Raw genomic sequence first — 56946 nt, 5'->3', positions numbered from 1 at the left:
GCTTTAATTAAATACATTCGTAGCAAAAAAGGCGGTACTCCGCGTCTTGGTATTTAACCTCCACTTTCAAAAAATGTTATGAATATACTTCTTGCTGCGATATTAGGCGTTAACTTATTTTCTCCATATATTAGTTCGTGGATGGTGGGTATGCTGCCATTTCCACCAGGAGCAATCCTAAGGGATGTACTCAATGTATTTTTTGTGGCGTTAGTGCTAGTTCGATTTGTCATTGATAGGAAAAAAACTTATTTTCCGTTGATTTTTACTATTTTTTCATGGTCGGCGGTAATACTATGGGTAATAGCGTTAACTATATTCTCACCGGATAAAATTCAAGCAATTATGGGGGGGCGGAGTTATATTTTATTCCCGGCAGTTTTCATAGCATTAGTGATTTTAAAAGTATCATACCCGCAATCCTTAAATATTGAAAAAATAGTTTGCTACATAATTTTTCTAATGTTTATAGTTGCGACAATATCTATTATTGATGTACTAATGAATGGAGAGTTCATTAAATTGCTCGGATATGATGAGCATTATGCAGGAGAACAATTAAACTTAATTAATAGCTATGATGGGATGGTCCGGGCTACAGGCGGTTTTAGTGATGCTCTCAATTTTGGATATATGCTCACATTAGGTGTTTTGTTATGTATGGAGTGTTTTTCCCAAGGATATAAAAGATTATTGATGCTTATTATTAGTTTTGTGCTATTTATAGCGATCTGCATGAGTCTTACTAGAGGAGCAATACTTGTTGCTGCGCTTATTTACGCACTTTATATAATTTCAAATCGGAAGATGCTTCTTTGTGGAATAACTTTATTTGTAATAATTATACCCGTTTTAGCAATTTCTACTAATATTTTTGACAACTATACAGAAATTTTGATCGGCAGGTTTACAGATTCGTCTCAGGCATCGCGTGGATCTACACAGGGACGGATAGATATGGCAATTAATTCATTAAACTTCCTGTCAGAACATCCATCAGGTATAGGTCTGGGTACTCAAGGTTCAGGAAACATGCTTTCGGTAAAAGATAATAGGTTAAATACGGATAATTATTTTTTCTGGATCGCCCTTGAGACTGGTATTATTGGCTTAATCATAAATATTATTTATCTAGCAAGTCAATTTTATTCTTCAACTTTACTAAATAGAATATATGGCAGTCATTGTAGCAATATGCACTATAGATTATATTTTCTCTTTGGAAGTATATATTTTATAAGTGCAGCGTTAAGTTCAGCACCTTCGTCATCAACTTTTTCTATATATTATTGGACAGTTTTAGCTTTGATTCCATTTTTAAAATTAACAAATAGACGGTGCACGCGATAATGAATAATAAAAAGGTTTTGATGGATATTAGTTGGTCTAATAAAGGGGGTATTGGACGTTTTACTGATGAAATTTCTAAACTACTATGTGATATATCTAAGGAGGAACTATATAGAAAATGTGCTTCTCCGCTGGCCCCATTAGGTTTAGCAGTCAATATTTTTCTGCGAAAGAAAACTGATGTGGTTTTTCTTCCTGGCTATATCCCACCACTTTTTTGTTCGAAAAAGTTCATAATAACAATACATGATCTAAATCATCTGGATTTAAATGATAATTCCTCTCTTTTTAAGAGGTTATTTTATAATTTTATAATAAAGCGCGGTTGTAGAAAAGCATATAAAATATTCACAGTTTCGAATTTTTCAAAAGAAAGAATAGTAGCATGGTCAGGTGTAAACCCTAATAAAATAGTCACGGTATATAATGGGGTATCTAGTCTATTTAATGCCGATGTAAAACCATTGAATTTAGGCTATAAATATTTGCTATGTGTAGGAAACAGAAAAACTCATAAGAATGAGAAGTGTGTTATATCTGCCTTTGCCAAAGCAGATATTGATCCAGCAATAAAACTCGTTTTTACTGGTAATCCTTGTAATGATTTAGAAAAACTAATAATACAACATGGTTTAAGTGAACGTGTAAAGTTCTTTGGGTTCGTGTCTGAAAAAGATTTACCATCGTTATATAAGGGCTCGTTAGGATTAGTTTTCCCTTCTTTATATGAAGGTTTTGGATTACCTGTAGTGGAGAGCATGGCCTGTGGTATTCCTGTATTAACTTCTCTAACTTCATCATTGCCAGAGGTGGCTGGAGATGCAGCGATTCTTGTCGACCCTCTTTCGGAAGATGCTATTACTAAAGGAATTTCGAGGTTAATTAATGATTCTGAACTTCGTAAGCATTTAATCCAAAAGGGGCTTTTGCGGGCAAAGAGGTTCAATTGGCAAAACGTGGTTAGTGAGATTGAAATGGTACTGACAGAGGCATGTGATGGAAATAAATGAAATAAAAATATCTCTCGTTCATGAGTGGTTATTAAGTTATGCAGGCTCCGAACAGGTATCATCTGCCATCCTGCATATTTTCCCTGAAGCGAAGTTATATTCGGTGGTTGATTTTCTAACGGATGAACAAAGAAGACATTTTCTGGGGAAATATGCGACTACCACATTTATTCAAAATTTACCTAAAGCTAAAAAATTTTACCAGAAATATTTACCACTAATGCCACTGGCTATTGAACAACTTGATTTATCAGATGCTAATATCATCATTAGTAGCGCCCATTCCGTTGCAAAAGGTGTTATTTCCGGACCAGATCAGCTTCACATTAGCTATGTTCATTCTCCTATTCGATATGCGTGGGATTTACAGCATCAGTACCTTAATGAGTCTAACCTGAATAAAGGAATTAAAGGTTGGTTAGCAAAATGGCTTCTTCACAAAATACGAATTTGGGATTCTCGAACCGCAAATGGGGTTGATCATTTTATAGCTAATTCTCAATATATCGCGCGTAGAATTAAAAAAGTATACAGACGTGAGGCTTCAGTTATATATCCGCCTGTAGATGTGGATAATTTTGAAGTAAAAAATGAAAAGCAAGACTATTATTTCACAGCATCCCGTATGGTACCCTACAAACGTATTGATCTTATTGTCGAAGCCTTTAGTAAAATGCCGGAAAAGAAATTAGTAGTTATTGGTGATGGACCGGAGATGAAAAAAATAAAGAGCAAGGCTACAGACAATATAAAATTGCTCGGTTATCAATCATTTCCTGTTTTAAAAGAGTATATGCAGAGCGCCAGGGCGTTTGTTTTTGCAGCGGAAGAGGACTTTGGAATAATACCTGTCGAAGCTCAAGCTTGCGGTACCCCTGTTATTGCCTTTGGGAAGGGAGGGGCCTTAGAAACCGTTCGCCCACTAGGTATAGAGGAACCGACTGGCATTTTCTTCAAGGAACAGAATATTGCTTCTTTGCATGAAGCTGTTAGTGAGTTTGAAAAAAATGCATCATTTTTTACATCTCAGGCTTGTAGAAAAAATGCAGAAAAATTTTCTCGATCAAGATTTGAACAAGAATTTAAGAACTTTGTTAATGAAAAGTGGAATCTTTTCAAAACAGAACAGATTATTAAACGTTAATTATGGTTTATTGAATGTCTAAATTAATACCAGTAATAATGGCCGGTGGGATTGGTAGCCGTTTGTGGCCACTTTCACGTGAAGAGCATCCGAAACAGTTTTTAAGCGTAGATGGTGAATTATCTATGCTGCAAAACACCATTAAAAGATTGACTCCTCTTTTGGCTGGAGAACCTTTAGTCATTTGTAATGATAGTCACCGCTTCCTTGTCGCTGAACAACTTCGAGCTATAAATAAACTAGCAAATAACATCATATTAGAGCCAGTGGGGCGTAATACAGCCCCAGCTATAGCGCTGGCCGCTTTTTGTTCACTTCAGAATGTCGTCGATGAAGACCCGCTTTTGCTTGTCCTTGCTGCGGATCATGTCATCCGCGATGAGAAAGTGTTTCTTAAAGCTATCAATCACGCTGAATTTTTTGCAACACAAGGTAAGCTAGTAACGTTTGGTATTGTACCCACACAGGCCGAAACTGGCTACGGTTATATTTGTAGAGGTGAAGCAATCGGGGAAGATGCTTTTTCTGTAGCCGAATTTGTAGAGAAGCCTGATTTCGATACAGCGCGTCATTATGTAGAATCAGAGAAATATTATTGGAACAGCGGTATGTTCCTTTTTCGTGCAAGTAGTTACTTACAAGAATTAAAGGATCTGTCCCCCGATATTTACCAAGCATGTGAAAATGCGGTAGGGAGTATTAATCCTGATCTTGATTTTATCCGTATTGATAAAGAAGCATTCGCAATGTGCCCTAGTGATTCTATCGATTATGCGGTAATGGAACATACTAGGCATGCAGTTGTCGTACCGATGAATGCCGGCTGGTCAGATGTGGGGTCATGGTCTTCACTGTGGGATATTTCTAAGAAAGATCCACAACGTAATGTATTACATGGCGATATTTTTGCATATAATAGTAAAGATAATTATATCTATTCTGAAAAATCGTTTATTAGTACAATCGGAGTAAATAATTTAGTTATCGTGCAGACAGCAGATGCCTTATTAGTATCTGATAAAGATTCAGTCCAGGATGTTAAAAAAGTTGTTGATTATTTAAAAGCTAATAATAGAAACGAACATAAAAAACATTTAGAGGTTTTCCGACCGTGGGGAAAATTTAGCGTAATTCATAGTGGCGATAATTATTTAGTTAAAAGAATAACTGTTAAACCAGGCGCGAAGTTTGCTGCTCAGATGCATCTCCATCGTGCTGAGCATTGGATAGTGGTATCTGGTACTGCTTGTATTACTAAGGGGGAAGAAATTTTTACAATTTCGGAGAATGAATCAACATTTATACCTGCTAATACAGTTCATACGTTAAAAAACCCCGCGACTATTCCATTAGAACTAATAGAAATTCAATCTGGCACCTATCTTGCGGAGGATGATATTATTCGCCTGGAGAAACATTCTGGATATCTGGAGTAATGAATTGATGAAAAATATATATAATACTTACGATGTTATCAACAAATCTGGAATTAATTTTGGAACCAGTGGTGCCCGCGGCCTTGTTACCGATTTTACACCCGAAGTTTGCGCAGCATTTACCATTTCCTTTTTGACAGTAATGCAGCAAAGATTCTCATTTACAACGGTTGCGCTCGCAATTGATAATCGTCCAAGCAGTTACGCGATGGCTCAAGCTTGTGCTGCTGCTTTGCAAGAAAAAGGAATTAAAACCGTTTACTATGGCGTAATTCCAACACCTGCTTTAGCTCATCAATCAATTTCCGATAAAGTACCTGCAATCATGGTTACTGGCAGTCATATCCCTTTTGACCGTAATGGCCTGAAATTTTATAGGCCAGATGGTGAAATTACTAAAGATGATGAGAATGCTATTATTCATGTTGAAGCCTCATTTATGAAGCCTAAGCTTGAACAATTGACAATTTCCACAATCGCTGCTAGAAATTATATTCTACGATATACCTCATTATTTCCAATGCCATTCTTAAAAAATAAGCGCATTGGAATTTATGAGCATTCTAGTGCGGGTCGTGATCTCTATAAGACGTTATTCAAAATGTTGGGTGCTACAGTTGTTAGTTTAGCAAGGAGCGACGAATTTGTTCCTATTGATACTGAAGCTGTAAGTGAAGATGATAGAAATAAAGCAATCACATGGGCAAAAAAATATCAGTTAGATGCTATATTTTCAACTGATGGTGATGGAGATCGCCCTCTGATAGCTGACGAATATGGAAATTGGTTAAGAGGAGATATATTAGGCCTTCTGTGCTCTCTCGAATTAGCTGCTGATGCAGTCGCTATTCCTGTAAGCTGCAACAGTACAATCTCATCTGGTAACTTTTTTAAACATGTGGAACGAACAAAGATTGGTTCACCCTATGTGATTGCAGCATTTGCTAAATTATCTGCAAACTATAATTGTATAGCTGGTTTTGAAGCGAATGGTGGCTTTCTGCTAGGTAGCGATGTTTATATTAATCAGCGTTTACTTAAGGCATTACCAACACGTGATGCTTTATTACCTGCCATTATGCTTCTGTTTGGTAGTAAGGACAAAAGTATTAGTGAGCTTGTTAAAAAACTTCCTGCTCGCTATACCTATTCAAACAGATTACAGGATATAAGTGTTAAAACAAGTATGTCTCTAATAAATCTTGGTCTGACAGATCAAGAGGATTTTTTGCAGTATATTGGTTTTAATAAACATCATATATTACATTCTGATGTTACTGATGGCTTTAGAATCACTATCGATAACAATAATATTATTCATTTACGACCTTCAGGCAATGCCCCTGAGTTGCGTTGCTATGCGGAGGCTGACTCGCAAGAGGATGCATGTAATATTGTTGAAACTGTTCTCTCTAATATCAAAAGCAAACTGGGTAGAGCTTAATGGCTGTTGATATAGAGCGTTTCTTTCCAGTAATACTTTGTCTGGTTATCTGGTACCCAGGTTGAGGGTGAGGATTAAATGGATCGTTTTGATAATAAGTATAACCCAAATTTATGCAAAATATTATTGGCTATATCAGATTTATTGTTTTTTAATGTAGCCTTATGGGCATCGCTAGGTGTTGTATATTTAATCTTTGATGAAGTTCAGCGATTTGTACCACAAGAGCAATTGGATAATCGATTTATATCACATTTTATTCTATCTATAGTATGCGTTGGATGGTTTTGGGTTCGGCTGCGTCACTATACATATCGAAAGCCATTCTGGTATGAGTTGAAAGAGGTTATTCGTACTATCGTTATTTTTGCTGTGTTTGATTTGGCTTTAATTGCTTTTACAAAATGGCAGTTTTCACGCTATGTCTGGGTGTTTTGTTGGACTTTTGCCATAATCCTGGTGCCTTTTTTTCGCGCACTTACAAAGCATTTATTGAACAAGCTAGGTATCTGGAAGAAAAAAACTATCATCCTGGGGAGCGGACAGAATGCTCGTGGTGCATATTCTGCGCTGCAAAGTGAGGAGATGATGGGGTTTGATGTTATCGCTTTTTTTGATAAGGATGCGTCAGATGCTGAAATAAATATGTTGCCGGTGATAAAGGACTCTGAGACTATTTGGGATTTAAATCGTACAGGTGATGTCCATTATATCCTTGCTTATGAATACACCGAGTTGGAGAAAACACATTTTTGGCTACGTGAACTTTCAAAACATCATTGTCGTTCTGTTACTGTAGTCCCCTCGTTTAGAGGATTGCCATTATATAATACTGATATGTCTTTTATCTTTAGCCATGAAGTTATGTTATTAAGGATACAAAATAACTTGGCTAAAAGGTCGTCCCGTTTTCTCAAACGGACATTTGATATTATTTGTTCAATAATAATTCTTATAATTGCATCACCACTTATGATTTATCTGTGGTATAAAGTTACTCGAGATGGTGGTCCGGCTATTTATGGTCACCAGCGAGTAGGTCGGCATGGAAAACTTTTTCCATGCTATAAATTTCGTTCTATGATTATGAATTCTCAAGAGGTACTAAAAGAACTTTTGGCTAACGATCCTATTGCTAGGGCTGAATGGGAAAAAGATTTTAAACTGAAAAATGATCCTCGAATCACAGCTGTAGGTCGATTTATACGTAAAACTAGCCTTGATGAGTTGCCACAACTTTTTAATGTACTAAAAGGTGATATGAGCCTGGTTGGACCACGACCTATCGTTTCGGATGAACTGGAGCGTTATTGTGATGATGTTGATTATTATTTGATGGCAAAGCCGGGCATGACAGGTCTATGGCAAGTGAGTGGGCGTAATGATGTTGATTATGACACTCGTGTTTATTTTGATTCCTGGTATGTTAAAAACTGGACGCTTTGGAATGATATTGCCATTCTGTTTAAAACAGCGAAAGTTGTTTTGCGGCGAGATGGTGCGTATTAAGCTTACCGAGAAGTACTGAATAATAATTGTATAAAATAGCCTGCGTAAAATCTGAACGCATCAATCGCTACCTTAATATCATACCTTTGAGTTAACATACTATTCACCTTTAACCTGCCATGACCGTTTGTGGCAGGGTTTCTACACCTGACAGGAGTATGTAATGTCCAAGCAACAGATCGGCGTCGTCGGTATGGCAGTGATGGGGCGCAACCTCGCGCTCAACATCGAAAGCCGTGGTTATACCGTCTCCGTTTTCAACCGCTCCCGTGAAAAGACCGAAGAAGTGATTGCCGAGAATCCCGGCAAAAAGCTGGTGCCTTATTACACGGTGAAAGAGTTTGTTGAATCCCTCGAAACGCCTCGTCGTATCCTGTTAATGGTGAAAGCGGGCGCAGGTACTGATGCAGCTATCGATTCGCTGAAACCGTATCTGGAAAAAGGCGATATCATTATTGATGGCGGTAACACCTTCTTCCAGGACACAATCCGTCGCAATCGCGAGCTGTCTGCGGAAGGTTTTAACTTTATCGGTACCGGCGTTTCCGGTGGTGAAGAGGGCGCGCTGAAAGGGCCATCTATCATGCCTGGCGGTCAGAAAGATGCCTATGAACTGGTGGCGCCGATCCTGACGAAGATTGCTGCTGTGGCAGAAGATGGCGAACCGTGCGTGACCTATATCGGCGCCGATGGTGCGGGTCACTACGTCAAGATGGTCCATAATGGTATTGAATATGGCGATATGCAGCTTATCGCTGAAGCTTACTCCTTGCTGAAAGGCGGCCTGAACCTCAGCAATGAAGAGTTGGCGAACACTTTTACTGAGTGGAATAACGGCGAGCTGAGCAGCTATCTGATCGACATCACTAAAGACATCTTCACTAAAAAAGATGAAGACGGAAACTACCTTGTGGATGTCATTCTTGATGAAGCCGCCAACAAAGGGACCGGTAAATGGACCAGCCAGAGCGCGCTGGATCTGGGCGAACCGCTGTCGCTGATTACCGAATCCGTCTTTGCGCGTTACATCTCTTCGTTGAAAGCGCAACGTGTTGCCGCATCTAAAGTGCTCTCCGGCCCGAAAGCGCAGCCGGCGGGCGACAAAGCGGAATTTATCGAGAAAGTGCGTCGCGCGCTGTATCTTGGCAAGATCGTCTCCTATGCGCAGGGCTTCTCGCAGTTACGCGCCGCGTCTGATGAATATCACTGGGATCTCAACTACGGCGAGATTGCTAAGATTTTCCGTGCGGGTTGTATCATTCGCGCTCAGTTCCTGCAGAAAATCACCGATGCTTACGCAGAAAACGCTGGTATTGCCAATTTGCTGTTAGCGCCTTACTTCAAGAAAATTGCTGATGAGTACCAGCAGGCGCTGCGTGATGTCGTGGCTTACGCGGTGCAGAACGGCATTCCGGTGCCGACATTCTCTGCGGCAGTGGCCTACTATGACAGCTATCGCGCCGCAGTACTGCCAGCTAACTTAATTCAGGCGCAGCGTGACTACTTTGGTGCGCACACCTATAAACGTACTGATAAAGAAGGCATTTTCCATACCGAATGGTTGGAATAATTTCTGCAAAAATGTTTAAGCCCGGTTTAATACCGGGCTTTTTTTTATCTCTATTCTTATTGATTTATCGCTTTTGCTTAATATTAACTTAATAATCTGTGTTTATCGTAATGAAGATAATCTGAATTGTTTTCGTCTGCGTTGCACTTTATATACTCAGGCGTTAAAACTTTAATATCTTATCAGGATGCGAAATACATCATGATTCATAATTAAGTTAATTCTGAGAGCGAATAATGAAAATCACGATATCCGGGACGGGTTATGTTGGCTTGTCTAATGGTTTGCTTATTGCACAACATCATGATGTGGTGGCGTTAGACATTGTTCCTTCCCGTGTTGAACTGTTAAATGATCGGATATCTCCGATTGTTGATAAAGAAATTCAGCAATTTTTAAAGGAAGATAACATCAGATTCAGGGCAACGCTGGATAAGTTTGATGCGTACCAGAATGCAGATTACGTCATCATTGCTACGCCTACGGATTACGATCCCAAAACTAACTATTTTAATACGTCCAGTGTGGAATCGGTCATTCAGGATGTGATCAGCATCAACCCCGCAGCAGTGATGATTATTAAGTCTACGGTGCCGGTTGGCTTCACGGCGGCAATGCGTCAGAAGTTTGCGACAGAAAATATCATTTTCTCTCCGGAGTTTTTACGTGAAGGTAAAGCCCTTTACGATAACCTTTATCCCTCCCGTATCGTGATTGGGGAACAGTCTGAGCGCGCCAGAGAATTTGCCGCATTACTCCAGGAAGGCGCTATTAAACAGGAGATTCCAACGCTGTTTACGGACTCCACTGAGGCGGAAGCTATTAAACTTTTCGCCAATACTTATCTCGCTATGCGAGTCGCTTATTTTAATGAATTAGACAGCTATGCTGAAACGTTAGGATTAAATACCCGACAAATTATTGAAGGGGTGTGCCTCGACCCGCGTATTGGCAATCATTATAATAATCCCTCTTTTGGTTATGGCGGATATTGTTTGCCAAAAGATACCAAACAGTTGCTGGCTAATTATCAGTCGGTGCCTAATAATATTATCTCCGCTATCGTTGAAGCAAACCGTACGCGTAAAGATTTTATTGCCGACGCTATCCTCGCCAGAAAGCCTAAAGTGGTGGGCATTTATCGCCTGATTATGAAGAGTGGCTCCGATAACTTCCGCGCCTCATCGATTCAGGGGATTATGAAGCGCATTAAAGCGAAAGGCGTAGAGGTCATCATCTATGAGCCGGTAATGGAAGAAGATACTTTCTTTAACTCACGTCTTGAACGTGATTTGCACTGCTTTAAACAGCAGGCGGATGTCATTATTTCCAACAGGATGGCGGCAGAGCTTTTGGATGTCGCTGAAAAAGTGTATACCCGCGATCTTTTCGGTAGTGATTAATAAGGCAATCGGGGCTGATGAGTCCCGATGATTTATTGACCATATGGAAATAATGTCTGATTTTTATCATTAATCCTATGGCATATATTTACTTTATGACTACACTGTCTCCAGCTTCATCCTTTTTTTAGTTAGGGTATCTATGACAGTGGATAGTAATACGTCTTCCGGGCGTGGGAACGATCCGGAACAGATTGATTTAATTGAGTTATTGCTACAGTTATGGCGTGGGAAGATGACCATTATTGTAGCCGTTATTATCGCCATTTTGCTGGCCGTAGGCTACCTGATGATAGCCAAAGAAAAATGGACATCCACGGCGATTATTACCCAACCTGATGCTGCGCAGGTTGCCACCTATACCAACGCGCTCAACGTCTTGTATGGCGGGAATGCCCCCAAAATCTCTGAAGTGCAGGCGAATTTTATAAGCCGCTTTAGCTCTGCGTTTTCCGCATTATCGGAAGCGCTGGATAATCAGAAAGAGCGGGAAAAGCTCACCATTGAACAGTCGGTAAAGGGGCAGACGCTGCCGCTCTCGGTTTCTTATGTGAGTACTACCGCTGAAGGGGCGCAGCGTCGGCTGGCGGAATATATCCAACAGGTGGATGAAGAGGTCGCTAAGGAACTGGAAGTTGACCTGAAAGATAACATCACGCTGCAAACCAAAACGTTGCAGGAGTCCCTTGAGACGCAGGAAGTTGTGGCGCAGGAGCAAAAAGATCTGCGTATTAAGCAAATCGAAGAAGCGTTGCGCTATGCGGATGAGGCCAAAATCACGCAGCCGCAGATTCAGCAAACCCAGGATGTTACCCAGGACACGATGTTCCTGCTGGGGAGCGATGCGCTAAAATCGATGATACAGAACGAAGCGACGCGTCCACTGGTCTTTTCTCCGGCCTATTACCAGACGAAGCAGACACTGCTGGACATTAAAAATCTGAAAGTGACTGCCGATACGGTGCACGTCTATCGTTATGTGATGAAGCCGACGCTGCCGGTCCGTCGCGATAGCCCGAAAAAAGCCATTACTCTTGTGCTGGCTGTATTGCTGGGTGGGATGATCGGTGCCGGGATTGTGCTGGGACGCAATGCGCTACATAGCTATAAGCCAAAAGCCTTGTAAGCTTCTTTGCCGGATGGTGGTCGGCTTCGAAAGGTAAAATTTCTCATTAAAAAACCGGGCATTGCCCGGTTTTTTTACGCTTATTGATGACGCTTACGAAGATTGTCGATCACGGTGGTGAGGTTGAGATCCTGATCCTGCAACAGCACCAGCAGGTGGTACATCAAATCAGACGCTTCATTGGTTAATTCAAAACGATCATTGACGGTGGCCGCCAGCGCGGTTTCTACACCTTCTTCGCCAACTTTTTGCGCAATACGTTTGGTACCGCTGGCGTACAGTTTCGCCGTGTAAGAGCTGGCCGGATCGGCGGTTTTGCGCTCTGCCAGTAGCTGCTCCAGTTGATACAGGAATAACCATTGATGGCTGGCGTCGCCAAAGCAGCTGCTGGTACCTTTGTGGCAGGTCGGCCCGACAGGATTTGCCAGCACCAGCAGTGTATCGTTGTCGCAATCCGGCGCAATGCTGACGACATTCAGCACATGGCCTGAGGTTTCGCCTTTGGTCCATAAACGCTGTTTCGTGCGTGAGAAGAACGTAACATGGCCGGATTCAATGGTTTTGTCCAGCGCTTGTGGGTTCATATAGCCCAGCATCAATACTTCGCCGGATACCGCATGTTGCACGATGGCTGGCATCAGGCCATCGGTTTTTTCCCAGTCCAGCTCGCGGCGTTGTTGCTCTGTTAACATATCCTGATCTCCACGCCCTGGCCTGCCAGGTACGCTTTTAATTCGCCAATATTGATGATTTGCTTGTGAAAAACGGAGGCGGCAAGCGCGCCGTCGACATCGGCATCACGGAATGCCTCAAGAAAGTGTTCCATCGTGCCCGCGCCGCCGGAGGCGATCAGCGGCACGCGGCAAACGTCACGGACTTTTTTCAACTGCGTCAGATCATAACCGTTACGCACGCCGTCCTGGTTCATCATATTCAGGACGATTTCCCCCGCGCCGCGCTGTTGTACCTCTTGCACCCAATCCAGCGTCTCCCACTGCGTCACGCGGGTACGGTTTTCATCGCCGGTATACTGGTTAACATGATATTTCCCCGTGGCGTCGTCAAACCAGGTATCAATCCCGACGACAATGCATTGTACGCCAAAACGGTCAGCCAGACGGGTAATCAGCGTTGGGTCAGCCAGCGCCGGGGAGTTGATAGAGATCTTATCCGCCCCGAAAGAAAGAATTTTGGCGGCGTCGTCAATTGACCGGATGCCGCCCGCTACACAAAACGGAATGTCGATCACCTCGGCAACGCGCGCCACCCAGCTTTTATCGACTACGCGACCATCGCTGGAGGCGGTAATGTCATAGAACACCAGTTCGTCCGCGCCTTCATCGGCATAGCGTTTGGCCAGCGGAACGATATCGCCAATGATCTCATGGTTGCGAAACTGTACGCCTTTCACCACCTGACCATCACGAACATCCAGACACGGAATTATACGTTTTGCCAGCATTGGATGGCCTCCTTAACGGTAAATTTCCCTTCCAGCAGAGCGCGTCCGACAATCACGCCGCGCACGCCGGTGCCGCGCAGGGCGGCAATATCATCGATATCGCCAATACCGCCGGAGGATTGAAAGGCGATCTGCGGATATCTGGCGCATACCTCTTCGTACAGCGAAACGTTAGAGCCCGCCAGCGTGCCGTCGCGAGAAATATCGGTACACAGTACATGTTTCAGGCCGACGGGGAGATAGGTCTCCACCAGTTGTTCCAGCGAGACGCCGGAATTTTCCTGCCAGCCGCTAACCGCCACCTGCTTGGTGCCGTGTTCGTCTATGCGAACGTCCAGCGCCAGCACCAGCGCCTGCGCGCCAAAACGTTCAAACCAGCCTTTCACCACGTCAGGAGATTTCACCGCCGTTGAACCGATGACCACACGGGCAACGCCAGCTTTCAGTAATGCCGCAACGTCTTCTTCGGTACGCACGCCGCCGCCGACCTGAACAGGCACGTTCACGCCCGCGACCAGGGTTTTAATCAGCGGTATCTGTCGCTTAGCCGGATCTTTAGCGCCGGTCAGATCTACCAGATGCAGCACCCCGGCGCCCTGGGCGGCGTAATCCTGCAAACGGGGCAGGGGATCGTTACCGTAATCCCGCTGCCGGGCGTAGTCACCCTGGTGGAGACGCACCACGGTGCCGTCAATTAAATCTAATGCCGGAATAATCATTACATCTCCAGGAAGTTTTTCAGCAACTGTGCGCCCGCCGCGCCCGAACGTTCCGGGTGGAACTGTACGCCGAAGAAATTATCTTTCTGTATCGCCGCGGTAAACGGCTCGCCGTAATTGCACTGGGCGATAGTCCACGGGTTGACCGGCATCGCGTAGCTGTGAACAAAGTAAAAATAGGCGCCATCTTCAATGCCCTGAAACAGCCGGTTGCCCGCCTGCGGATACACGCGATTCCAGCCCATGTGCGGCAGCGGCAGACCAAAGTCGGTCATTTTCGGCACGTCTTGCTCGATAATGTTCAGCAGATCCACGCCGCGCGTTTCTTCGCTGCGACGACCCAGCAGTTGCATCCCTAAGCAGATACCCAGTACCGGCTGAGTACACGCTTTAATTAAGTCGATCAGTTCACGTTCGCGCAGTTGATCCATAGCGGCCTGCGCCGTGCCGACGCCGGGCAGAAAGAGTTTGTCAGCGCGTAATACGATTTCCGCTTCGCGGCTGACCACCGGGGTGTAACCGTGGCGCGCCACGGCGGATTTTACCGAGCTTAAATTGGCGCAGCCGGTGTCAAGGATGACGACGTTCATCACAGCACTCCTTTCGAGGACGGTAATGTATCGCCCTCCACGCGAATAGCCTGGCGTAGCGTCCGACCAAAGGCTTTAAACAAACTTTCGACACGGTGGTGATCGTTCTTACCCTTAGTCTTGAGATGCAGAGTGACACCCATCGTGTAAGAGAGTGAGCGGAAAAAGTGTTCAATCATCTCTGTGCTCAAATCGCCCACACGCTGGTAGGTAAATTCAGCTTTATATTCCAGATGCGGACGACCGGAAATATCCAGCGCGCAGCGCGCCAGACATTCATCCATCGGCAGTACAAAGCCAAAACGGCAGATACCGCGCTTGTCGCCGAGTGCCAGTTTTAATGCCTCACCGAGCGCCAGTCCGGTATCTTCTACCGTGTGGTGATCGTCGATATAGAGATCGCCCTTAACGGTAATCTCCATGCGAAAGCCGCCGTGGGTGGCGATTTGATCGAGCATATGGTCAAAGAAGCCGACGCCGGTATTAATCTTGCTGTTGCCTTCGCGATCCAGCCAGACACTGACATCAATCTGTGTTTCTTTGGTGTTGCGGACCACATGCGCATAACGATCGCGTTTCGTTAGCTGTTCGCCAATCATCGTCCAGTTCAATGTTTCACGGTGATAGCGTAAACCAGTAATGCCCATATTATCAGCGAGCTGGATATCGGTCGCACGATCGCCAATCACATAGCTGTTGGCGCTATCCATCGCTTGTTCCGCAAGATAACGCTCCACCAGCTTCACTTTGGGCTTGCGGCAGTCGCAGTCGTCTGCGGGCAGGTGAGGGCAGATCAGCACCTCATCAAAGCATACGCCCTGAGAGGTGAAAATCTGCATCATCAGGTTGTGCGGTCCGTCGAAGTCCGCCTGCGGGAAGCTTTGCGTGCCAAGTCCATCCTGGTTAGTGATCATCACCAGCTTAAAACCGGCTTTTTGCAGCTTCAGCAATACGGGAATCACCTCTGGCTCAAAGGCCAGTTTATCAAAGCGGTCTACCTGAAAATCGCTTGGCGGTTCGGAAATCAAGGTTCCGTCCCGGTCGATGAAAAGATACTTCTGACTCATACTGGCTCCGCACGTAAGGCGTCAATGACGCGCTGGTTTTCCTGGCGGGTGCCGACCGTAATCCGCAGGCAGCCGCTTAAAGAAGGTTGTTTATTCTGATCGCGTAAGATAATGCCCTGATCCCATAAGGATTTAAACACGCTGCTGGAGGCGGTAAACCGCGCCAGAATATAGTTGGTTTCAGAGTCAAAGACGTGTTCTACGCAGGCGGTCTGTTGCAGGGCATTCACCAGATACTGACGTTCCTGCACTGTCTGCGCCACGCGATCGCGCATTGCGTTTATTCCCTGCGGACTCAGCGCCTGGGCGGCGATATCCGCCACTGGCGTAGAAAGCGGATAAGGGGCGATCACTTTTAACAGCAGGTTGATCACCTCTTCATTAGCCAGCGTAAAGCCGCAGCGCAGACCCGCCAGCGCAAAAGCTTTCGACAATGTGCGCAGGATAACCAGATGAGGATATTCAACCAGCCAGCCTGTCAGCGTGGCCTGTGGGCAAAACTCAATATAAGCTTCGTCGGCGACGACTATCGCTTTACCGCGTGTCAACTCCAGCAGCGTGCGCAGATCCTGCGGGTTGATAAGTTGCCCGGTGGGGTTATTGGGGCTACAAACGAATACCACTTTTGTGCCGTCAAGGTTGTCGGAAATCCCCTGTAGATCCAGCTGCCAGTTTTCAAGCGCGGGAACCGTCCGGCGCTCTACGCCAAGGGTTTCGGCGCTGACGCTGTACATACCGTAAGTGGGCGGACAGTAGAGAATGGCGTCTTTTCCCGGTTCGCAGAAGGCGCGGATCACCAGTTCGATCCCTTCATCCGCGCCGCGGCTGACCAGCACCTGCTCCGGCTTTACGCCAGCATATTGCGCGTAGTTTTCAATCACGGCCTTTGGCTGGCATTCCGGGTAGCGGTTAAGCGTTTGTTGGGTGAGCTGAAACTCCACCGCTGTCGGGAATTCATTCGCGTTCAGCCAGACATCGCCGTTACCGCCCAGACGGCGGGCGGACTGATACGGTACCAGGTTGCGGACATTTTCACGGGCTAAGTCAGCGACGCTGAGAGTGTTTTCAGTGCTCATGCTTGCTCCTTGAGGGCGTTTACGCGCAGGGTCACGGCATTTTTATGGGCGGTCAGACGTTCTGCCGCCGCCAATGTTTCAATGGTTGATGCCAGAGCGGAAAAGCCCGCTTTCGACAGTTCCTGAACGGTCATCCGTTTCTGGAAATCCGCTAACCCAAGGCTGGAACAGGTAGCAGTATAGCCATAGGTCGGTAAGACATGGTTGGTTCCGGAAGCGTAATCACCGGCGGATTCCGGCGACCAGTCGCCGAGAAATACCGAGCCTGCGCTGGTAATCGCATCCACCAAATCGCGCGCATTGCGCGTCTGGATAATTAAGTGTTCCGGCCCATACTGATTAGAGATGGCGACGCACTGCGCTAAATCTTTGGTCACAATCAGACGACTGGCGCTCAGGGCCTGCCGGGCGGTGTCCGCGCGCGGCAGTTCCGCCAGTTGACGTTCTACCGCCTCCGCCACCTTGCGGGCAATGTCAGCATCAGGCGTCAGCAGGATCACCTGCGAATCCGGACCGTGTTCTGCCTGGGAGAGCAGGTCAGAAGCGACGAAATCCGGTGTTGCGCCGCTGTCGGCGATCACCAGTACTTCAGACGGCCCGGCAGGCATATCGATAGTCGCGCCGTCGAGGCGCTGGCTGACCTGACGCTTGGCTTCGGTTACAAAGGCGTTGCCGGGGCCAAAAATTTTATCCACTTTCGGTACGGACTCGCTGCCGAAGGCCAGAGCGGCAATCGCCTGCGCGCCGCCGACGTTAAAGATTTCCTGCACGCCACACAGTTGCGCCGCATAGAGGATTTCATCAGCGATGGGCGGCGGCGAGCACAGAACCACGTTCTGACATCCCGCAATACGCGCCGGCGTCGCCAGCATCAGCACCGTTGAGAAGAGCGGAGCCGAGCCGCCGGGAATATACAGACCGACAGACGCGACGGGACGCGTAACCTGCTGGCAACGCACGCCTGGCTGGGTTTCCACATCTACAGGCGGTAGCGTCTGCGCGGAATGGAACGTTTCAATATTTTTGACGGCAGCGGCCATCGCCTGTTTTAATTCGTCGCTCAGACGCGCGCCGGCGGCGGCGATCTCTTCAGGGGTAATGCGTAGCGCTGTCACTTCTGTTTTATCAAATTTAGCGCTGTATTCACGCAGGGCATCGTCACCGCGTGTTTTTACATTATCCAGAATATCGCTGACCGTCCGGGTAATACTGTCAGAGGCGGAAATCGCCGGACGCGTCAGCAGCGCACGCTGCTGTTCAGGGCTACAGCTGTTCCAGTCAATCAAGGTATTGAAGCTCATGGTCTTTACTCCATCACAGGGTTCCGCCTTATCCGGCCTACAGAACCCAAAATAACAACGCATTACGTAGGCCTGATAAGCGCAGCGCCATCAGGCGTCAGATCACTCCATCATCTTCTCGATCGGCAGTACCAGAATCGAGCTGGCGCCAAGCGCTTTCAGTTTCTCCATGGTTTCCCAGAACAGCGTTTCGCTGCTGACCATGTGCATCGCCACGCGCTGTTGCTCGCCCGCCAGCGGCAGAATTGTCGGCCTTTCAGCGCCTGGCAGCAGGGCGATAACCTCTTCCAGGCGTTCACTTGGCGCGTGCATCATGATGTATTTCGATTCGCGCGCCTGAATCACACCCTGAATACGGGTCAGCAATTTATCGATCAGCTGTTGCTTGCTCTGTGCCATCTCACCGTCGCGCTGAATCAGACAGGCTTTAGAGCGGTAGATAACTTCGACTTCACGCAGGCCGTTAGCTTCGAGCGTCGCGCCGGTAGAGACCAAATCGCAGATAGCGTCGGCCAGCCCCGCGCGCGGCGCGACTTCGACAGAACCATTTAACAGACACGATTTAAAAGAGACGCCTTTCTGATCGAGGTAGCGTTTGAGGAGGTGCGGATAAGAGGTAGCGATACGTTTACCGTCCAGCGCCGCCGGGCCGTCCCAGGCTTCGTCAACCGGCGTTGCCAGCGATAAACGGCAGCCGCCGAAGTCAAGACGGCGCAGGGTAAAATAGCGCGGATCTTCGCCCTGCGCGCGGCGGTTGAGTAGCTCTTCTTCCAGCACGTTCTCGCCGATAATGCCGAGATCGACCACGCCATCCATCACCAGACCCGGAATGTCATCATCACGCACGCGCAGGATATCAATCGGCATGTTTTCCGCCATCGCAATCAGGCGCTGAGTGTGTAAATTAATTTTTATGCCGCAGCGGGCCAGCAATTCTCGTGAATCATCGCTTAAACGGCCTGATTTCTGAATAGCTATGCGTAAGCGGGTGTTGTCTAACATTCTGCGTTCCTCTTTATCCTGTCTGAACCGGTCTGTATCGCGCGCCAAAAAAAAGCCCCCGGAAGATGATCTTCCGGGGGCTTTCTCATGCGTTCATGCACCACTGGAAGATCTGAATGTCTTCCAGCACACATCGCCTGAAAGACTAGTCAGGATGATGGTGATGATGGTGGTGTTTAAATTGAACGCGTGTCATAAAAATTCCGATGAATGCTTATTCATTTGATACCTTTTAACCTAAACCACTTTTACGCCTTAAAGCAAGCGCTTTTTTCATTTCGCATTTATAGTATGAATTGTCAGTCACGGCGGGCTGGCGTAGCCTTATGTATAAGGCGTTAAAGTCAGGAGAAAATGGATGAAAAAGGTCGCAATTGTCGGTTTAGGTTGGTTAGGCATGCCGCTGGCAATGTCGCTGGCAGCGAGAGGCTGGCAGGTTACCGGCAGCAAAACCACCCTTGACGGGGTGGAAGCGGCCCGTATGAGTGGAATTGAAAGCTATCCGCTGCGTCTGGAGCCGGAGCTGGTCTGTGAGGCGGACGATCTTGACGCTCTGCTGGATGTCGATGCGCTGGTGATAACACTGCCCGCGCGCCGTAGCGGTCCGGGAGAGGATTTTTATCTGCAGGCGATGCAGGAGCTGGTCGACAGCGCGCTGGCTTATCGTATCCCGCGTATTATTTTTACCAGTTCGACGTCTGTTTACGGTGATGCGCAAGGCGTGGTGAAAGAGAATACGCCGCGTAATCCGGTCACGGCCAGCGGGCGTACCCTGAAGGAACTGGAAGATTGGCTGCATAATCTGCCGGGCACGTCAGTAGATATTCTGCGGCTGGCGGGGTTGGTCGGGCCTGGACGCCATCCCGGACGTTTCTTTGCCGGAAAAACCGCGCCGGATGGTCAACACGGGGTCAATCTGGTGCATCTTGAAGACGTGGTTGGCGCAATTACCCTCTTGCTACAGGCGCCAAAAGGGGGGCACATCTATAATATATGTGCGCCGGCGCATCCAGCCCGCAACGTGTTTTATCCGCAAATGACGCGCTTGCTGGGAATGGCGCCGCCGCATTTTCGTGACGCACCGGACAACGGCAAAGGGAAGATTATCGACGGTAGCCGGATTTGTAATGAGCTGGGATTTGAATATCAATATCCCGATCCGCTGGTGATGCCGATGGAGTGAGTCGCTGTCCAGCAGGTGGTCGCCATATAGCGCAAGGGGACGAGTATGAAACCACTGCTGGACGTTCTGATTATTCTTGATGCGTTAGAAAAAGAAGGCAGCTTCGCGGCGGCGTCGGCAAAATTATTTAAAACGCCGTCCGCCCTCAGTTATACCGTTCATAAGCTGGAAAACGATCTTAATATCCAACTGCTCGACCGTAGCGGGCATCGCGCGCGATTTACGCGAACCGGTAAGATGCTACTGGAAAAAGGCCGTGAAGTGCTGCACACCGTTCGCGAGCTGGAAAAGCAGGCGATTAAACTGCATGAAGGCTGGGAGAACGAACTGGTCATCGGTGTGGATGATACCTTTCCCTTTTCTCTTCTGGCCCCGCTTATCGACGCTTTTTATCAACGCCACAGCGTAACGCGCCTTAAATTTGTTAATGGCGTTCTCGGCGGTTCATGGGAGACGCTGACGCAGGGAAGGGCGGATATCATTGTTGGCGCCATGCGCGCGCCGCCGCCTGACACCGGCTTTGGCTTTGCAAGACTGGGCGATCTTGAACTGGTGTTTGCTGTCGCTCCGCATCATCCGCTGGTTCATGAAGAGGAACCGCTTAGCCGCCAGACGATCAAACGTTTTCGCGCGATTGTGGTTGGCGATAGCGTCCATTCCTCGCGATCAATAGGGTCTGAACTGCTCGACGCTCAGGAAGCGATTACCGTGTTTGATTTTAAAACCAAGCTGGAGCTGCAAATTAGCGGCCTGGGATGCGGCTATTTACCGCGTTATCTGGCGCAGCGATTTTTGGAAAGCGGCGCGCTTATAGAGAAGAAAGTTGTGGCGCAAATCGTCTATGAACCGGTGTGGGTTGGCTGGAATGAACAGACCGCCGGGCTGGCCAGCGGCTGGTGGCGGGATGAAATTTTAGCAAATAATGCTATTGCTGGGGTGTATGCAAAATCGCCGGTTTAAAAATCAATCGCTTATGAAAAATAATTTTTTGAACGCGCTCGCATTCTCTTGTCATTTCACTTCAATTTAGGGCAGAATACGCCGCTTGCAAAAAATGACACTAACCGACGTTTTAATACGCGTCGGTTATTTTTTTGCTTCAAACACATCATTCAATACCAAGAGGCCGGGCTTCGTACCGGATAGATACTTACTTAAAAATCGACAGTTGTTGTCGCTGAGGAATCCAGAAAATGGGGCAATTTTTTGCTTACGCGACGGCATTCGCCGTAAAGGAGAATGACCATGTCGCATAACGTTACTCCAAACACCTCTCGCGTGGAATTACGTAAAACGCTTACGTTAGTTCCGGTTGTAATGATGGGTCTTGCCTATATGCAGCCGATGACGCTGTTCGATACATTTGGTATCGTTTCAGGCCTCACTGACGGTCACGTACCGACGGCGTATGCATTCGCGTTAATCGCGATTCTGTTTACGGCGTTGAGCTACGGGAAACTGGTGCGTCGCTACCCTTCCGCGGGTTCGGCGTATACCTATGCCCAGAAATCCATCAGCCCGACCGTTGGCTTTATGGTGGGTTGGTCTTCTCTGCTCGATTATCTGTTCGCGCCGATGATCAACATTCTGTTGGCGAAAATTTATTTTGAAGCGCTGGTGCCCTCCATTCCGTCATGGGTGTTTGTTGTGGCGCTGGTGGCCTTTATGACGGCCTTTAACCTGCGCAGCCTCAAATCGGTCGCTAACTTCAACACCGTGATTGTAGTGCTACAGGTGGTGCTGATTGCGGTCATTCTGGGCATGGTGGTTTATGGCGTATTTGAAGGCGAAGGCGCCGGTACGCTGGCGAGCACCCGTCCGTTCTGGTCCGGCGATGCGCACGTTATCCCGATGATTACGGGAGCGACGATCCTGTGCTTCTCCTTTACTGGCTTTGACGGCATCAGTAACCTGTCGGAAGAGACCAAAGATGCTGAGCGCGTGATCCCGCGTGCGATTTTCCTGACCGCGCTGATTGGCGGCCTGATCTTCATCTTTGCAACCTATTTCCTGCAATTGTACTTCCCGGATATCTCTCGCTTTAAAGATCCGGATGCGTCTCAGCCGGAAATCATGCTGTACGTGGCGGGTAAAACCTTCCAGGTGGGCGCGCTGATCTTCTCTACTATCACCGTACTGGCTTCCGGTATGGCTGCGCATGCAGGCGTAGCGCGCCTGATGTACGTAATGGGGCGCGACGGCGTATTCCCGAAAAGCTTCTTCGGTTACGTTCATCCGAAATGGCGTACGCCAGCGATGAACATCATCCTGGTCGGGGCGATCGCGCTGCTGGCGATTAATTTTGACCTGGTGATGGCGACGGCGCTGATTAACTTTGGTGCGCTGGTCGCGTTTACCTTTGTTAACCTGTCGGTGATTTCGCAGTTCTGGATCCGTGAGAAGCGTAATAAAACGTTGAAAGATCACTTCCAGTATCTGTTCCTGCCGATGTGCGGCGCGCTCACGGTTGGTGCGTTGTGGGTTAACCTGGAAGAGAGCTCAATGGTACTGGGCCTGATCTGGGCAGGTATCGGGCTGATTTATCTGGCGTGCGTAACTAAAAGCTTCCGTAACCCGGTTCCACAGTACGAAGACGTCGCGTAATCGCGCGTATTATCGGCAATAGTAAAACCGGAGGCAGTGCCTCCGGTTTTTTGTCTGTCATCCAGCACGTTTGCCGGATGGCGGCGTCACTATTTATCCGCTCTGAATTAACAATGCCCGTCAGGCATTGGTCAATTACACAATCTCAGTTGCGTACTGCCACAGTGATTTCAGCAACCCCAGCTTCGTTTTATCTTCCGCATACTGCTGAGAAAGCATCTGCAATTCATTGGCATACTGTTGTAAAAACTCCGGCGTCAGCACCTGACGGCGATGCTCCAGCCAGCGCTGCTGCTCTGCGTCATCCAGCGTACCGGGAAAATTGCGTGCGCGGTAATTAAACAGCAGCTTCTCAATGCGCTTATCGACAAAAGTAATGTCCAGCGCGGGTAGGTTACGCGGCTCGGTTTCGAGTACGATTTTCATGGCTGCGCGATCGGCATCGCTGAAAAAACCATCATAGAGCTGGGCATCAACGTTATCCGAGGCGGCAAAAGGTTCGGCTTCGGCGAAAATCGCCACCACTTTGTCGCGGACCTGCGGGTTTTCACGTAGCACTTTCAGGTTATCCAGGCAATGCTGGCGGTTAATTCCCAGTCGGTCGGCATCCTCCGGGCGCAAGGTATTCGCCTGCGCCAGTACCGGACATTTATTGATATGCACCAGCTTTACCGGCACTGCGACGTGATCGCCAAGATCGGCTTTGGCCGTATAAAGCCGCTCGCGAAGGGTGTCGCTGTCCAGCTCAAGAAGAGGAGAAATATCGCCTGCTAAATCGACCATGATCACCGCGTTACGGTTTTCAGGATGCCACGCCAGCGGCGCGACCCAGCTTGTATTACCGCGCCACGCGCCAAACATGCCGGAGACATGCACCAGCGGCTTCATTTGCGGAACGTCAATCAGCGCCGCCAGTTTATGTTTACTGCGGTGGCTATAAAGATAATCAAACAGTCGCGGCTGGCGTGTTTTCACCAGTTGCGCCATCGCAATAGTGGCGTAGACATCCGCCATCGCATCATGCGCGTTGCTGTGTTCGATCCCGTTCGCCTGGGTTAAATGTTCCAGACGAAAGCTGGGCAGGCCGTCGTCGTTTTCCGGCCAGTTAATTCCCTCCGGGCGCAGCGCATAACAGGCGCGCATGACATCCAATAGATCCCAACGTGAATTATCATGCTGCCAGCTCCAGGCGTAGGGATCGTAAAAGTTGCGATAAAAAATATTGCGCGTGACTTCATCATCAAAACGCACATTGTTGTAGCCCACAACGCAGGTTTTAGGAACGGTAAACAGCGCATGAATGCGTCTGGCGAAAGCGGCTTCGTTTTCTCCTTTCTCACGCGCTTCCTGCGGCGTGATGCCGGTAATCAGCACCGCGCCGGGCTGCGGTAGATAATCATCAGCGGGTTTGCAATAAAACACCTCCGGCTCGCCAATAACGTTGAAGTCGTTATCCGTACGGAGCGCGGCGAATTGCGCTGGTCTGTCGAGGGCCGGATGCGTACCGAAGGTTTCGTAATCGTGGAAGAGGAATGTGCTCTGTATGCTGTCGTTTTTAACTGTCACTTGATGTACACGCCTGATGTTATCTGTATATGAAATATTTTATTCTTTTATTTTGTCGTTGATTGATTGTATTTGTACACCAATTGATATCGTTGCTAATGTTCGTACATGCGATGGTGAGTACATAAACATTAAAATCATTGAGTACAAAATACTAAAATGACCATCAGCGACACTAAGCTACGCTCCCTCTATGGTAAACCATATTCCGGCCCATCTGAAATTACTGATTCTGATTTAGTACTGTATGGAATTTAGGCCAGGGTCAATCTGGCCGGGATCTCAAAAATGCATGGACTAAAACGGGTCTATTTACAGAGGGACACAACGCTGTGTCCCTTAATTCCATGCGGGTTGAGGCTGGACTACGCCCAGGCCAGTGGCAGGATGGATGACAGAACACTCGGGAAATATTTTCTGGCATGACGTTGCATACTATCCGCCACAACGCTGGTACAGGTAAAGGCGCCATGGAGGCCGTGAAAACGGTCGGACCACTCGGTAAACTGTTCGCTGGATGGGAATATCGCCGGAGACAGCTCCCAGGCTTTCTGCATCAGCGCCTCCGCATAGCCTCTCAGGGCCGGCGGAGAGTCATGCTCAGTGCCGAAAATGGCGCTGGAGGAATAGCGTGCGAATGCGGTACTGAGACAGAACAGGGTTTCCGCCTGCTTCTGTGGGGTGGCGTCCGTCAGGTGATAAGCACTGAGGATGTGCTGGTAGTGTGCCGGGCTGAGTTTGCCTTCAGGAAGCAAGGGGTCAAAAATGGTGGCCAGACGCGACACTGAGGCATCATCAATCAACTTCACGGTGGAGTGTTTCTGGTTCGTGGCGGCAATAAACTGCTGGTTCAGCTCCCCGTGATCTTCAGTGCTGAAGATGATATCAATCAGCTCCCCAAAGCGTCGCTGCGTGGCCTGCTGATTAAATGCGGCGAGAAACACCGGAAAGTCATGACGGAATAACTCTACCGGAGAGATTTGCGCGGTGGAAACGTTCTCTCCGGCTCGCAGCAGGTAAAAGTTGTCCCATGTAGTGTCAGGAGTAGGGTTTAGCATTGTTAACAGCGTGTCAGTGGAGAGCATCATCGCCGTGTCTGAATCCTGGGAGGAAAGCAGCAGGAAATTATCTGCTGCGCGGGTTGTCCAGTCCGGGCTGCCGTCATAATTGCCGAAGAGCCCATTATGGATGTGGGGAGACACCGCCGGGTGAGCAAGATACTGTTCATAAAGCGCTGCAGCTTTCTGGCGGGTGCCATCAGTGCAGTCCACGCCTGTCATACAGTGTAAAATCACCTGATTAAAGAGTCCGCTGTGAGTGGTCATGGCGGCGCTGTTCCTGTCAAACGAATCCAGCAACACAGGCAGTATGCGCTGCTGATAATATGTGTCAGGAGTCGGCAGGGGAACGTCATTATAGGTCTGGCACTGGTGGGCAAAAAAACGTTCCTGAACAGGCCCGAGCCACTCGCGGATAAGCGCACTTTGCGTATAGGGAGGGTGGGCCAGTACGCTTACCAGCGAACTTTCAACTGGCCGGATACATGCTTCTGTTAAGCGGCCACCCCGCAATGACTTCACCAGGTCTTCCATTGCCCGGACTTTTTCCTGACTGTATTTATCGGGCAGGCTGTCAATGGTCATCAGAATACTTTTACCATTATTGTGCTCATGATTTAAAAATCCATCCACAGCGTTCTCACTCCAAAGGAGTGGCATTTGCAGCCAGATATCACCTAGACGAATAAAATTTCCGCCCCCTGACACTGACGGAGGTGATGAATTATCCGGTTCATTTAAAATAACGCCAGAGAGGTTGGCTTTGTGACGTATAAACGTATTTTTTAATGTTGTATTAATAAAAGACGGCTGTTGTCGTGTAGTAATTGAATACTGTAAAATCAGTTCATTCATGTCTGAATTACTAAATTTTGTATTACTGCAGACTACATCACTCAGTGTCGAATAAGTGAATCGGCATTCGTCAAAATGTAAATGAGATATATCAGAATAAGTAAATTTTGAATTTGAAAAGTTGAACCCCTTAATAATATCGCCGTCTCGCTCCATGAAGCTGGTGGGCAATATTTTGCTGAATGTAATATTACGGAAATCTGCGTTTGAAAAATCGCGATCTGCGGCCGTAAGGGTTTCTCCGGCTTTCTGTCGTAAAAGTGCATCCGTGAGTTTCTTAGCCCATTCGGCAGGTGATGACGGGGAAGACGTAGCCTGAAGTGAGAGGGAGGGTGATACTGGTGGTGTTCTACCTTCAGAAACCGTGGGCCTGTTATTGGCTGATACAGAGACTCCACCGGGGAGCGGGGCCGCACCTGTCACTCTGTAATTATAATCACATGTTTGATTTGCAATATGCTTACGCATGAATGCTGCATTCATTTTTGAGACATCTTCTGCTGAAATATTTTTCTTACCTGCATTATTTGTATCTTTAATATTTTTAACAGTAATCAATGTTTTGTTTAAGGTGTTTTTATCTTTCGGCTGAAAGAAGTCTTTTATTTTTTGTGGTAACGCGAACTCAATCGATGAGCTCTTTCCTGTTTTAAGTTTTTCATTTAAAGAAGCATGCGTGTTTTTAACACTGGTTATTTTTGAGGCGAACCCGTTTTTCGTATGTTCACGAATAGAGGTAATTAATTTTTTAACCTGGTTAGGAATAGTAGAAAAATTAATTGCGCCTGATGATATCTTCATTAGAATTCCTTATCAACATCATTATGGAAAAACGGTCTGGATTTTTAACGCCTTAAAAGTAAGCTTCATATGTCGGTATGGCGATGGAGATCACAATTCACCATGTTATCTGGCAGGTTTCTTTCAGAAAGTGTCCATCCTGTCATCATGTCACCGTATTGTGGGACGCTGACGTATCTGCGGAAAAATCAGGGCATAAGGGAGCGGGTCGGGTAACGAAGCCCGTGTGCACGCAAAAGTAAACCCGCTTCGATGCTCAACCAGCGTTTTTCACCGGCATTCGGGATATCGTCGGCGGACATTCCGGCGCGTATGAGAAAGAACTGCGTAAAGCGCGTGAAATCGCTTTTCAGGAAATAATCGTTTTCTTTTAAATATTATTACGTGTTATTGGAATTGTATCATTTTTATAATTAACAGCGGGTTGTTTGGTAATTCTGCTGATTATTCAATGACAGTCCATGTGCGTGTTCAGGAAATGTAAAATATTTATAAAATAAAAGGTTTTATCGTGTGGCGTGTTCATTTTAACAACTATTTCAAATTGTGATTGAAGCCGACATTTCATAATACAAATTAAATATAATCTTCAGCTATATCTAATAACAGGAGGTTATATGAGCATTAGTCGTCGTTCTTTTTTGCAGGGGGTAGGCATCGGCTGCTCTGCCTGCGCGCTGGGCGCTTTTCCGCCCGGGGCGCTGGCGCGCAACCCGATTGCCGGCATTAACGGTAAAACCACGCTAACGCCAAGCTTGTGCGAAATGTGTTCCTTTCGTTGCCCTATTCAGGCGCAGGTAGTCAATAACAAGACCGTTTTTATCCAGGGCAATCCTTCTGCGCCGCAGCAGGGGACGCGCATATGCGCCAGGGGCGGGAGCGGCGTCAGCCTGGTCAATGACCCGCAACGGATTGTAAAACCTATGAAACGCACCGGGCCACGCGGCGACGGTGAATGGCAGGTGATTAGCTGGCAACAGGCTTACCAGGAAATCGCGGCGAAAATGAATGCCATCAAAGCGCAGCATGGCCCCGAGAGCGTGGCTTTCTCTTCCAAATCGGGCTCGCTCTCCAGCCATCTTTTCCATCTGGCTACGGCCTTTGGTTCGCCTAATACCTTTACTCACGCCTCAACATGCCCTGCCGGGAAAGCCATTGCGGCAAAAGTGATGATGGGCGGCGATCTGGCGATGGATATCGCTAACACGCGCTATCTGGTTTCGTTTGGCCACAATTTGTATGAAGGGATTGAAGTTGCCGATACCCATGAGTTAATGACCGCGCAGGAGAAGGGGGCCAAAATGGTGAGCTTCGATCCGCGTCTGTCGATATTTTCCAGCAAGGCGGATGAGTGGCACGCTATTCGTCCCGGGGGGGATTTAGCGGTTCTGCTGGCGATGTGCCACGTCATGATTGATGAACAACTCTACGATGCGTCTTTTGTTGAGCGTTATACCAGCGGATTTGAACAGTTAGCACAGGCGGTAAAAGAGACGACGCCGGAATGGGCCGCCGCACAGGCCGATGTCCCAGCCGACGTTATTGTCCGGGTGACACGCGAACTGGCCGCCTGCGCGCCTCACGCTATTGTCAGTCCTGGTCATCGCGCGACGTTCTCGCAGGAAGAGATCGATATGCGGCGTATGATTTTTACGCTTAATGTGCTGCTCGGTAATATTGAGCGCGAAGGCGGGCTATACCAGAAAAAAAACGCGTCGGTTTACAACAAACTGGCCGGAGAAAAGGTCGCGCCAACGCTGGCGAAACTCAACATTAAAAATATGCCGAAACCGACGGCGCAACGAATCGATTTGGTCGCACCGCAGTTTAAATATATCGCCGCTGGCGGCGGCGTGGTGCAAAGCATTATTGACGCGGTGTTAACCCAGAAGCCTTACCCGATAAAGGCGTGGATTATGTCGCGGCATAATCCTTTCCAGACCGTCACCTGTCGTTCGGACCTGGTAAAAACCGTTGAGCAACTGGATCTGGTGGTCAGCTGCGATGTCTATTTGAGCGAGAGCGCGGCGTATGCCGACTATCTGCTGCCGGAATGCACTTATCTCGAACGGGACGAAGAGGTATCGGATATGTCGGGACTGCACCCGGCTTACGCTCTGCGCCAACAGGTCGTAGAGCCGATTGGCGAGGCGCGTCCGAGTTGGCAAATCTGGAAAGAGCTTGGCGAGCAGTTGGGATTAGGGCAGTACTATCCGTGGCAGGATATGCAGACGCGCCAACTCTATCAGTTGAACGGCGACCATGCCTTAGCGAAGGAACTGCGACAGAAAGGGTATCTCGAATGGGGCGTTCCGCTGCTATTACGCGAACCAGAATCCGTTCGCCAGTTTACGGCGCGTTACCCCGGCGCTATCGCGACGGACAGCGACAACACCTATGGCGAACAGCTTCGCTTCAAATCGCCCTCCGGCAAAATCGAACTTTATTCCGCAACCCTGGAGGAATTGCTCCCAGGCTACGGCGTTCCACGCGTTCGTGACTTTGCGCTTAAAAAAGAGAATGAGCTTTACTTCATTCAGGGCAAGGTGGCCGTGCATACCAATGGCGCGACGCAGTACGTACCTTTACTCAGCGAGCTAATGTGGGATAACGCGGTCTGGGTCCATCCGCAAACGGCGCAAGAAAAAGGCATTAAGACCGGCGATGAGATCTGGCTGGAAAATGCTACGGGTAAAGAGAAAGGTAAGGCGCTGGTGACGCCCGGTATCCGTCCGGACACGCTTTTTGTCTATATGGGATTTGGCGCTAAAGCTGGGGCCAAAACGGCGGCGACGACACACGGTATCCACTGTGGCAATTTACTGCCGCACGTGACGAGTCCGGTATCCGGTACGGTAGTGCATACCGCAGGCGTGACGCTGAGCCGGGCATGAGGGAGGAGGGAACCATGAATCATTTAACGAATCAGTACGTCATGCTGCATGATGAAAAACGTTGTATCGGCTGCCAGGCGTGTACCGTTGCCTGCAAAGTGCTTAATGACGTACCGGAGGGATTTAGCCGCGTACAGGTACAAATTCGCGCCCCTGAACAGGCATCCAACGCACTAACCCATTTTCAATTTGTCCGCGTCTCCTGTCAGCACTGTGAAAATGCGCCATGTGTCAGCGTTTGTCCTACCGGAGCGTCATATCGTGATGAAAACGGGATCGTGCAGGTGGATAAATCGCGCTGTATTGGCTGCGATTATTGTGTTGCCGCGTGTCCTTTCCATGTGCGCTATTTGAATCCGCAAACCGGCGTCGCCGATAAGTGTAACTTCTGTGCCGATACGCGGTTGGCGGCTGGCCAGTCTCCGGCGTGCGTATCCGTTTGCCCAACGGACGCGCTGAAATTCGGCAGACTGGATGAGAGCGAGATCCAGCGCTGGGTCGGTCAGAAAGAGGTCTATCGCCAGCAGGAGGCGCGTAGCGGCGCGGTCAGTCTGTACCGTCGTAAAGAAGTCCATCAGGAGGGTAAAGCATGAATACTATCTGGGGAGCGGAACTACATTATGCGCCAGATTATTGGCCGCTGTGGTTAATTTATGCAGGCGTCGTGGTGCTGCTCATGCTTGTTGGGCTGGTTATCCATGCGTTATTGCGCCGGATGCTGGCGCCAAAAACGGCAGGCGGCGAAGAGCATCGTGACTATCTCTACTCGCTGGCGATTCGCCGTTGGCATTGGGGAAATGCGTTACTGTTTGTTTTATTACTGTTAAGCGGTTTATTTGGCCATTTTTCTCTCGGCCCTGTAGCGCTAATGGTACAAGTGCATACCTGGTGTGGTTTTGCCTTACTGGCTTTCTGGGTCGGGTTTGTGCTGATCAACCTCACCACAGGTAACGGGCGTCACTATCGGGTAAATTTTTCCGGACTGGTAACGCGCTGCATACGCCAGACGCGTTTTTACCTTTTTGGCATTATGAAAGGGGAAGCGCATCCGTTCGCGGCAACAGAGCAGAATAAGTTCAATCCACTGCAACAACTGGCATATCTGGCGATTATGTACGCGCTGGTACCGCTGTTAATCATCACCGGTTTGCTGTGTCTCTATCCGCAGGTTGCGGGTCTGGGCCCTGTGATGCTGGTGTTGCATATGGCGCTTGCTATCATCGGCTTACTGTTTATTTGCGCGCATCTCTATCTGTGTACTCTTGGCGACACGCCGGGACAAATTTTCCGTAGCATGGTTGACGGCTATCATCGTCATCGTACCGCGCCGCGCGGGGATAAGTCCGCCGTCTGAGCGTATCCATAAAATAAAGTCAGCAAGAAAATGTGCCTTGTGTCACATTTTCTTGCAATTTATCCATGTTTGTTTAACTGAACTTCCGTAAAAAGAACGGCAAATTGAGACCATCCTGAGGACATGCTGTTGAAACGCCGTTTGTTTATTGCCGCTTCTTTATTCGCGATGCACCTTTCTCCTGCGCTTGCGGCCGATGCCGTAAGTTTTGCTCCCCAACCGCCAGCCATTGATGCAGGCGCCTGGGTGTTGATGGATTACACTACGGGACAGGTTCTTACCGCCGGTAATGAACACCAGCAACGTAATCCCGCCAGCCTTACCAAGCTAATGACGGGCTACGTCGTCGATCGCGCCATCGATAGTCATCGTATCAGCCCTGACGATATCGTCACCGTTGGGCGCGACGCCTGGGCGAAGGATAATCCGGTGTTTGTCGGCTCCTCGTTGATGTTTTTAAAAGAAGGGGATCGCGTGTCGGTACGCGATTTAAGCCGTGGCTTAATTGTGGATTCCGGTAACGATGCCTGTGTGGCGCTGGCGGATTATATCGCGGGCGGGCAGCCGCAGTTTGTGGCGATGATGAACAGCTATGTGAAAAAACTCAATTTGCAGGATACCCATTTTGAAACCGTCCACGGTCTGGATGCGCCGGGACAACATAGCTCCGCGTATGATCTGGCCGTACTCTCCCGGGCGATTATTCACGGCGAACCTGAATTTTATCACATGTACAGCGAGAAAAGCCTGACCTGGAACGGCATCACACAGCAGAACCGCAACGGCTTGTTATGGGATAAGACCATGCATATCGATGGGCTTAAAACCGGACACACATCGGGGGCGGGATTTAATCTTATCGCATCGGCGGTGGACGGGCAGCGTCGACTTATCGCCGTCGTGATGGGAGCGAAAAGTTCGAAAGGACGCGAGGAACAGGCGCGAAAACTGTTGCTGTGGGGCCAGCAAAACTTTGCGACGGTGCAGATTTTGCACAGCGGCAAAAAAGTGGGCAGCGAGCGGATCTGGTACGGAGACAAAGAAAAGATTGCGCTGGGTACGGAACAGGATTTCTGGATGGCGCTGCCCAAAGCGGAAATTCCGCATATCAAAGCAAAATATGTGCTGGATAGAAAAGAGCTGGAGGCGCCAATCGCCGCCCATCAACGGGTAGGTGAAATAGAGCTCTACGATCGGGATAAACTGATCGCTCAGTGGCCGCTGGTCACTCTGGAATCGGTGGGTAAAGGCGGTATGTTCTCTCGTCTGAGCGACTATTTTCAGCATAAAGCGTAAGCCGTTGTCACACACCGTTCACCGTCATCTGAGGTGTCAAAAGGGCGGGATTGCGAGGTTGCTCACAAAATGATCACGCTGTCCTTGTGACCGTAAAAGGCTGTAACTATACTGTACATTCATACAGTATAGTAAAGTGACGGAGGCAGCATGGATTACGAAATCAGGCAGGAACAAAAACGCAAGATAGCCGGTTTCCACATGGTCGGTCCATGGGAACACACCGTGAAGCAGGGTTTTGAACAACTGATGACGTGGGTGGATCGACAGCGGATCGTGCCAGTTGAATGGATTGCCGTCTATTACGACAATCCAGATGTCGTACCTGCAGAAAAACTCCGCTGCGATACCGTGGTGTCCGTGGCAGAGAATTTCATCCTGCCGGACAATAGCGAAGGCGTAATCGTTACCGCCATTGAAGGCGGCGAATATGCCACTGCTGTCGCGCGAGTGGAAGACCGTGACTTTGCGAAGCCGTGGGAACGGTTTTTTGATGTCCTCGAGCAGGATAGCGCTTATCAGATAGCCTCTGCGCCCTGTTTTGAAACCTATCTGAATAACGGCATGGAAGATGGATACTGGGATATTGAAATGTATATTCCGGTACAGCGGAAGTGATCGACTGGTTTCCTGGCTGAAAAGAGCGGACGGATAATGTGTTCCGTCCGCCAGTGCGCTATTTTTGCTATAAAGCAGGTACAATGCATTTTTTGCCATTCCCGTAAGGAGCGCAAGCGTGCGTGCCGATAAGTCATTAAGCCCTTTTGAAATACGGTTGTACCGTCATTATCGCATCGTGCATGGCATACGTATCGCCCTGGCGTTCATTCTTACCTTTCTGCTGGTTCGTCTGTTTTCTATTCCCGAGGGCACATGGCCGCTAATCACGTTAGTGGTGATTATGGGGCCCATCTCATTCTGGGGAAATGTAGTGCCTCGTGCTTTTGAGCGCATAGGCGGTACGATCCTGGGCGCGGCGTTAGGGCTGGTGGCGTTACGCCTGGAGCTCTTTTCCTTACCGCTGATGCTGGTGTGGTGTGCGATAGCGATGTTTTTGTGCGGCTGGCTGGCCTTAGGGAAAAAACCGTATCAGGCGCTACTGATAGGCATAACGCTTGCCGTTGTTGTCGGTGCTCCCGCTGGTGATATGGATACGGCATTATGGCGTGGCGGGGATGTGATTTTGGGGTCGCTACTGGCAATGTTGTTTACCGGCATCTGGCCCCAGCGCGCCTTTTTGCACTGGCGCATCCAACTGGCGCATTGCGTCACGGCGTATAATCGGGTGTATCAGGCAGCGCTGTCGCCGAATTTGCTGGAGCGCCCCCGGTTGGATAAACATTTGCAACGGTTGCTGAACGATGTCGTCAAAATGCGCGGGCTGATAACGCCCGCCAGTAAAGAAACCCGGATACAAAAATCTATTTTCGAGGCCATTCAGACCATCAACCGCAATCTGGTTTGTATGCTTGAATTACAAATCAATGCCCACTGGGCGACGCGCGCCAGCCATTTTGTGATGCTTAACGCGCACACATTGCGTGAAACCCAGCAGATGACGCAGCAAACCTTGCTAACGATCGCCCACGCGTTGTTTGAAGGCAACCCGCAGCCGGTACTGGCAAACACCGGTAAACTGAATGATATTGCTGCCGAGTTGCGACAGCTAATGAACGAGCAGCAGGGCGACGCGGTGGCTGAAACCCCCATCCACGGCTATGTTTGGCTAAGTATGGAAACGGCCCGACAGTTGGAACTGCTTTCACATTTGATCTGCCGGGCTTTGCGCAAATAAAAAGCAGATGGGGCGAATGAATTTGTTGCTGCTTCGATTCAGCAAAGATTAAGAGTATGATACTAATATAAGGATAAAATGAGTGCTACTGGCAAAGATTTTATCCCCGAACCTTCAGGTTTCCCCAGACGGCGACGTAACGGTGTTTCCTCTGGCGGCTTGAAGTATGACGGGGATAAACGTAATGTTTATCCACTAGCAGTTGCTTAACGAATCCGAATCTCACATTATCAGGGGTGTAAAAATGGAAACAACCAAGCCTTCTTTCCAGGACGTGCTGGAGTTTGTTCGTCTGTTCCGTCGCAAAAATAAACTGCAGCGTGAAATTCAGGACATTGAGAAGAAGATCCGTGACAACCAGAAGCGTGTGCTGCTGCTGGACAACCTGAGCGACTACATCAAGCCAGGTATGAGCGTTGAGGCGATTCAGGGTATCATCGCCAGCATGAAAAGCGACTATGAAGATCGCGTTGATGATTACATCATTAAAAATGCCGAAATCTCCAAAGAGCGTCGCGACATTTCCAAAAAGCTGAAAGCGATGGGCGAAATGAAACACGCCGATGTAAAAGCTGAATAATGCGCTACGGCAGTGGGAGCGTATATCAGGCTCTCACTGCAGTTTGACCCCGCCTGTGACCATCTTGAGTAAATGTTGTTTTGGCCAGTGTCGGGTAAGTTTTTTCTCTGCCAGCTTACCTTTCAGACGCGCAATATCATGACGTTTCCGGTCCAGCATCAGACCCACCACGCTACCGCTATGCGCCACGTTCAATCCGTATAAATCACACTCTTCGACCAGCGACAGCAGGGCGGTAAAGCCTGGCTTAGGTAACAGCGTCTGGCTGGCGATAGCGCTAAGCGTAGCCGCCTCACCCAGTCGGAGCGGATTTTGCGTTATACAGGCTTCCTGCACCAGATTCCAGGCCTGCTGCAAGGTTGCTGAACTTGCTATTAATTTCTGCTGGCGAGGGAGACGGTGGTAATCTTGCGTGCGCAGTGTGACCGGGCTTTCCAGTACCAGCAAATCGATTGGCGGCGGTGGCTCGCAGGCGATTTGCGTGACCGCATTATTATGATCAAACAGCGTTAACTGATGAAAAACGGTGCTATCAGTGGGTTCGATTGAGACGCAAAGCTGTGCAAGGGTGGTTTCATCCAGCGAATGTCCAAGATGATGCGCCGTTGCCACTGCCGTAGCGGCAATATCTGCGGTGCTGCTGGCCATGCCTTTGGCAACGGGAATTGACGAACGCACATCGACGCGAATCTCGTTACTCCAGTGCGCAGGATACTGCCAGTGCGCCAGAACGCGCTCCACCATCGCCCGCGACAATGGGCGCTCGTTTACCAACGGCGGCGCAGCCGTGACTGCTACGGTGCTGTACCAGTCAACGGGGCAGGAGACCAGTTTCTCACTGCCCAGAATCCATCCCTGGATAAGTTCTCCGCATGAGGCGGGGCATTGCGCAACAGCCACGTTATCACCTTTCAGGTACGAATAGTGTGCGCGCATAGTGTCATGGTAAAAGCGTTATTACCATGACTTGCCGCAATGCGCCGTATAACCCTCTCAGGCTGGTACACAAAGCCCTTCCGTGGCCGGTAGCGCAATGCGCATAACGTCTTGTGCGATCATTAACTCTTCGTTGGTGTTGATGACGGCGACTTTCACCAGGGCGTTCTCCGTCTGGATAAATGTCGCATTACGCTGATTTTTCTCTTCATCAACGGCTAAGCCTAAAAATTGCAAATTATGGCAAACCGCCGATCTGGCGCGCGCTGAGTTCTCGCCAATTCCCCCAGTGAATACCAGCGCATCCAGTCCTCCCATCTGCATAATATAGCTGCCAATGGTGGCGCGAATGCGTTCGGCAAACAGAGTGAGAGCGAGTTTAGCCTGCCGGTTACCGGTATTGGCTGCCTGTTCGACATCGCGGTAATCAGACGACACGCCAGAAACGCCCAGCAAGCCTGACTCATTATTTAATAACTGATTCAACTGTTGCGGCGTTTTGCTTTCGCGCTGGGCTATCCACGGCAGAATAGAGGGATCAATATCTCCGCTACGGGTGCCCATCATCACGCCTGACTGCGGCGTAAAGCCCATCGACGTATTGACCGAACGCCCGTTCTTGATGGCGCAGATGCTGCTACCGTTTCCAAGATGACAACAAATCACCCGTAATGCGCTGAGTGGCACGCCCAGCTTTTCCGCCAGAACGCCGCTGACATACTTATGGCTGGTGCCATGAAAGCCATAACGGCGAATCCCCAGTTCCGCGTAATAATGCCAGGGAAGCGGGTAAATATAGGCGGGTTCATCCAGCGTCTGGTGAAATGCCGTATCAAACACGGCTACGGAAGGGGCATCAGGCAACAGTTGACGAAAAACGTGAATACCCAACGCGTTTACCGGGTTGTGAAGCGGGGCCAGTTCGGCAAGACGTTCGATTTGCGCTAACGTTTCATCCGTGACCAGCGTCGAGTCTTTAAAAAACTCACCGCCGTGCGCCACACGATGGCCCACCCCGTCAATGTCCCGCAGACTGTTAATGATTTGATAACCCAGCAGCTTTTCCAGAAGCAGCGTTACCGCATCGCGATGATCGGCAACGGGGACGGTTTCCTGCCATTTTTGGCTGTGCGTCTTAATTGTCACCTGCGCATCCGCCATTCCAATACGCTCAATCAGCCCCTGGCAGAGCATGTCGCCCTGCGGCATCTCCAGCAGCTGGAACTTTAACGATGAGCTACCGGCGTTAATGGCCATTATTTTGTAAGACATAAAGGTTCCTTCGAATTCAGAAAATCCAGCACGGCGTCGAGACCCGAATTATTCAACGCGCTGGTAATAAAAATCTGCCGGGCGCCAGCCTGCGTAAGCCATTCCGCAACCAGCGAAATATGCTGAGGCTCGGCGAGATCGGCTTTGGTGACAAGGCCAATCGTCGGGCGGTTCATCGGGGCGGTAAAACCCGGAGAAAAGGGCGACCACTGGGCGTCGGCATTTAACACCAGGGCGATAACGTCGGCCTCGCAGGCACTGGTTAGCAGGGCGCTATACAGGCAGCGGTTTTCCAGGTACTCGCCCGGCGTGTCGATAGCCATCGGGGACCATTCAATGGCCTGGGTTTTCTTATAATGGAGCGCTTCGCCGCGCAGGCTTTGGGTCAGCGAGGTTTTCCCGCACTGGCTGGGGCCGATAAACATCAGACGCTTCATGACGTTACGTCCGGGTGATCGAACAGGTGGTGAATTGCATCATCTCGCCCAGGGTGCGCGTCACCTGCTTAAGGGCATATTCCACGGCGGAAACGTCGCCGGTCAGCACCACGGCACCGGTAAAGCGGTCAAGAAAACCAATTTCCACCGCGCCGGATTTGGTGGCGATATCGCAGGCGATAATCGACGCCTCGCTCGGCGTGATGGTAAGGATGCCAATGGCGGACACCGCATCCGTCAGACCCAGCTTCTTAAAGAGATCTTTCCCTGGATTAGCAATCAGGTGCGCGAGAGTGACCTGTTTCCCCGGCACGTATTCCTGAATCATGCGATCCGTTGTCGGTTGTCTTTCCATTATCCCTCCACCATCTGTCGCCACATGGCTTCATGCGGGCGCGGGATCACCGAACGGTAAACCAGCAACCCTTTCTCGCCCGCGCTTTCGCTGGCAACCGTCACGGCGTTATTGACGTCAGAAACGTCGCCCGCCACCACCATGTAGCATTTACCGCCGATGCCGAAGGCCATATGCACCCGCACCAGGGTGACGTTTGAGCCTTTCACCGCCCGGTCTGCGGCGCTAATGCAGGCCGCCACGCTCCAGGTTTCGACGATACCTACCGCCTGGCGCTTATCGACGCTGTTCAGGCCGCTGATGGCCGGAAGTACGCTGGGATGAATATTTGCCAGCACCAGGCTATCGACGAGCATTTCGCCGGCCTGCGATGTACCGGTTTCAATGGCCTGCTGGATAGCGCCGATATCGCCGCCCAGCATCAGTAAAAACTTCCCTGGGCAGATGGTCTTGCTGACCAGTAGATCGACGTTGGCGCTTTTCAGCATGGCATCACCAAGCTCCATGCCTTTGGCGATGCTGGTGAGTTCTAAAATTCCTATAGCCTGAGACATGGTTAACCTCTTACAACCGTGATGGCCTGTTCGCTGATGGCCGATACAACGCCGTCGATGCTGGCGTGAATGGGTGCGCCGAGCGCGCCAGGCGGGACATCGGCAACGCATTGCCCGCGCGTCACGCGTTCTCCCACCGCAACGTTCGCTACCGCGCTGGCACCAATATGCTGGCGCAGCTGCAAAGTGATTTTTTCTACTGACGGCTCTTCTTCAACCAGCGGCGCTTCCTGGTACCAGGGGCTTAGTCCCAGTTTGGCGATCAGCCGCTTCACCGGCACCAGGCGATATTTCGCCATTTCGTCGGCCGGGTTCAGCGGCCCTACGTAGCGCTGGTTTTGCGCCCGCAGCTCGCGTTTTAACATGCGGTTGATGCGCATCGGCGAGATCCCCACCGGGCAGGCCACGCTTTCGCAAACGTTGCATTCCGAGCAGGTAAGGGCGCTCAGCAGCAGCTGTGGCGTGGCGGCCTGGTGAAAGTTCACCGCCCGCACCAGCAGGTGCGGAGAGAGTTCGTGGCCGATCAGGTGTCGTGGGCAGAGATCGGTACACAGTCGGCACTGTTCGCAGACGGTGCGCGCGACGGAAAGCACCGTGCGCTCGTCCTGCATTCTGCGCTGGATAAGCAGATGGCTTTTGGGGAGCACCAGCAGGCCGCCGGTAGTTTTCGTCACCGGGTTATCAAGAGAGGTAATCAGGCCACCCATCATCGGGCCGCCGTTAATAAAACCAGGATCGTCGACCGTTGCGCCGCCCGCCAGCGCCAGCACTTCATGCAGTGACATGCCGATAGGAACGGTAACGGTCAACGGTCTGGCGACCGCGCCGTTCACGGTCAACGTGCGACGAGTGACCGGAAACTGCTGCTCGACCGCCCGGGCAATATTCAGCACCGTTTGCACGTTATTGACGACCACGCCGACGCTGGCCGGTAGCGCAGCCGGGGCGACCCGACGACCGGTTGCCATCCAGATAGTCAGCACCTCATCGCCCGCCGGATAAACATCCGGCAGAATATGCAGGCGGATACCGGCGGGCAGTAGCGGGGTAAGGGCGTCGATGGCCCGGCGGTATTTTTCTTTCAGGGCAATCACCCCTTCGCGCGCGCCGGTCGCCGTCATGGCGTACTGTACGCCGCGCACAAGGCGCGCAGCTTGCTGCCACATCAGTTGCTGGTCAACTTTGAGCATCGGTTCACACTCGGCGGCGTTCACCAGAAAAATCTCTACCTGCGCCTGTAGTTTGACGTGAGCGGGAAAACCTGCGCCGCCCGCGCCGACAACGCCCGCTGCGCGAACGCGCTCACGAATTTCATCAGCGCTATAAGACATTTCAACGACGTTGACGGCGGTACTCATAGCAGTTCCTCCAGCAGTTCCCGAATGGCTTCGGCATTGGCCGGGCGCGGGTTAGTGCGCAGCGTAACGTCAGCCAGCGCAGCCTGCACCATCGCCGGAATGCGTGCGGAAAAGTCGGATCTTCCTTCTTTAAGCGCAACGGCCAGTGAGGGAAGGGCACAGCGTTGCTTAAGCAGTTCGATTTGCTGAATCAGCGCATTGATCGCCGCAACGTCATTGGCTTCTGCCGGGCAAAAACCGCAGGCTTTGGCCATCCGCGCGTAGCGTTTGGCGGCGCGCGGGTCACCCGCGTTAAAGCGGATCACCGCCGTGAGCAGCAGCGCATTGGCCAGCCCGTGCGGCAGATGGAACTGTCCGCCGAGCTGGTGGGCTATCGCGTGGTTAAGCCCCAGCCCCGCCTGGCTGAAGGCCATCCCGGCGAGCGTTGAGGCATTGTGCATTTTCCCGCGCGTCGCCACGCAGTCGCCTTTTTCCACCGCCGTGGGCAGATACTGGAACACCAGTTTGGCGGCTTTTTCCGCCAGCGCGTCGGTAAAGTCGCTGGCGCGCGGTGACACCCAGGCCTCCAGGGCGTGGGTCAGCACGTCCATGCCGGTGTTGGCGGTAATCTGCGGCGGTACGCTGACCACCAGCTCCGGGTCGAGGATCGCCATATCCGGATACAGCGCATTGTTGAACAGCGGATACTTGATGCCTTTATCCGGGTCGCTAATTACGCAGGCGCTGGTCACTTCCGAGCCGGTGCCGCTGGTGGTCGGGATCGCCACGCAGGTTTCGATGTTGATCCCGCTCTGCTGGCTAAACCAGACAATCGCTTTCGCCGCGTCCATTGCCGAGCCGCCGCCAAAACCGATCACCACCTGCGGTTGCAGAGCCTGCATTTGCGCAATGCCCTGCACCACGGTATGGATGGTGGGGTCCGGCGTTATCTCGCTAAAGACGCTGATGCGGTTATCTGCGGGCAGCGCGTTACGCAGGGTATCCAGCAGCGGAGAGCGCGCCAGAAAGCCATCGCAGATTATCCAGATGTGCTTATTGGTAAAGCGCTTGAGCACCGCCAGACTGCCCTGACCGCTGTACAACCGCGTTTGTAGTGAGAAGGTATTCATCGCGACCTCGGTTAGCGAATAGAAAAGCCGTTGGTCAGTACGCAGCGCCGGGAGCGGGCAAAAGTACGCGCTGACGTGGTCCCTTCACCGGTTGGTGTGGCGATAGTGAAGGTGGTAAAGCCTTCGCCGCCGACGCCGATCCCGGCATAAGAAGGGCCGTTTTTGACGAATATCGAGGTTTGCAGGGTGCGGGCCGCGAGGTTCAGGCGCGACACGTTCTGCGAGTGCATGATCGCGGTGTGATGCAACCCCTCTTCAACCTTCAGGGCCAGTGCCAGCGCGCTATCGAAATCGCTGACTTTTACCACCGGCAGCATCGGCATCAACTGTTCGCTGGTGACCCACGGATCGTCAGCGTTAACCAGCGCAATCAGCAGACGCGGCGCTTTTGCCGGGACAGCGATCCCGGCGGCTTCCAGCATGGCCGATGGGCTCTTGCCGACCAGTTTTTTATTCGCCTGGCCTTCAGGCAGGCAGACGGCGCGGAGTTTGTCGGTATCGGCAGGGCTTAGCAGCAGCGCGCCGAAGGTTTGCATTTGCTGTACCAGACGCTCGGCGACGCTCTCCACTACGATCAGGCTCTTCTCGGCAATGCAGGGCAGGTTGTAATCGAATGACGCGCCGTTAATGATATCTTCCGCCGCTTTCACCAGGTCCGCTGTTTCATCGACGATGCAGGGCGGGTTACCCGCGCCCGCGCCAATCACCTTCTTACCGCTCTTCATGCCCATTGCCACAATGCCCGGACCACCGGTAATCGCCAGTACTGCGATGCGCGGGTGGGCCATCATCTGCTGGGTCGCTTCGAAGGTGGGTTCAGCTACAGTCACCACCAGATTGCGGATGCCGCAACAGCGGAAGGCAATCTCTTCAATCAGGCTAATCAGCTTCAGAGAGACCTTTTTCGCGCCCGGATGCGGGCTAAAGTAAATACTATTGCCCGCCGCCAACATGCTGATGCTGTTATTGATGATGGTTTCCGTCGGGTTGGTGCTTGGGGCGACCGAACCGATAACGCCAAACGGTGAGTATTCAAACAGCACCATGCCGCCGTCGCCGGTCAGCGCGGTGGTGGTGAGATCTTCTACGCCCGGCGTGTTGTCCAGCGCAGCCTTGTTTTTGAGGAATTTATCTTCTTTGTTGCCCATCCCCGTTTCATTGGCGCTCTCTTCCGCCAGGGTCGCCAGCAGCGGCGTCAGCTCCTGACGCATCGCGCTGATGATAGCGCTGCGGGTTTTCAGCGGACACTGCTGATAACGTAAGAACGCCTGATGCGCGGCGTCGATAGCCTCGCTCACGGACTGGAAAATCCCTTTGCCCTGAGGCTGGGCCGGCGTTTGCGTCGGCGTGGTTAATTGCTCGCTAAGAATGGTGCGAATCAGGGTTTCGAGTTCAGAAGTATTCATTGATGAGTTCCCACGTTAATAGCCGCGATGGCGGTCTGTGCTATGTCCATGTCCTGCTCAACGCTGCCGCCGCTGATGCCAAGACCCCCAATTAATATGCCGTCGCGCCACAGGGCGTAACCGCCGCCAAAGGTGACCACTTTTCCCTGTAAATGACTTTCCAGACCGTAAAGCGCGGCACCCGGCTGAACAACATCGCTCAGCTCATGGGTCGCCGTTTTCATCGCCACTGCGGTCCATGCCTTTTTCGGCGCCAGTTCGCTGCTGACCAGCAGGGCGTCCGGCATCCGCCAGGTCACAGTTTCCGTGCCGTGCGCGTCAACGATGCTGACGACTACCGGAACCTGCAGTTGCTGCGCGCGTTCAACGGCGGCGCGGGTGAGCTGGTGCAGATCGTGAAATGAGAGGGCCACGGGCGTTGTCTCCTTGCTGCGGGTCGGCTGGCTGGCAGCCAGATAGCGCTTGCTAACTTCACGGATGATGTTGGCCTGGTGCGCATCGCTATCTTCCGCGCGGGCCAGAGCGTACAGGCAGTCCGATAAGCGGTTGATGTAGCGCATCAGCACCTGGCGTACGTTGACTTCAGTTGCCAGTTCAACCAGACGGCGTTCGGCGCGGCGCGCCAGCGTGCGGGCAAAATGTAAGCGGCTCGCGGCTTCGCAGCGTCCGGGTAAAATAAAGCTGTGCAGCGGTTCGACGCGGGCCATTGCCCGATCGATAGCGGCTTCCAGGGCCGAAATCTCTTCGCTGCTGATGTAGCGCTGTTTGGGCGACGGCTGCTCGCTGTCGCTGGCCAGCTCTGCGCTAAACCAAAAAAGTTGCTGCTGGATGGCCTCGAGTAAGGTGCGGTGATTTTCATCCGCAGCGGCGCAGGCGCACAGGCTCAGCGCGGCGTTCAGCTCATCCAGCGTGCCGTAGGCTTCAACCCGCGGGTGGGTTTTGCTCACCCGCTGGCCGGTAAACAGTGATGTGGTGCCAGCGTCACCTGTTCGGGTATAAATCGCCATAACCGCCCCTTAACGCGAAAGCGTATCTACAATGCCGACAACGGCGAGGTCGATGGCCTCATTTGGCCCGGAAAAAACGTGCCTGGCGCTGGAGCCGCCGCTGAGCAAAACCAGTTCGCCGACGCCCGCGCCGACGGAGTCCACGGCCACTTCATCGCCAGAGGTGGGCGAGGCGGGGAGTTCGCCATCGGCGCTGACCCGACGCACCAGCAGCAGCTTTTTCCCAATCAAAGAAGGTGATTTTTGCGTGGAGACAACCGCGCCCGTGACTCGTGCCAGATGCATGATTTACTCCTGCTTAATTAATTGAATATTCCGCGCATTGGCCGCGTCACGCGCCATGGCGGTCACGATGCATTTGCGGTGGACAACCACACGCCCCCGGCTTAGCAGCGCGACATCGCGATAGCTCAGCACCGAACCCGCATGCAGAACCAGCGGCAGTCCGTGCTCGTCGGTGAATACCAGCGGCAGACGAGCCAGTTTTTTTACCGGGATAACCGGCAGCAGCTGGCTGTGCAGGCTGAGCTGTACGCGGATGCCAAACGCCAGAGCATCGTGAATTTTCCGTGCTGCGGCATCGTCGGTTTCCGCATCCGCAAGCTGACCCAGCAGCGGCAGGTCGACGAGCAGGATGCGCAGCGACGCGTGCTGACAGAACAGCGCTGGACAGTCGGCATCACGAAGTTGCGTAACGCTCAGCGTCGCCGTGCTCTGGGCACGGCGCTGCAGCCGGGAGACAATCTCCTCGACAATGCGCTGCAGAGTTTCGCCGTTCATCGCGGGCCTACCAGCCGGGCAAAGGCCTGCGGGTTATCGGCACCAGCGGCGTTGGCTTCATCGGTATCAATGTGCATTTCGAGGCGCATGTCCGGTGAAACGCGAATCGCCACGTTGTTGAAAATCAGCCCGCGATCGTCGCCTTCAATCGCCACGGAGACCATATCGCCGTGGGAAACCCGCAGGATCAGCGCATCAAGCGGCGACATATGGATATGCCGCTGCGCGACGATAACCCCGGAAGGCAGCTCCAGTTCAGCAAAGGGGCTGACCAGGCGGATGCCCGGCGTCCCCTTCAGGTTGCCGGACATTCTCAGCGGCGCGGCAATCCCCAGCGTTCTCGCATCGGTACGCGAAATTTCCACCTGGCTTACCGAGCGCAGCGGGCCGAGCAGGCGCACATTTTTTAGCTGTCCTTTCGGCCCTACCAGGGTGACGGTTTGCTCCGCAGCGTATTGTCCCGGCTGCAGCAGCGCTTTTTTCTCGCTGATGGGATGGCCGGGAAACAGCCGCTCATAATCCTGTGCGGACAGGTGGATATGACGGTTTGAGACGCCCAGCGGAATAGGCCGCTGGCGCATCTCGTCGAGAACTTTACTGACCGTTGATTGCAGAAGCTCTTTATCCATTACGCTTCACCTCGCTTGCCGGAATGAATGCAAAGCGTACGAGGTTCGCCCTTCTGGCGCGGACATTTTGGATCCAGACACAGATTGCAGCTGACCAGTTCTGATTCCTGCGGGGCCTCTTCGGCTGGCGCTGCAGAAACGACATCAGCTATCTCTGACGCTTCAGGCTCAGGTTCAATGACGGAGGGGGGAGGCGTTTCTGCGAGCAGGATCCCTTCTCCGGGCCTGGCGATAACCTTGTGGGCCACCAGGCCATTCCGCTGTTCGGCGAAATGCGCACCGGTGGTGATGGCCGCCTGCACGGAGGCCACATCACCGGTAATTTTAATCACCATCCAGCCTGAACCATTGGTCTTTTCGAGGGCGAGCAGCGTGATAGAAGCGGATTTCGCCATGATATCGGCGCAGCTGATAGCCAGTGCCAGACCACAAACTTCAAGTAATCCCAGTGATTGCTTCACGCGGTGCTCCTTATTCGCCATCGATTAGGCTGATTTCGGTAAAATGGCCTCAACATCGCTGTGCGGACGCGGGATAACGTGGCAGGATTTCACTTCACCCACTACGCTTGCCGCCGCGCTGCCTGCATCTACGGCTGCTTTAACCGCGCCGACATCGCCGCGAACCATGACGGTAACCAGGCCAGAACCAATTTTTTCGTAGCCCACCAGCTGTACGTTGGCGGATTTAACCATTGCATCGGCGGCTTCAATGGCGCCGACCAGCCCTTTTGTTTCAACCAGTCCCAGTGCGTTATTCATACTGCCGTTCTCCTGTGATTAAGCATGGAGATCCCGAAAAGGGATCCCTTTGACCAGCCGTGCCGCGTTATTACCGGTATTGCGATGGGCCTGACTGTCCTGATGATGCATCAGCGTAAAAAGCGGCGCCGATGCGGGTAAATTCTTGTAATGCACGACCAGCGAGTGTCGATCGCAGGCAATGCCAACCAGCAGCGGCGAGCTGCGCGCCGCCTGCCAGGCGCTGTCAACGACATCTCCAGCCGGGTGATGCTGAAGCAGGAAAGGGATGCCTTCTTCTTCGAGACCCAGCAGCACTTCGTGCCAGAGGCTGGCGCAGTCGTTGATAACGGTAATGACGATGGCCGGGGCGCTGTGATTACTGTCCATATGCAAATTCCTTGTGCCAGGAGAGAATCAGGCCGGTGGCCACCGCGTTTCTTGGGCCTTCGCTACCGCGAATATTTCCTCGCCCGGCGACCAGGCGGTAGTGCGCCAGCGCATCGGTGACCAACTGCGGAACTTCGAAATCCAGCGACGAGCCGCCGACCAGCACCACGAACGGAATATCGCGAATGTTGCCGGTTGGACTGACCTGACGCAGCGCGCGCAGGGCGTTGGTGACAAAGACGCGTTCTTTAGCGCTGCGGCGAATGGCGCGCACTTTTTCCAGCGCTAAGTCGCCGGGAAGCGGCACCAGTTCGTCCGGTTTCACCACGCAGACGCGGGCGAACACGGTGGGAGGCAGCGGCGTCGGGAAGAACTGGACGCTGCCGTCCTCGTGGCGTAAGTGGAACAGGCTTTCGACCTTAGCCAGCGGGTATTTTTTGATCTCTTCCGCCAGATAGCGGTCTTCCAGCCCCAGTTCGCGGGCAATAATCATCGTGACCATGTCGCCTGCCCCGGCGAGATGGGTGGCGATGATTTCACCTTTAGGGTTGATGATGGAGGCATCGGTGGAGCCCGCGCCGAGGTCGAGGATCGCCAGCGGTCGGGTGGTACCCGGCGTGGTCAGCGCGCCCAGAATGGCGGCTTCAGCCTCAGCGCCGCCGATCTGCACGTCGATATTGAGCTTCTGCTCAATTTCACGGGCAATCATCGCCATCTGCAGACGGTCTGATTTCACCATCGAGGCGATGCCGACGGCCTGCTCCAGCGAGAACTCCCCGGCCAGACCGCCGGTGACGCTCACCGGAACCGAGGTGTCAACGGCCAGAAGATCCTGAATGAAAATCTCGCTGCTGGGCTTATTGGTTAGCTCGGCCATGGTCTGGCGTACGTGCTCCAGCATGCCGCCGATATTGGTCCCGGCCTCGCCGGTGACGTTGTCGAGTTTGCCGCAGCCGTCCACCGCTTTCATGATAGCTTCGGCACCGGCGGCAACATCCACGCGCACGGTACGACCCTGAGCCTGCAGCTCCAGGTTACCGGCGGGTATTGCGCGCGCTTTGACGTCTCCGGATGGCGTTTTAACCACCACGGCGGAACGGTTGCCAATCAGCGCGCGCGCCATCGGGACGATGTTTTTCGTCTCATCGGCGTTGAGGTTGAATACGGTGGCGATGCCGTAAGGGTTAGAGAGGGTTTCGATAACCTTTCCCGGCACGGCGACTTCAATCGCCGCCAGCATCCCCAGCGGAATGCGGTCGATGTACAGAACTTCATCGACAATCGGTAGCGATTTTTCCAGCCGGTTGCTGACCAGTACGCCATCGTCGCGCTGCAAAATGACGCCGGTAATCTGGTATCCGGCGCGCATTGAGGCGTTGATAACATTGGCGATATCGGCAAAATCAAAGGCTGACGATACCACCAGTATATAGGACGAGTCCGCCGGGCGGGTTAACAGCTCCTCCGGCGTAATCGTGATACCCACACCAAGGCCTACTCCGCCCGGCGTTTTTGGGTTATGGCCAATCATTGTCGATTCGGTGATGATGGTTTCGGTAATGGTTTCCATCGCCACATCGCCAATCACCGGCGTGGCTTCGTTAATGCGGATGAGCGAAATATCGCTGACATTGATCCCCGCGCGCTTTGCGACGAGGGCGAGCGCTTCCTGAATGCCGAACACGTTACGCAACGTGCCTTTGATCCCGGTCGTTTCCGCCAGCGCGCTGTGCGTAATCGTTAGTGCGCCAGTCTCATCTTGCCGCGCCAGTGCGACTTCCGTTGATGAGTTACCGATGTCAATGCCAGCTATATATCGCATCGTATATCCTTTTTCTCGTCGTACTTCAAACTGCCTTTTTGTTGGCTGCGTTCTTTCACCCGAATCACTTACTACAGTAAGCTCATCGGGGTTATGAGGGACATCCCTGTCCCTCACTAAAGCCAGCCTATGGCTGTTCAAATTCGTTCCAGACGAATTTGTCACTCACTTGCCGCCTCAATGCATCTCGAATTACTTAGAGAAAGTTAATCGTCGCCTTTGAGTTTTTTACGCTCGACATACAGCGTTGCCGCTTCGCGAACGAAAGCTGCGCAGATCTTCGCCTGATAGCGGTTTTCGAGATCGTCGGCGATAGCGAGCAGCTCTTCTTTCGTTGAACGATACGGACGAAGGGCGTTGTAGATTTCAAGAATGCGATCGTCCGGTACCGCGGTCAGTTCGGCGGCGCGTTCGAAGTTCATCGCCAGCCGGTCGCGGCCCGCATCTTTGGCGATAGACGCCTGTAAGCGCAGGGTTTCCGGGGTAATACGCATATCCTGAGCGGTGACTTTATTGCTCAGCACGTTTTCCAGCGTAAAGTCGTCCAGCGTTTTATTGGTGGCGGTTTTCACCCATTCCGGGTGTTTGTTCGCCAGCGGGTAGTCGCTGACCTTTGCGCTGCGGGACGTGCCGCCTGCCGCAGGAGCCGCTGCTGGCGCATCGCCCTGCAGGCTGTTCATGCGGCTCAATACGTCCCGGACCATCGATTCAATTGCGTCGGTATTCATGGAGTTATCCTTTATCAAAGCGCCACGCGCAGTTCCTGCGGGTTTTTGCCCGTCACGACGTACTTGGTCTCTTTAATGTGCAAAATGGCCGACTTTGCCTGGTACTTCGGGCGTGCCATCTGGTCATTGAGCGTAGGGACCGGCTGCGGTGATTCGCGTTTCGCATAACGGGCGGCGTTTTTACCAATCTGACGGTAGGTTTCCAGCGTCAGCAGCGGCGCCTGTGGGAACAGCTCCAGGTTGGAGAGCGGCGGTAGCCCCTGCTGGTGGATAACCGTAGTACCTTTCGACTGGATGCCGATGGAGATGCCGGATCCGCTCAGGCGGTTACCTTCAACGGCGACGAACGCCACGTCGGAAGATTTAAAGCAGCGAATCACGCGCGCCCTGATACCTTCTTCTTCAATACCGGCAATGACTTCGCGCAGAATGCTCTTATGCGGTAAGCCCACGATATTGACGGTTTGCGCCAGGCCAAATGCCGGGCCGACGGCGATAATGACTTCGTCCTGCTGAGTGCCCTGGCGCGCTTCGCCCACTTCGGTCAGAAAGCCGTCGCCCGCAGGCGCAGCGGTCTGTGGTGCTGTGGATGCCGCAGGCGCATTAAACGAGACGGGTTTATCGCTGCCCTTCATATCGCGGAGCACGTCTTCAATTATCTGGCGCAGCAATTTTTCATTAATTTCCATTTCTCACCCCTTAATCAATCTCGTTGGGATCAAGAGCGCCAGGGATGTTTTTAATCTCTTCCCAGCGTTCTCCCTGCAGGCGATAACCTGTTGCCGGACCGGCATAGTCATTGACGTCATTAACCGCAGAGAGCACTTGTCCGTCGCCGACGATAATGGCGGAGGTGTGCAAATAGTCGCCGGTTAGCTTGGCTTTCTGGATGTTGAGCATGTCCTGGGCCACGTCGGTAAACCCGCCCTGCGCCAGCGCTTTCACAACTTCCAGACCGTTGCGGTTTTTATTGATGATTTCCTGGGCGAACTTGATGTCTTCGACGATGTTACGCTCCGGCATATCTTTCGAACCGTGGGCATAGGTCGCGGCTTCAACTTCTTCATCGGTAATCGGCGGTAGTCCCATTCCGGCAAACACGGCCTGCAGCGCGCGGGCGGCTTTGTTACGGATGGCGATAACGTCCTCTTCGCGAACCGGGCGCAAACCGCCGTCCACTTTCAGGTCACGCTGGATAACGTTGTAGTCGTCAAAGTCTTCCGCATCTTCGTTGGAACCGGCGAACATGTTGTCGTAGTTCGGCACCGCGGAATAACCGGAGGAGATAAAGTCGGTACCCGGCAGGAACTGCATCAGCAGGCGCGCGGTACGACGCATATCGGAGTGGGTGAAGGTCTGGTCGTTACTGGAGGCGCACTCCAGATCCAGTGACGAGCAGATCAGGTTTTCCGCCAGCACGGCACGAATGCCTGATGGCACGGCAGACGGTACGCCGATACAGCTTACGGAGCCATTTTGCAGACCCTGAACGCCAGCCGCTTTGGTGATATAGATGCAGCGCGCTTCCAGATACAGCATGGATTTGCCTTCGGCGTAGCCCATCTGCACTTCGGATCCGGAGCCGGAGGTGAAGCGCATTTTCAGGCCGCGAGAGGCGTAGGAAGAGGCTAAGAAGCCTTTCGACCATGGCGTATCGTCACCGTCGGTGAAGACCGGCTCGGTGCCGTAAACGGAAATGGTTTCGGCGTAGCAGGTGTGGCCCAGCATGCCGAGCTTCAGCTCGGTGGCTTCTTCCAGGGAGCACTGCGTCAGTACGCCCGGACGACCAACCTGAGAGCCGACCAACAGCGCGATGGCGTTGAACGGCGCGTAGCGTGCTACCGCAACCGTGGTTTCTTGTTCGTCAAACCCGCGCCATGCGCCTTCGGCGGCATCGGCGGCAATTTGCACCGGGTTATCCTTGACGTTGGTGACGTGCGCCTGCTGAGACGGCGTGCGGCGTGCGCGCATTTTCTGCATCGCCATCATCATCTCAACCACGTTCATATGCGAAACCACTTCAACAATTTTCGCCGGGGTCATGGCGGTGGTCAGCGGAACGATTTCGCTGCGCTTGACGTTAGGATCGCACAGCATATTGGCAAGCTTGACCGAGTCCATCGCCATCACTTCTTCGGCGCGGTTCAGGTTGATGCCGTAGCGAGCAATAAAGTGGTCGATCAGGTCGAATTCGCTAACCGGTTTTCCGTCCAGCTCGGTCACCGCGCCGTTAACGATTTTAATCGACGGTTTTGGATCGTTCGGGCTTTCCATCGCGATAAAGCCTTCTTCGATCCACTCCTTAACAAAGCCGTCCTGATTCACAGGGCGTTTCGCCAGTGCTTCAAATCTTTTCGATCTCATGAATCAGCCTCGTGGGTATCAGATGTAGGACGGGCGATCGTTTTTCGGTTCAGAACCGAGGGTCGCAAGGACGGTTTTGCCGATTTCGCGGGCGGAGGTCACCGCCTGACGGACCGCGCCGGAGTCGCCGGAAATCACCAGAATGGCTTCGTTACTAAAGCTGGTGCCGTGCGCCGGAGAGCTGTACGCCACGACTTCAACGTTGGCTGACTTCAGGGCGGTATCGGCCATCAGTACGCCGACGGAAGCCGGAGCGCCGACGATGACGCCGCAGGCACGGCCAATCGGTGCGCCGAACGCTTTTTCCAGGGCGTAGCTGGCGCGAGCGGTGTACTGCAGCTCGATATGCCCGGCTTCGTTGCCGTAAACATCGCCGAAGGTGCGGTCCAGCTCTTTCAGCGCGACTTCGATACCGCGCTTGACGTCGGACACGTCGTTACCGCCTAAAATAATCAGCGAACCGTGGCCCGCGCCGCCTTTGGTATCGCGCGGCAGCTCAATGCTGACCACTTCGGTGTTGGTGGCTTTCACCGCTTCGTCCGCCGCCATAATGTGCGGGCCTGCGCCGGTGCGGGCGCCGAGAATACCGATGGAACGATAGCGCTTCTCAAGCTTCATCGCGTCCAGCAGGGCGGTATCGACGTTGGCGATAACCAGGCCCAGGGTATCGCCAATGGCGGTCCCGACAAATTCCGTTAAACTGCAGCTTTTTTCTGCCATAGCCGTCTCTCGTATAGGTTGGGGTTGACCAGGGATGGCCTGTTGTTCCGGCGTTGCCACACGGGCAATCACCTGCGCCATGATCTGTTCCACCAGCTCATTGCTGCTCATTGGCTAATTCCCTTCGGTAAGATTTTTTCTACATCGGTGTGAGGGCGTGGGATGACGTGTACGGCTTTCACTTCACCCACGTTGCGTGCGGCTGCGGCACCTGCATCGGTGGCCGCTTTGACCGCGCCAACATCGCCGCGCACGATGACGGTTACCAGCCCGGAGCCAATCTTTTCATAGCCCACTAACATCACATTGGCTGACTTAACCATTGCATCAGCGGCCTCTATGGCTGCGGTTAAGCCTTTGGTTTCTACCATTCCTAGTGCTTCTTGTTGCATAAAGACCTCGCATGGAGTGTTCCGATAGTGGGGACTATAAGAAGATGCGAGGAAAAAGAATGGCTGACTTGCTGTTGAGCATCAGAAAATAATGAGAAAGCAATATGACTAAATTGCCTTTTATTTTTATAACTCATTGATAATCAATATTTAATTTATTATTGTCTATATGATTATTTTGTTTTTATCATTTCATTTTTACATTTTTGTTAGTGACGAGAGTATTTTTATTTGATATGGCGAAAGACGCAAAATGTGATGCTTATTCGAAATTGATAAGTTGGCTTGTGCAATATTTTATTATTTCCACAGGCGTATTTTATAGCTCAAATTTCCCGTGTGATGGGCTGATAAAAATATCGGAAAAGCAAAATTTTGCTATCGCAACACGATTTTTCCGGAAGGCAGGCCCGCAGGTTGCCAACAATTTACAGGCGGCACTTTTTATAGTGAGGTTAGCTGTACACTACCGCCAGCCGAAACTTGCGCTGGCCAGGACACGAACTTTGCTCAGAAGGTGTCACATGAATGATTCTCTAAAGGCGCAATGTGGTGCGGAATTTTTAGGCACCGGACTCTTTTTGTTTTTTGGTATCGGTTGTTTGAGCGCGCTCAAAGTCGCAGGCGCCAGCCTCGGATTATGGGAGATTTGCATTATTTGGGGGCTTGGGATTTCACTGGCCGTTTACCTTACGGCCGGGATTTCCGGCGGACATCTTAACCCTGCGGTGACGATTGCGCTGTGGCTCTTTGCCTGCTTCCCCAAACAGAAAGTATTGCCTTATATTATTGCCCAGTTTGCTGGCGCTTTTGGCGGCGCTCTGCTGGCGTATGTGCTTTATAGTAGCCTTTTTACTGAATTTGAGACTGCGCATCATATGGTGCGCGGTAGCGTCGAAAGTTTGCAATTAGCCAGCATTTTCAGTACCTATCCGGCCGCAGCGCTAAATGTATGGCAGGCTGCGTTGGTGGAAGTGGTCATTACGTCGATTCTGATGGGCATGATCATGGCATTGACGGATGATGGCAATGGCATTCCTAAAGGGCCGCTTGCGCCTTTGCTTATTGGGATATTGGTTGCCGTTATCGGCGCGTCTACTGGACCCCTTACCGGTTTTGCAATGAACCCGGCGCGTGATTTCGGTCCCAAACTGTTCACATGGTTAGCGGGGTGGGGGAACATGGCGATGAGCGGTGGGCGAGAGATCCCTTATTTTATCGTGCCGATTGTCGCGCCTGTTATCGGCGCCTGTGCCGGAGCAGCCATATATCGCTATTTTATTGGTAAGAATTTACCTTGTAACCGCTGTGAACTGTAAGAAAATGCGAACCAGATTCACAGCAATGATGTATCGTAAAAACAGGTGAGATAATTTCGTGATCTGCTTTCACGAACTGATCAAAACGTCTCCCAGCAATGGGAGACTTTTGATATTGTCATTGTACTTTTTATCAGGGCCAGGATAATGCTAATAAAAAGTGAATGTAAATAATGTGTTTTGTTTATAACAATAAATTAACTGAGGGGTTTTATCATGATTTCTGCGAGCGCTCTGAACTCAGAACTCATTAATAAAATCGCACAGGATTTTGCACAAGCCACCGGTCTGGCGGTTGTGGTTGTCAATATTCATGGTGATGAAATATCTGAGCTATTCAATTTCACGCCGTTTTGTCAGTTGATGCGGCAGCATCCCCAGCATAGTACACGTTGTCGTATGAGCGATCGCTGCGGGGGACTGGAGGCATCGAAGTCCGATCAACCCTGTATTTATCGTTGTCATGCCGGTCTAACGGATTTTTCTATTCCGCTGGTAATCGCAGGGCATTTAGTTGGCTTTGTTTTATGCGGGCAGGTTCGTTTAAGTAATGACGTGGAGCTGGTAAACATTCTTAATGTCGACGATCGCTGGCAGGCTGACCCTGAGCTCTTGAATGAATTTCGGAATGTGCCAGAGATGGACTATTCACGCGTTATCGCTTCCGCCGATCTTCTTAAACTGATTGTTGAGAATTGCCTGAAAAAACAACTCAATTTCGTGGTTATCAAAGACAATCCGCAGCAATCGGAGGCAAATAAAACCACTCGTGGTCCCACTCCGCATGACAGTAAAATGAAAAAAGCGCTTCGCTATATTGATGCGCATTTGTCCGACGATCTTCGTCTTGAGGATGTCGCCTCACATGTCTATCTCAGCCCCTATTACTTCAGTAAGCTATTCAAGAAATATCAGGGAATCGGATTTAATGCGTGGGTAAACCGCCAGAGAATGGTTAGCGCCAGAGAATTGCTTTGCCATAGTGACTGGAGTATTGCCAGTATTGCGCGTAATTTAGGCTTTTCGCAAACCAGCTATTTTTGCAAAGTCTTCCGCCAGACCTATCAGGTTACGCCGCAGGCTTATCGCCAGCAGATAAATGAGAATTCTCATCCTCCATCGTTATGAATAGCAATATTTTGCTATTGCCGATTTTTGATAGTCTTTTGTATCTTAATCATTTCAGAAAGAAAATTTATCTGGTGTAACAATAAATTGTCATAGCGCAACAAAATAATAAAATTTAGGGCATAAACTGCACCAGTTTTTATTTTTGTGATGAAGTACAGTGTCAGGAAAGATAAGTTTTATTACGCTTTGTCGATACGTTTTATCGTCAATATACCGGTAAGGATGAGTAGATTAACGTCAGATGAGCAACCGCTCAGGCTATTGCTCACAGAAATGTAAAACGTAGCACATTATTAATTGTCGTTATGGGTGTGCCGTACAGCCATAACGTAAACCAACAGGTTTGCCACATTTGTGGTAGGGAAGGGGGTGAAAATCCCCCGCAGCCCCCGCTGCTGTGATGCTGACGACCCCGTAAAGACCACTGATCGCAAGATTGGGAAGGACGGGCGAGGAGGACGCTAAGCCAGAAGACCTGCCTGTCGGTGATAACCAACAACTTCGGTGGGAAGTGGGTTGCGAAGACGCGTACAGTCGAAAGACTGAACATGCGCGTACCTGTATACCCCTACCACCCTGAACAGGATCAGGGTAATGGCGGCAAGGCATCACGCATTTATTCTTGCAGGCACAGGAAGCGGTTGCGGCAAAACCACGGTGACGCTTGGTTTGTTGAGGCTGCTGCAAAAACGCGCGCTGCGCGTACAGCCGTTTAAAGTTGGGCCAGATTACCTTGATACCGGCTGGCATACCGCTATCTGTGGCGTGGCGTCCCGTAATCTTGACAGTTTCATGCTTCCTCCTCCTGTTCTCAACGCCTTATTTTGCGAACAAATGCGGCAGGCGGATATCGCTGTCATTGAAGGGGTCATGGGGTTGTATGACGGCTATGGCGTCGATCCCAATTACTGCAGCACAGCTGCGATGGCCAAACAGCTTGGTTGCCCGGTCATCCTACTGGTGGACGGCAAGGCTGTTTCAACGTCGCTTGCGGCTACCGTTATGGGATTTCAGCACTTCGACCCGACCCTCAACCTCGCGGGCGTGATTGTGAATCGCGTCACTAGCGACGCCCACTATCAGCTCCTCAAAAATGCCATTGAACATTATTGCTCACTGCCGGTACTGGGGTATGTCCCTCATTGCGACGGCGTCGCATTACCTGAACGCCACCTGGGGTTGATTACCGCCAGAGAATCCCTCGTCAATCAGCAATCATGGCATGATTTTGCCGCCTCGCTGGAACAAACAGTGGATGTGGATGCGCTACTCTCGCTGAGCGTGTTATCAGCGCTTCCGGCGGGAATGTGGCCTGAACGCCCCGATAACACAGCGGGGGCAGGGCTGACGCTTGCTCTGGCGGATGATGAGGCCTTTAACTTTTATTACCCCGATAACATCGATTTGCTGGAGCGTGCTGGCGTTAACATTGTGCGTTTTAGCCCACTGCATGACCGCGCATTGCCTGATTGCCAGATGATCTGGCTGGGCGGTGGATATCCTGAATTATACGCCGCAGAGCTGGCGGCAAATACGGCGATGTTAAAACATTTGCGGGCGGCGCATCAGCGCGGCGTGGCGATTTACGCGGAGTGTGGCGGTCTGATGTATTTGGGGAGCACTCTGGAGGATAGCGGTGGGGAAATTCATCAGATGGCGAATATTATCCCCGGTCACAGCAAAATGGGTAAGCGACTTACCCGCTTTGGCTACTGTGAGGCGCAGGCTATGCAGCCAACGCTATTGGCGGTGCCTGGCGAGATAGTGCGCGGCCATGAATTTCACTACTCAGATTTTATTCCCGAAACACCCGCCGTTATGGCCTGTCGTAAGGTTCGCGATGGCCGCGTGTTACAGGAATGGACTGGCGGCTGGCAGACAGGCAACACGTTTGCCAGCTATCTGCACGTCCATTTCGCCCAGCGTCCGGAAATGTTGCAGCACTGGCTGGCGGCGGCGAGGCGCGTATTATGACGATTCTTGCCTGGTGTATCGCCTGGGTGCTGGATTTTATCATCGGCGACCCTCAACACTGGCCCCATCCGGTACGCTGGATAGGTCGTTTAATCACGTTTGTGCAGCGTATTGTGCGTCGCTATTGTCCCGGCGATAAAGCGCTGCGGATTGGCGGCGGCGTAATGTGGGTTGTGGTTGTCGGGGCGACCTGGGGCGTGGCATGGGGCGTACTGGCGCTGGCGCAGCGGATTCACCCCTGGTTTGGCTGGAGCGTCGAAGTCTGGATGATCTTTACCACGCTGGCCGGACGCTCTCTGGCCCGCGCCGCGCAGGAGGTTGAACGACC

At 51.3% G+C, this 56946-nt stretch carries 57 protein-coding genes, 2 pseudogenes, 1 riboswitch and 1 other annotated feature (2 of these 61 cut by a window edge); of the genes and pseudogenes, 27 read left to right on the top strand and 32 right to left on the bottom strand.

The genetic code is table 11. The features are described 5' to 3' along the window. The 10 genes from ACLJQJ_RS09435 to wzzB all read left to right on the top strand — a co-directional run. A protein-coding gene (locus tag ACLJQJ_RS09435) for a glycosyltransferase family 2 protein (RefSeq protein ID WP_001100432.1) crosses the window boundary here: on the top strand, positions 1–57 show its 3' portion. It extends 987 nt beyond the left edge of the window; only the last 57 of its 1044 coding nucleotides appear in the window; its start codon lies beyond the left edge, outside the window; the stop codon is at positions 55–57. 93 nt (positions 58–150) lie between these two features. Beyond that, positions 151–1350, top strand: coding sequence for an O-antigen polymerase (locus ACLJQJ_RS09430; RefSeq protein WP_001529369.1), 1200 nt, complete (start codon positions 151–153; stop codon positions 1348–1350). Further along, on the top strand, positions 1350–2360 hold the full coding sequence (locus ACLJQJ_RS09425; protein ID WP_001060529.1) for a glycosyltransferase family 4 protein: 1011 nt from the start codon (positions 1350–1352) through the stop codon (positions 2358–2360). Before ACLJQJ_RS09430 ends, ACLJQJ_RS09425 begins: the two co-directional genes overlap by 1 nt. Further along, positions 2347–3504: a glycosyltransferase family 4 protein gene (locus tag ACLJQJ_RS09420; protein ID WP_001529342.1), complete on the top strand. Its 1158-nt coding sequence runs from the start codon at positions 2347–2349 to the stop codon at positions 3502–3504. Before ACLJQJ_RS09425 ends, ACLJQJ_RS09420 begins: the two co-directional genes overlap by 14 nt. A gap of 14 nt (positions 3505–3518) precedes the next feature. Continuing rightward, positions 3519–4940 (top strand): mannose-1-phosphate guanylyltransferase/mannose-6-phosphate isomerase, encoded by a 1422-nt coding sequence (locus tag ACLJQJ_RS09415; protein WP_000040079.1) that lies wholly within the window; start codon positions 3519–3521, stop codon positions 4938–4940. A 7-nt stretch (positions 4941–4947) separates the two neighbouring features. Next, positions 4948–6384 (top strand): phosphomannomutase, encoded by a 1437-nt coding sequence (locus tag ACLJQJ_RS09410; RefSeq protein ID WP_000790547.1) that lies wholly within the window; start codon positions 4948–4950, stop codon positions 6382–6384. 78 nt (positions 6385–6462) lie between these two features. Continuing rightward, entirely contained in the window at positions 6463–7893 is a 1431-nt protein-coding gene (locus ACLJQJ_RS09405; protein ID WP_063809123.1) for an undecaprenyl-phosphate galactose phosphotransferase, read from the top strand. Between the two features lie 163 nt (positions 7894–8056). Continuing rightward, positions 8057–9463, top strand: a complete 1407-nt coding sequence (gene gndA / locus ACLJQJ_RS09400) for an NADP-dependent phosphogluconate dehydrogenase (protein WP_000043532.1) — start codon at positions 8057–8059, stop codon at positions 9461–9463. 236 nt (positions 9464–9699) lie between these two features. After that, positions 9700–10866, top strand: a complete 1167-nt coding sequence (ugd, locus tag ACLJQJ_RS09395) for a UDP-glucose 6-dehydrogenase (RefSeq protein ID WP_000704825.1) — start codon at positions 9700–9702, stop codon at positions 10864–10866. A gap of 142 nt (positions 10867–11008) precedes the next feature. Beyond that, complete coding sequence (wzzB, locus tag ACLJQJ_RS09390; RefSeq protein WP_063809124.1) at positions 11009–11992, top strand: LPS O-antigen chain length determinant protein WzzB; 984 nt, start codon at positions 11009–11011, stop codon at positions 11990–11992. An 80-nt stretch (positions 11993–12072) separates the two neighbouring features. On the opposite strand, the gene hisIE is transcribed toward wzzB, so the two are convergent. The 9 genes from hisIE to hisL all read right to left on the bottom strand — a co-directional run bounded on the left by hisIE (position 12073) and on the right by hisL (position 19405). After that, the gene (gene hisIE, locus ACLJQJ_RS09385; RefSeq protein WP_000954846.1) at positions 12073–12684 is read right to left on the bottom strand and encodes a bifunctional phosphoribosyl-AMP cyclohydrolase/phosphoribosyl-ATP diphosphatase HisIE; all 612 of its coding nucleotides are present in this window, start codon (positions 12682–12684) and stop codon (positions 12073–12075) included. Beyond that, positions 12678–13454: an imidazole glycerol phosphate synthase subunit HisF gene (gene hisF / locus ACLJQJ_RS09380; protein WP_000880125.1), complete on the bottom strand. Its 777-nt coding sequence runs from the start codon at positions 13452–13454 to the stop codon at positions 12678–12680. Before hisF ends, hisIE begins: the two co-directional genes overlap by 7 nt. Further along, positions 13436–14173, bottom strand: coding sequence for a 1-(5-phosphoribosyl)-5-[(5-phosphoribosylamino)methylideneamino]imidazole-4-carboxamide isomerase (gene hisA, locus ACLJQJ_RS09375; RefSeq protein ID WP_000586409.1), 738 nt, complete (start codon positions 14171–14173; stop codon positions 13436–13438). The genes hisF and hisA overlap by 19 nt, the downstream gene beginning before the upstream one ends. Next, positions 14173–14763, bottom strand: a complete 591-nt coding sequence (gene hisH / locus ACLJQJ_RS09370; protein ID WP_063809125.1) for an imidazole glycerol phosphate synthase subunit HisH — start codon at positions 14761–14763, stop codon at positions 14173–14175. Before hisH ends, hisA begins: the two co-directional genes overlap by 1 nt. Further along, complete coding sequence (gene hisB / locus ACLJQJ_RS09365; protein WP_000080044.1) at positions 14763–15830, bottom strand: bifunctional histidinol-phosphatase/imidazoleglycerol-phosphate dehydratase HisB; 1068 nt, start codon at positions 15828–15830, stop codon at positions 14763–14765. The genes hisH and hisB overlap by 1 nt, the downstream gene beginning before the upstream one ends. Beyond that, positions 15827–16906 carry a histidinol-phosphate transaminase gene (hisC, locus tag ACLJQJ_RS09360; RefSeq protein ID WP_000102717.1) on the bottom strand — a complete coding sequence of 360 codons (1080 nt, stop codon included), beginning with the start codon at positions 16904–16906 and terminating at the stop codon, positions 15827–15829. Before hisC ends, hisB begins: the two co-directional genes overlap by 4 nt. Further along, on the bottom strand, positions 16903–18207 hold the full coding sequence (hisD, locus tag ACLJQJ_RS09355; protein ID WP_063809126.1) for a histidinol dehydrogenase: 1305 nt from the start codon (positions 18205–18207) through the stop codon (positions 16903–16905). Before hisD ends, hisC begins: the two co-directional genes overlap by 4 nt. 102 nt (positions 18208–18309) lie before the next feature. Further along, the gene (gene hisG / locus ACLJQJ_RS09350; RefSeq protein ID WP_000886600.1) at positions 18310–19209 is read right to left on the bottom strand and encodes an ATP phosphoribosyltransferase; all 900 of its coding nucleotides are present in this window, start codon (positions 19207–19209) and stop codon (positions 18310–18312) included. A 46-nt stretch (positions 19210–19255) separates the two neighbouring features. Further along, positions 19256–19379 (bottom strand) — a sequence feature (His leader region). Continuing rightward, positions 19355–19405: a his operon leader peptide gene (gene hisL / locus ACLJQJ_RS09345; protein WP_001364200.1), complete on the bottom strand. Its 51-nt coding sequence runs from the start codon at positions 19403–19405 to the stop codon at positions 19355–19357. Its footprint overlaps the feature before it by 25 nt. A 162-nt stretch (positions 19406–19567) precedes the next feature. Between hisL and ACLJQJ_RS09340 the strand changes: the two genes are divergently transcribed. The 4 genes from ACLJQJ_RS09340 to plaP all read left to right on the top strand — a co-directional run bounded on the left by ACLJQJ_RS09340 (position 19568) and on the right by plaP (position 22996). Then, positions 19568–20392 (top strand): SDR family oxidoreductase, encoded by an 825-nt coding sequence (locus ACLJQJ_RS09340; RefSeq protein WP_000754712.1) that lies wholly within the window; start codon positions 19568–19570, stop codon positions 20390–20392. A gap of 45 nt (positions 20393–20437) precedes the next feature. Beyond that, positions 20438–21352, top strand: a complete 915-nt coding sequence (locus tag ACLJQJ_RS09335) for a LysR family transcriptional regulator (protein ID WP_000803316.1) — start codon at positions 20438–20440, stop codon at positions 21350–21352. 233 nt (positions 21353–21585) lie between these two features. Further along, entirely contained in the window at positions 21586–21648 is a 63-nt protein-coding gene (gene yoeI / locus ACLJQJ_RS09330; protein WP_096335044.1) for a membrane protein YoeI, read from the top strand. Next, positions 21638–22996 (top strand): putrescine/proton symporter PlaP, encoded by a 1359-nt coding sequence (gene plaP / locus ACLJQJ_RS09325; protein ID WP_001519005.1) that lies wholly within the window; start codon positions 21638–21640, stop codon positions 22994–22996. The genes yoeI and plaP overlap by 11 nt, the downstream gene beginning before the upstream one ends. A 135-nt stretch (positions 22997–23131) precedes the next feature. On the opposite strand, the gene sbcB is transcribed toward plaP, so the two are convergent. Then, positions 23132–24562: an exodeoxyribonuclease I gene (sbcB, locus tag ACLJQJ_RS09320; RefSeq protein ID WP_000216702.1), complete on the bottom strand. Its 1431-nt coding sequence runs from the start codon at positions 24560–24562 to the stop codon at positions 23132–23134. Between the two features lie 159 nt (positions 24563–24721). Between sbcB and ACLJQJ_RS09315 the strand changes: the two are divergent. After that, a pseudogene (locus ACLJQJ_RS09315) lies at positions 24722–24799 on the top strand (hypothetical protein); the annotation flags it as partial. A 128-nt stretch (positions 24800–24927) separates the two neighbouring features. Here the strand turns inward: ACLJQJ_RS09315 and sopA are convergent. Continuing rightward, positions 24928–27276, bottom strand: coding sequence for an SPI-1 type III secretion system effector HECT-type E3 ubiquitin transferase SopA (sopA, locus tag ACLJQJ_RS09310; RefSeq protein ID WP_063809128.1), 2349 nt, complete (start codon positions 27274–27276; stop codon positions 24928–24930). 266 nt (positions 27277–27542) lie between these two features. Between sopA and ACLJQJ_RS09305 the strand changes: the two are divergent. The 8 genes and pseudogenes from ACLJQJ_RS09305 to ACLJQJ_RS09270 form a co-directional block, all read left to right on the top strand. Beyond that, positions 27543–27635 (top strand): annotated as a pseudogene (locus ACLJQJ_RS09305) (heavy metal-binding domain-containing protein); the annotation flags it as partial. A gap of 258 nt (positions 27636–27893) precedes the next feature. Continuing rightward, a complete protein-coding gene (phsA, locus tag ACLJQJ_RS09300) occupies positions 27894–30170 on the top strand; it encodes a thiosulfate reductase PhsA (RefSeq protein ID WP_001523462.1) in 2277 nt (758 codons plus the stop codon). A gap of 14 nt (positions 30171–30184) precedes the next feature. Next, positions 30185–30763 carry a thiosulfate reductase electron transport protein PhsB gene (gene phsB, locus ACLJQJ_RS09295; RefSeq protein ID WP_001016236.1) on the top strand — a complete coding sequence of 193 codons (579 nt, stop codon included), beginning with the start codon at positions 30185–30187 and terminating at the stop codon, positions 30761–30763. Continuing rightward, positions 30760–31524 carry a thiosulfate reductase cytochrome B subunit gene (gene phsC / locus ACLJQJ_RS09290; RefSeq protein WP_001092553.1) on the top strand — a complete coding sequence of 255 codons (765 nt, stop codon included), beginning with the start codon at positions 30760–30762 and terminating at the stop codon, positions 31522–31524. Before phsB ends, phsC begins: the two co-directional genes overlap by 4 nt. Positions 31525–31647: 123 nt before the next feature. Further along, positions 31648–32820, top strand: a complete 1173-nt coding sequence (gene dacD, locus ACLJQJ_RS09285) for a serine-type D-Ala-D-Ala carboxypeptidase DacD (protein WP_063809129.1) — start codon at positions 31648–31650, stop codon at positions 32818–32820. Positions 32821–32970: 150 nt separating this feature from the next. Beyond that, a complete protein-coding gene (gene sbmC, locus ACLJQJ_RS09280) occupies positions 32971–33438 on the top strand; it encodes a DNA gyrase inhibitor SbmC (protein ID WP_000384326.1) in 468 nt (155 codons plus the stop codon). 118 nt (positions 33439–33556) lie between these two features. Continuing rightward, a complete protein-coding gene (locus ACLJQJ_RS09275) occupies positions 33557–34615 on the top strand; it encodes an FUSC family protein (protein WP_001200854.1) in 1059 nt (352 codons plus the stop codon). Between the two features lie 244 nt (positions 34616–34859). Continuing rightward, positions 34860–35195: a DUF496 family protein gene (locus tag ACLJQJ_RS09270; protein ID WP_000450405.1), complete on the top strand. Its 336-nt coding sequence runs from the start codon at positions 34860–34862 to the stop codon at positions 35193–35195. Between the two features lie 33 nt (positions 35196–35228). On the opposite strand, the gene pduX is transcribed toward ACLJQJ_RS09270, so the two are convergent. From pduX to pduA, 21 genes are all read right to left on the bottom strand, one after another. Further along, the gene (gene pduX / locus ACLJQJ_RS09265) at positions 35229–36095 is read right to left on the bottom strand and encodes an L-threonine kinase PduX (RefSeq protein WP_001533066.1); all 867 of its coding nucleotides are present in this window, start codon (positions 36093–36095) and stop codon (positions 35229–35231) included. Positions 36096–36188: 93 nt separating this feature from the next. Next, positions 36189–37403: a propanediol utilization propionate kinase PduW gene (gene pduW / locus ACLJQJ_RS09260; RefSeq protein WP_000120647.1), complete on the bottom strand. Its 1215-nt coding sequence runs from the start codon at positions 37401–37403 to the stop codon at positions 36189–36191. Next, positions 37388–37840, bottom strand: coding sequence for a propanediol utilization protein PduV (pduV, locus tag ACLJQJ_RS09255; RefSeq protein ID WP_023201213.1), 453 nt, complete (start codon positions 37838–37840; stop codon positions 37388–37390). The genes pduW and pduV overlap by 16 nt, the downstream gene beginning before the upstream one ends. 4 nt (positions 37841–37844) lie before the next feature. Then, a complete protein-coding gene (gene pduU, locus ACLJQJ_RS09250) occupies positions 37845–38195 on the bottom strand; it encodes a propanediol utilization microcompartment protein PduU (RefSeq protein ID WP_024157046.1) in 351 nt (116 codons plus the stop codon). Next, positions 38195–38749 (bottom strand): propanediol utilization microcompartment protein PduT, encoded by a 555-nt coding sequence (gene pduT, locus ACLJQJ_RS09245; protein WP_000075772.1) that lies wholly within the window; start codon positions 38747–38749, stop codon positions 38195–38197. Before pduT ends, pduU begins: the two co-directional genes overlap by 1 nt. Before the next feature lie 2 nt (positions 38750–38751). Then, complete coding sequence (gene pduS / locus ACLJQJ_RS09240) at positions 38752–40107, bottom strand: cobalamin reductase PduS (protein WP_023206426.1); 1356 nt, start codon at positions 40105–40107, stop codon at positions 38752–38754. After that, positions 40104–41216: a 1-propanol dehydrogenase PduQ gene (gene pduQ / locus ACLJQJ_RS09235; protein WP_001091464.1), complete on the bottom strand. Its 1113-nt coding sequence runs from the start codon at positions 41214–41216 to the stop codon at positions 40104–40106. The genes pduS and pduQ overlap by 4 nt, the downstream gene beginning before the upstream one ends. An 11-nt stretch (positions 41217–41227) precedes the next feature. Then, on the bottom strand, positions 41228–42622 hold the full coding sequence (pduP, locus tag ACLJQJ_RS09230) for a CoA-acylating propionaldehyde dehydrogenase PduP (RefSeq protein WP_001097688.1): 1395 nt from the start codon (positions 42620–42622) through the stop codon (positions 41228–41230). Beyond that, the gene (gene pduO, locus ACLJQJ_RS09225) at positions 42619–43629 is read right to left on the bottom strand and encodes a two-domain cob(I)yrinic acid a,c-diamide adenosyltransferase PduO (protein WP_001029486.1); all 1011 of its coding nucleotides are present in this window, start codon (positions 43627–43629) and stop codon (positions 42619–42621) included. The genes pduP and pduO overlap by 4 nt, the downstream gene beginning before the upstream one ends. A 9-nt stretch (positions 43630–43638) precedes the next feature. Then, positions 43639–43914, bottom strand: a complete 276-nt coding sequence (gene pduN, locus ACLJQJ_RS09220; protein ID WP_000549825.1) for a propanediol utilization microcompartment protein PduN — start codon at positions 43912–43914, stop codon at positions 43639–43641. A gap of 3 nt (positions 43915–43917) precedes the next feature. Further along, positions 43918–44409, bottom strand: a complete 492-nt coding sequence (pduM, locus tag ACLJQJ_RS09215) for a propanediol utilization microcompartment protein PduM (protein WP_001012966.1) — start codon at positions 44407–44409, stop codon at positions 43918–43920. Further along, positions 44406–45038 carry a phosphate propanoyltransferase gene (locus ACLJQJ_RS09210; RefSeq protein ID WP_000356733.1) on the bottom strand — a complete coding sequence of 211 codons (633 nt, stop codon included), beginning with the start codon at positions 45036–45038 and terminating at the stop codon, positions 44406–44408. Before ACLJQJ_RS09210 ends, pduM begins: the two co-directional genes overlap by 4 nt. Further along, positions 45038–45520: a propanediol utilization microcompartment protein PduK gene (pduK, locus tag ACLJQJ_RS09205; RefSeq protein ID WP_001284381.1), complete on the bottom strand. Its 483-nt coding sequence runs from the start codon at positions 45518–45520 to the stop codon at positions 45038–45040. The genes ACLJQJ_RS09210 and pduK overlap by 1 nt, the downstream gene beginning before the upstream one ends. Positions 45521–45523: 3 nt before the next feature. Next, positions 45524–45799 (bottom strand): propanediol utilization microcompartment protein PduJ, encoded by a 276-nt coding sequence (gene pduJ, locus ACLJQJ_RS09200; RefSeq protein WP_001057755.1) that lies wholly within the window; start codon positions 45797–45799, stop codon positions 45524–45526. An 18-nt stretch (positions 45800–45817) separates the two neighbouring features. Continuing rightward, entirely contained in the window at positions 45818–46168 is a 351-nt protein-coding gene (gene pduH, locus ACLJQJ_RS09195) for a propanediol dehydratase reactivase beta subunit PduH (protein WP_000377978.1), read from the bottom strand. Next, the gene (gene pduG, locus ACLJQJ_RS09190) at positions 46158–47990 is read right to left on the bottom strand and encodes a propanediol dehydratase reactivase alpha subunit PduG (RefSeq protein ID WP_023206670.1); all 1833 of its coding nucleotides are present in this window, start codon (positions 47988–47990) and stop codon (positions 46158–46160) included. The genes pduH and pduG overlap by 11 nt, the downstream gene beginning before the upstream one ends. Before the next feature lie 206 nt (positions 47991–48196). Beyond that, positions 48197–48718 (bottom strand): propanediol dehydratase small subunit PduE, encoded by a 522-nt coding sequence (pduE, locus tag ACLJQJ_RS09185; RefSeq protein WP_001090598.1) that lies wholly within the window; start codon positions 48716–48718, stop codon positions 48197–48199. 14 nt (positions 48719–48732) lie between these two features. Then, positions 48733–49407, bottom strand: a complete 675-nt coding sequence (gene pduD, locus ACLJQJ_RS09180; RefSeq protein ID WP_000405049.1) for a propanediol dehydratase medium subunit PduD — start codon at positions 49405–49407, stop codon at positions 48733–48735. A 10-nt stretch (positions 49408–49417) separates the two neighbouring features. Beyond that, the gene (gene pduC, locus ACLJQJ_RS09175; protein WP_001256896.1) at positions 49418–51082 is read right to left on the bottom strand and encodes a propanediol dehydratase large subunit PduC; all 1665 of its coding nucleotides are present in this window, start codon (positions 51080–51082) and stop codon (positions 49418–49420) included. 18 nt (positions 51083–51100) lie between these two features. After that, positions 51101–51913, bottom strand: coding sequence for a propanediol utilization microcompartment protein PduB (gene pduB / locus ACLJQJ_RS09170; protein ID WP_000097500.1), 813 nt, complete (start codon positions 51911–51913; stop codon positions 51101–51103). Further along, positions 51910–52194 carry a propanediol utilization microcompartment protein PduA gene (gene pduA / locus ACLJQJ_RS09165; protein ID WP_001183618.1) on the bottom strand — a complete coding sequence of 95 codons (285 nt, stop codon included), beginning with the start codon at positions 52192–52194 and terminating at the stop codon, positions 51910–51912. The genes pduB and pduA overlap by 4 nt, the downstream gene beginning before the upstream one ends. Before the next feature lie 524 nt (positions 52195–52718). Between pduA and pduF the strand changes: the two genes are divergently transcribed. The 4 genes from pduF to cbiB form a co-directional block, all read left to right on the top strand. Beyond that, on the top strand, positions 52719–53513 hold the full coding sequence (gene pduF, locus ACLJQJ_RS09160) for a propanediol diffusion facilitator PduF (RefSeq protein ID WP_001000023.1): 795 nt from the start codon (positions 52719–52721) through the stop codon (positions 53511–53513). A gap of 216 nt (positions 53514–53729) precedes the next feature. Continuing rightward, on the top strand, positions 53730–54641 hold the full coding sequence (pocR, locus tag ACLJQJ_RS09155; protein ID WP_000622326.1) for a transcriptional regulator PocR: 912 nt from the start codon (positions 53730–53732) through the stop codon (positions 54639–54641). Positions 54642–54966: 325 nt separating this feature from the next. Further along, positions 54967–55142, top strand: a riboswitch (cobalamin riboswitch). 96 nt (positions 55143–55238) lie between these two features. Next, the gene (locus ACLJQJ_RS09150; RefSeq protein ID WP_023199991.1) at positions 55239–56618 is read left to right on the top strand and encodes a cobyrinate a,c-diamide synthase; all 1380 of its coding nucleotides are present in this window, start codon (positions 55239–55241) and stop codon (positions 56616–56618) included. Then, positions 56615–56946, top strand: the start of a protein-coding gene (gene cbiB, locus ACLJQJ_RS09145) for an adenosylcobinamide-phosphate synthase CbiB (protein WP_063809130.1). 628 nt of this gene lie beyond the right edge of the window; 332 of the gene's 960 nt are visible here — the first part of the coding sequence; its start codon is at positions 56615–56617; its stop codon lies off the right edge, out of view. Before ACLJQJ_RS09150 ends, cbiB begins: the two co-directional genes overlap by 4 nt.

It is taken from the genome of Salmonella sp. SAL04202, from assembly GCF_046550775.1.
Lineage (GTDB): Bacteria > Pseudomonadota > Gammaproteobacteria > Enterobacterales > Enterobacteriaceae > Salmonella > Salmonella enterica.
Note: the sequence above shows the minus strand (reverse complement) of the source record. Positions and strands in the feature narration are given on the sequence as shown.

Bases quoted from the DNA above. Each gene is read 5' to 3' on its own strand.
- ACLJQJ_RS09430 (WP_001529369.1), top strand. From the start codon at position 151: ATGCTGCCATTTCCACCAGGAGCAATCCTAAGGGATGTACTCAATGTA.
- ACLJQJ_RS09425 (WP_001060529.1), top strand. From the start codon at position 1,350: ATGAATAATAAAAAGGTTTTGATGGATATTAGTTGGTCTAATAAAGGG.
- ACLJQJ_RS09420 (WP_001529342.1), top strand. From the start codon at position 2,347: ATGGAAATAAATGAAATAAAAATATCTCTCGTTCATGAGTGGTTATTA.
- ACLJQJ_RS09415 (WP_000040079.1), top strand. From the start codon at position 3,519: ATGTCTAAATTAATACCAGTAATAATGGCCGGTGGGATTGGTAGCCGT.
- ACLJQJ_RS09410 (WP_000790547.1), top strand. From the start codon at position 4,948: ATGAAAAATATATATAATACTTACGATGTTATCAACAAATCTGGAATT.
- ACLJQJ_RS09405 (WP_063809123.1), top strand. From the start codon at position 6,463: ATGGATCGTTTTGATAATAAGTATAACCCAAATTTATGCAAAATATTA.
- gndA (WP_000043532.1), top strand. From the start codon at position 8,057: ATGTCCAAGCAACAGATCGGCGTCGTCGGTATGGCAGTGATGGGGCGC.
- ugd (WP_000704825.1), top strand. From the start codon at position 9,700: ATGAAAATCACGATATCCGGGACGGGTTATGTTGGCTTGTCTAATGGT.
- wzzB (WP_063809124.1), top strand. From the start codon at position 11,009: ATGACAGTGGATAGTAATACGTCTTCCGGGCGTGGGAACGATCCGGAA.
- hisIE (WP_000954846.1), bottom strand. From the start codon at position 12,684: ATGTTAACAGAGCAACAACGCCGCGAGCTGGACTGGGAAAAAACCGAT.
- hisF (WP_000880125.1), bottom strand. From the start codon at position 13,454: ATGCTGGCAAAACGTATAATTCCGTGTCTGGATGTTCGTGATGGTCAG.
- hisA (WP_000586409.1), bottom strand. From the start codon at position 14,173: ATGATTATTCCGGCATTAGATTTAATTGACGGCACCGTGGTGCGTCTC.
- hisH (WP_063809125.1), bottom strand. From the start codon at position 14,763: ATGAACGTCGTCATCCTTGACACCGGCTGCGCCAATTTAAGCTCGGTA.
- hisB (WP_000080044.1), bottom strand. From the start codon at position 15,830: ATGAGTCAGAAGTATCTTTTCATCGACCGGGACGGAACCTTGATTTCC.
- hisC (WP_000102717.1), bottom strand. From the start codon at position 16,906: ATGAGCACTGAAAACACTCTCAGCGTCGCTGACTTAGCCCGTGAAAAT.
- hisD (WP_063809126.1), bottom strand. From the start codon at position 18,207: ATGAGCTTCAATACCTTGATTGACTGGAACAGCTGTAGCCCTGAACAG.
- hisG (WP_000886600.1), bottom strand. From the start codon at position 19,209: ATGTTAGACAACACCCGCTTACGCATAGCTATTCAGAAATCAGGCCGT.
- ACLJQJ_RS09340 (WP_000754712.1), top strand. From the start codon at position 19,568: ATGAAAAAGGTCGCAATTGTCGGTTTAGGTTGGTTAGGCATGCCGCTG.
- ACLJQJ_RS09335 (WP_000803316.1), top strand. From the start codon at position 20,438: ATGAAACCACTGCTGGACGTTCTGATTATTCTTGATGCGTTAGAAAAA.
- plaP (WP_001519005.1), top strand. From the start codon at position 21,638: ATGTCGCATAACGTTACTCCAAACACCTCTCGCGTGGAATTACGTAAA.
- sopA (WP_063809128.1), bottom strand. From the start codon at position 27,276: ATGAAGATATCATCAGGCGCAATTAATTTTTCTACTATTCCTAACCAG.
- phsA (WP_001523462.1), top strand. From the start codon at position 27,894: ATGAGCATTAGTCGTCGTTCTTTTTTGCAGGGGGTAGGCATCGGCTGC.
- phsB (WP_001016236.1), top strand. From the start codon at position 30,185: ATGAATCATTTAACGAATCAGTACGTCATGCTGCATGATGAAAAACGT.
- phsC (WP_001092553.1), top strand. From the start codon at position 30,760: ATGAATACTATCTGGGGAGCGGAACTACATTATGCGCCAGATTATTGG.
- dacD (WP_063809129.1), top strand. From the start codon at position 31,648: ATGCTGTTGAAACGCCGTTTGTTTATTGCCGCTTCTTTATTCGCGATG.
- sbmC (WP_000384326.1), top strand. From the start codon at position 32,971: ATGGATTACGAAATCAGGCAGGAACAAAAACGCAAGATAGCCGGTTTC.
- ACLJQJ_RS09270 (WP_000450405.1), top strand. From the start codon at position 34,860: ATGGAAACAACCAAGCCTTCTTTCCAGGACGTGCTGGAGTTTGTTCGT.
- pduW (WP_000120647.1), bottom strand. From the start codon at position 37,403: ATGTCTTACAAAATAATGGCCATTAACGCCGGTAGCTCATCGTTAAAG.
- pduV (WP_023201213.1), bottom strand. From the start codon at position 37,840: ATGAAGCGTCTGATGTTTATCGGCCCCAGCCAGTGCGGGAAAACCTCG.
- pduU (WP_024157046.1), bottom strand. From the start codon at position 38,195: ATGGAAAGACAACCGACAACGGATCGCATGATTCAGGAATACGTGCCG.
- pduT (WP_000075772.1), bottom strand. From the start codon at position 38,749: ATGTCTCAGGCTATAGGAATTTTAGAACTCACCAGCATCGCCAAAGGC.
- pduS (WP_023206426.1), bottom strand. From the start codon at position 40,107: ATGAGTACCGCCGTCAACGTCGTTGAAATGTCTTATAGCGCTGATGAA.
- pduQ (WP_001091464.1), bottom strand. From the start codon at position 41,216: ATGAATACCTTCTCACTACAAACGCGGTTGTACAGCGGTCAGGGCAGT.
- pduP (WP_001097688.1), bottom strand. From the start codon at position 42,622: ATGAATACTTCTGAACTCGAAACCCTGATTCGCACCATTCTTAGCGAG.
- pduO (WP_001029486.1), bottom strand. From the start codon at position 43,629: ATGGCGATTTATACCCGAACAGGTGACGCTGGCACCACATCACTGTTT.
- pduN (WP_000549825.1), bottom strand. From the start codon at position 43,914: ATGCATCTGGCACGAGTCACGGGCGCGGTTGTCTCCACGCAAAAATCA.
- pduM (WP_001012966.1), bottom strand. From the start codon at position 44,409: ATGAACGGCGAAACTCTGCAGCGCATTGTCGAGGAGATTGTCTCCCGG.
- ACLJQJ_RS09210 (WP_000356733.1), bottom strand. From the start codon at position 45,038: ATGGATAAAGAGCTTCTGCAATCAACGGTCAGTAAAGTTCTCGACGAG.
- pduK (WP_001284381.1), bottom strand. From the start codon at position 45,520: ATGGCGAATAAGGAGCACCGCGTGAAGCAATCACTGGGATTACTTGAA.
- pduJ (WP_001057755.1), bottom strand. From the start codon at position 45,799: ATGAATAACGCACTGGGACTGGTTGAAACAAAAGGGCTGGTCGGCGCC.
- pduH (WP_000377978.1), bottom strand. From the start codon at position 46,168: ATGGACAGTAATCACAGCGCCCCGGCCATCGTCATTACCGTTATCAAC.
- pduG (WP_023206670.1), bottom strand. From the start codon at position 47,990: ATGCGATATATAGCTGGCATTGACATCGGTAACTCATCAACGGAAGTC.
- pduE (WP_001090598.1), bottom strand. From the start codon at position 48,718: ATGAATACCGACGCAATTGAATCGATGGTCCGGGACGTATTGAGCCGC.
- pduD (WP_000405049.1), bottom strand. From the start codon at position 49,407: ATGGAAATTAATGAAAAATTGCTGCGCCAGATAATTGAAGACGTGCTC.
- pduC (WP_001256896.1), bottom strand. From the start codon at position 51,082: ATGAGATCGAAAAGATTTGAAGCACTGGCGAAACGCCCTGTGAATCAG.
- pduB (WP_000097500.1), bottom strand. From the start codon at position 51,913: ATGAGCAGCAATGAGCTGGTGGAACAGATCATGGCGCAGGTGATTGCC.
- pduA (WP_001183618.1), bottom strand. From the start codon at position 52,194: ATGCAACAAGAAGCACTAGGAATGGTAGAAACCAAAGGCTTAACCGCA.
- pduF (WP_001000023.1), top strand. From the start codon at position 52,719: ATGAATGATTCTCTAAAGGCGCAATGTGGTGCGGAATTTTTAGGCACC.
- pocR (WP_000622326.1), top strand. From the start codon at position 53,730: ATGATTTCTGCGAGCGCTCTGAACTCAGAACTCATTAATAAAATCGCA.
- ACLJQJ_RS09150 (WP_023199991.1), top strand. From the start codon at position 55,239: ATGGCGGCAAGGCATCACGCATTTATTCTTGCAGGCACAGGAAGCGGT.